General features: G+C 50.5%; 54 protein-coding genes (2 of these 54 running past the window's edge). 36 read left to right on the top strand and 18 right to left on the bottom strand.

What is annotated here, in order from left to right; all coding sequences use genetic code 11:
• Positions 1-162, top strand: the end of a protein-coding gene (locus AC04MQ_RS06775) for a DUF5602 domain-containing protein (RefSeq protein ID WP_148278863.1). It extends 567 nt beyond the left edge of the window; only the last 162 of its 729 coding nucleotides appear in the window; its start codon lies off the left edge, out of view; its stop codon occupies positions 160-162.
• Between the two features lies 1 nt (position 163).
• Here AC04MQ_RS06775 and AC04MQ_RS06780 read toward each other — a convergent pair whose 3' ends face one another.
• Together AC04MQ_RS06780 and AC04MQ_RS06785 are read right to left on the bottom strand one after the other, a co-directional pair.
• Positions 164-955 (bottom strand): hypothetical protein, encoded by a 792-nt coding sequence (locus AC04MQ_RS06780; protein WP_475391629.1) that lies wholly within the window; start codon positions 953-955, stop codon positions 164-166.
• 8 nt (positions 956-963) lie between these two features.
• A complete protein-coding gene (locus AC04MQ_RS06785) occupies positions 964-1,815 on the bottom strand; it encodes a hypothetical protein (RefSeq protein ID WP_475391631.1) in 852 nt (283 codons plus the stop codon).
• A gap of 227 nt (positions 1,816-2,042) precedes the next feature.
• Between AC04MQ_RS06785 and AC04MQ_RS06790 the strand changes: the two genes are divergently transcribed.
• Positions 2,043-2,711, top strand: coding sequence for a hypothetical protein (locus AC04MQ_RS06790; RefSeq protein WP_475391633.1), 669 nt, complete (start codon positions 2,043-2,045; stop codon positions 2,709-2,711).
• A 7-nt stretch (positions 2,712-2,718) separates the two neighbouring features.
• Here the strand turns inward: AC04MQ_RS06790 and AC04MQ_RS06795 are convergent, their stop codons facing one another.
• The gene (locus AC04MQ_RS06795; RefSeq protein ID WP_475391635.1) at positions 2,719-4,332 is read right to left on the bottom strand and encodes a hypothetical protein; all 1,614 of its coding nucleotides are present in this window, start codon (positions 4,330-4,332) and stop codon (positions 2,719-2,721) included.
• A gap of 116 nt (positions 4,333-4,448) precedes the next feature.
• Positions 4,449-5,285, bottom strand: coding sequence for an extracellular catalytic domain type 1 short-chain-length polyhydroxyalkanoate depolymerase (locus AC04MQ_RS06800; RefSeq protein ID WP_475391637.1), 837 nt, complete (start codon positions 5,283-5,285; stop codon positions 4,449-4,451).
• A gap of 275 nt (positions 5,286-5,560) precedes the next feature.
• Between AC04MQ_RS06800 and rnhA the strand changes: the two genes are divergently transcribed.
• Together rnhA and AC04MQ_RS06810 are read left to right on the top strand one after the other, a co-directional pair.
• Positions 5,561-6,325, top strand: a complete 765-nt coding sequence (rnhA, locus tag AC04MQ_RS06805; RefSeq protein ID WP_475391639.1) for a ribonuclease HI — start codon at positions 5,561-5,563, stop codon at positions 6,323-6,325.
• A gap of 5 nt (positions 6,326-6,330) precedes the next feature.
• On the top strand, positions 6,331-7,107 hold the full coding sequence (locus AC04MQ_RS06810; protein WP_475391641.1) for an SDR family NAD(P)-dependent oxidoreductase: 777 nt from the start codon (positions 6,331-6,333) through the stop codon (positions 7,105-7,107).
• A gap of 33 nt (positions 7,108-7,140) precedes the next feature.
• On the opposite strand, the gene AC04MQ_RS06815 is transcribed toward AC04MQ_RS06810, so the two are convergent.
• From AC04MQ_RS06815 to nadB, 3 genes are read right to left on the bottom strand one after another with little or no spacing between them, the layout of a single operon-like run.
• Positions 7,141-7,737 (bottom strand): YgdI/YgdR family lipoprotein, encoded by a 597-nt coding sequence (locus AC04MQ_RS06815; protein ID WP_080602429.1) that lies wholly within the window; start codon positions 7,735-7,737, stop codon positions 7,141-7,143.
• Positions 7,737-8,588, bottom strand: coding sequence for a lysophospholipase (locus AC04MQ_RS06820; protein ID WP_475391643.1), 852 nt, complete (start codon positions 8,586-8,588; stop codon positions 7,737-7,739). The genes AC04MQ_RS06815 and AC04MQ_RS06820 overlap by 1 nt, the downstream gene beginning before the upstream one ends.
• Positions 8,589-8,627: 39 nt before the next feature.
• On the bottom strand, positions 8,628-10,241 hold the full coding sequence (nadB, locus tag AC04MQ_RS06825) for an L-aspartate oxidase (protein WP_475391645.1): 1,614 nt from the start codon (positions 10,239-10,241) through the stop codon (positions 8,628-8,630).
• A 139-nt stretch (positions 10,242-10,380) separates the two neighbouring features.
• Between nadB and AC04MQ_RS06830 the strand changes: the two genes are divergently transcribed.
• From AC04MQ_RS06830 to AC04MQ_RS06895, 14 genes are all read left to right on the top strand, one after another.
• Positions 10,381-12,633 carry a sensor histidine kinase gene (locus AC04MQ_RS06830; protein WP_475391647.1) on the top strand — a complete coding sequence of 751 codons (2,253 nt, stop codon included), beginning with the start codon at positions 10,381-10,383 and terminating at the stop codon, positions 12,631-12,633.
• Positions 12,634-14,124: a GGDEF domain-containing protein gene (locus AC04MQ_RS06835; protein WP_015092144.1), complete on the top strand. Its 1,491-nt coding sequence runs from the start codon at positions 12,634-12,636 to the stop codon at positions 14,122-14,124. It begins immediately after the preceding gene.
• Positions 14,125-14,133: 9 nt separating this feature from the next.
• Complete coding sequence (gene alr, locus AC04MQ_RS06840; RefSeq protein ID WP_475391650.1) at positions 14,134-15,342, top strand: alanine racemase; 1,209 nt, start codon at positions 14,134-14,136, stop codon at positions 15,340-15,342.
• A gap of 50 nt (positions 15,343-15,392) precedes the next feature.
• Complete coding sequence (locus AC04MQ_RS06845) at positions 15,393-16,166, top strand: MlaE family ABC transporter permease (RefSeq protein ID WP_235046155.1); 774 nt, start codon at positions 15,393-15,395, stop codon at positions 16,164-16,166.
• On the top strand, positions 16,166-16,930 hold the full coding sequence (locus tag AC04MQ_RS06850) for an ABC transporter ATP-binding protein (RefSeq protein WP_011165485.1): 765 nt from the start codon (positions 16,166-16,168) through the stop codon (positions 16,928-16,930). Before AC04MQ_RS06845 ends, AC04MQ_RS06850 begins: the two co-directional genes overlap by 1 nt.
• Positions 16,927-18,303, top strand: coding sequence for an MlaD family protein (locus AC04MQ_RS06855; RefSeq protein WP_041577944.1), 1,377 nt, complete (start codon positions 16,927-16,929; stop codon positions 18,301-18,303). The genes AC04MQ_RS06850 and AC04MQ_RS06855 overlap by 4 nt, the downstream gene beginning before the upstream one ends.
• A 3-nt stretch (positions 18,304-18,306) precedes the next feature.
• Complete coding sequence (locus AC04MQ_RS06860) at positions 18,307-20,079, top strand: tetratricopeptide repeat protein (RefSeq protein ID WP_015092140.1); 1,773 nt, start codon at positions 18,307-18,309, stop codon at positions 20,077-20,079.
• A complete protein-coding gene (locus AC04MQ_RS06865) occupies positions 20,079-20,735 on the top strand; it encodes a hypothetical protein (RefSeq protein WP_015092139.1) in 657 nt (218 codons plus the stop codon). Before AC04MQ_RS06860 ends, AC04MQ_RS06865 begins: the two co-directional genes overlap by 1 nt.
• Positions 20,735-21,697: a 3'-5' exoribonuclease YhaM family protein gene (locus AC04MQ_RS06870; RefSeq protein ID WP_015092138.1), complete on the top strand. Its 963-nt coding sequence runs from the start codon at positions 20,735-20,737 to the stop codon at positions 21,695-21,697. Before AC04MQ_RS06865 ends, AC04MQ_RS06870 begins: the two co-directional genes overlap by 1 nt.
• A gap of 11 nt (positions 21,698-21,708) precedes the next feature.
• Complete coding sequence (cysE, locus tag AC04MQ_RS06875; protein ID WP_015092137.1) at positions 21,709-22,215, top strand: serine O-acetyltransferase; 507 nt, start codon at positions 21,709-21,711, stop codon at positions 22,213-22,215.
• 1 nt (position 22,216) lies between these two features.
• Complete coding sequence (locus tag AC04MQ_RS06880; RefSeq protein ID WP_015092136.1) at positions 22,217-22,642, top strand: Mpo1 family 2-hydroxy fatty acid dioxygenase; 426 nt, start codon at positions 22,217-22,219, stop codon at positions 22,640-22,642.
• Between the two features lie 591 nt (positions 22,643-23,233).
• Positions 23,234-23,860 carry a 30S ribosomal protein S4 gene (rpsD, locus tag AC04MQ_RS06885; protein ID WP_015092135.1) on the top strand — a complete coding sequence of 209 codons (627 nt, stop codon included), beginning with the start codon at positions 23,234-23,236 and terminating at the stop codon, positions 23,858-23,860.
• A complete protein-coding gene (locus AC04MQ_RS06890) occupies positions 23,860-24,096 on the top strand; it encodes a hypothetical protein (RefSeq protein ID WP_015092134.1) in 237 nt (78 codons plus the stop codon). The genes rpsD and AC04MQ_RS06890 overlap by 1 nt, the downstream gene beginning before the upstream one ends.
• A gap of 131 nt (positions 24,097-24,227) precedes the next feature.
• Positions 24,228-25,067, top strand: a complete 840-nt coding sequence (locus tag AC04MQ_RS06895; RefSeq protein ID WP_200859540.1) for a hypothetical protein — start codon at positions 24,228-24,230, stop codon at positions 25,065-25,067.
• Between the two features lie 36 nt (positions 25,068-25,103).
• Here the strand turns inward: AC04MQ_RS06895 and hrpB are convergent, their stop codons facing one another.
• From hrpB to AC04MQ_RS06910, 3 genes are read right to left on the bottom strand one after another with little or no spacing between them, the layout of a single operon-like run.
• Positions 25,104-27,644: an ATP-dependent helicase HrpB gene (hrpB, locus tag AC04MQ_RS06900; protein ID WP_015092132.1), complete on the bottom strand. Its 2,541-nt coding sequence runs from the start codon at positions 27,642-27,644 to the stop codon at positions 25,104-25,106.
• Positions 27,645-27,647: 3 nt separating this feature from the next.
• Entirely contained in the window at positions 27,648-28,304 is a 657-nt protein-coding gene (rsmI, locus tag AC04MQ_RS06905) for a 16S rRNA (cytidine(1402)-2'-O)-methyltransferase (protein ID WP_015092131.1), read from the bottom strand.
• Positions 28,304-29,032: an HAD family hydrolase gene (locus AC04MQ_RS06910; protein ID WP_015092130.1), complete on the bottom strand. Its 729-nt coding sequence runs from the start codon at positions 29,030-29,032 to the stop codon at positions 28,304-28,306. Before AC04MQ_RS06910 ends, rsmI begins: the two co-directional genes overlap by 1 nt.
• Before the next feature lie 93 nt (positions 29,033-29,125).
• Here AC04MQ_RS06910 and phnD point away from each other — a divergent pair, with 93 nt between their 5' ends.
• The 4 genes from phnD to AC04MQ_RS06930 are packed head-to-tail and all read left to right on the top strand — an operon-like array spanning position 29,126 to position 32,210.
• Positions 29,126-30,019, top strand: coding sequence for a phosphate/phosphite/phosphonate ABC transporter substrate-binding protein (phnD, locus tag AC04MQ_RS06915; protein WP_015092129.1), 894 nt, complete (start codon positions 29,126-29,128; stop codon positions 30,017-30,019).
• Positions 30,016-30,801, top strand: a complete 786-nt coding sequence (phnC, locus tag AC04MQ_RS06920; RefSeq protein WP_015092128.1) for a phosphonate ABC transporter ATP-binding protein — start codon at positions 30,016-30,018, stop codon at positions 30,799-30,801. The genes phnD and phnC overlap by 4 nt, the downstream gene beginning before the upstream one ends.
• Positions 30,779-31,789, top strand: a complete 1,011-nt coding sequence (gene phnE, locus AC04MQ_RS06925) for a phosphonate ABC transporter, permease protein PhnE (RefSeq protein WP_015092127.1) — start codon at positions 30,779-30,781, stop codon at positions 31,787-31,789. Before phnC ends, phnE begins: the two co-directional genes overlap by 23 nt.
• Before the next feature lie 16 nt (positions 31,790-31,805).
• A complete protein-coding gene (locus tag AC04MQ_RS06930) occupies positions 31,806-32,210 on the top strand; it encodes an acyl-CoA thioesterase (RefSeq protein ID WP_015092126.1) in 405 nt (134 codons plus the stop codon).
• Here the strand turns inward: AC04MQ_RS06930 and AC04MQ_RS06935 are convergent.
• Positions 32,207-33,124, bottom strand: coding sequence for a chemotaxis protein CheX (locus AC04MQ_RS06935; RefSeq protein WP_235046153.1), 918 nt, complete (start codon positions 33,122-33,124; stop codon positions 32,207-32,209). The two genes, AC04MQ_RS06930 and AC04MQ_RS06935, sit on opposite strands and share 4 nt — an antisense overlap.
• A gap of 223 nt (positions 33,125-33,347) precedes the next feature.
• On the opposite strand from AC04MQ_RS06935, the gene AC04MQ_RS06940 reads away from it, so the two are divergent.
• Complete coding sequence (locus tag AC04MQ_RS06940) at positions 33,348-34,139, top strand: GYF domain-containing protein (protein WP_015092124.1); 792 nt, start codon at positions 33,348-33,350, stop codon at positions 34,137-34,139.
• Positions 34,140-34,165: 26 nt separating this feature from the next.
• The gene (locus tag AC04MQ_RS06945; protein ID WP_041577941.1) at positions 34,166-35,152 is read left to right on the top strand and encodes a hypothetical protein; all 987 of its coding nucleotides are present in this window, start codon (positions 34,166-34,168) and stop codon (positions 35,150-35,152) included.
• On the opposite strand, the gene AC04MQ_RS06950 is transcribed toward AC04MQ_RS06945, so the two are convergent.
• On the bottom strand, positions 35,083-36,894 hold the full coding sequence (locus AC04MQ_RS06950) for an ABC transporter ATP-binding protein (protein ID WP_475391658.1): 1,812 nt from the start codon (positions 36,892-36,894) through the stop codon (positions 35,083-35,085). The genes AC04MQ_RS06945 and AC04MQ_RS06950 overlap by 70 nt on opposite strands.
• Positions 36,887-38,557, bottom strand: a complete 1,671-nt coding sequence (locus AC04MQ_RS06955; RefSeq protein WP_475391660.1) for an ABC transporter ATP-binding protein — start codon at positions 38,555-38,557, stop codon at positions 36,887-36,889. Before AC04MQ_RS06955 ends, AC04MQ_RS06950 begins: the two co-directional genes overlap by 8 nt.
• Positions 38,558-38,903: 346 nt before the next feature.
• On the opposite strand from AC04MQ_RS06955, the gene AC04MQ_RS06960 reads away from it, so the two are divergent.
• The 3 genes from AC04MQ_RS06960 to AC04MQ_RS06970 all read left to right on the top strand — a co-directional run bounded on the left by AC04MQ_RS06960 (position 38,904) and on the right by AC04MQ_RS06970 (position 42,016).
• A complete protein-coding gene (locus AC04MQ_RS06960; protein ID WP_015092121.1) occupies positions 38,904-39,638 on the top strand; it encodes a helix-turn-helix domain-containing protein in 735 nt (244 codons plus the stop codon).
• A gap of 99 nt (positions 39,639-39,737) precedes the next feature.
• Entirely contained in the window at positions 39,738-41,069 is a 1,332-nt protein-coding gene (locus AC04MQ_RS06965; RefSeq protein WP_015092120.1) for a ferritin-like domain-containing protein, read from the top strand.
• Positions 41,069-42,016, top strand: coding sequence for an acyltransferase domain-containing protein (locus tag AC04MQ_RS06970; RefSeq protein WP_015092119.1), 948 nt, complete (start codon positions 41,069-41,071; stop codon positions 42,014-42,016). Before AC04MQ_RS06965 ends, AC04MQ_RS06970 begins: the two co-directional genes overlap by 1 nt.
• On the opposite strand, the gene AC04MQ_RS06975 is transcribed toward AC04MQ_RS06970, so the two are convergent.
• The gene (locus tag AC04MQ_RS06975) at positions 42,013-42,945 is read right to left on the bottom strand and encodes a hypothetical protein (protein WP_051026324.1); all 933 of its coding nucleotides are present in this window, start codon (positions 42,943-42,945) and stop codon (positions 42,013-42,015) included. The two genes, AC04MQ_RS06970 and AC04MQ_RS06975, sit on opposite strands and share 4 nt — an antisense overlap.
• Positions 42,946-43,074: 129 nt before the next feature.
• On the opposite strand from AC04MQ_RS06975, the gene AC04MQ_RS06980 reads away from it, so the two are divergent.
• The 3 genes from AC04MQ_RS06980 (at position 43,075) to AC04MQ_RS06990 (ending at position 46,172) form a co-directional block, all read left to right on the top strand.
• A complete protein-coding gene (locus tag AC04MQ_RS06980) occupies positions 43,075-43,797 on the top strand; it encodes a hypothetical protein (RefSeq protein WP_015092117.1) in 723 nt (240 codons plus the stop codon).
• Positions 43,798-43,888: 91 nt separating this feature from the next.
• On the top strand, positions 43,889-44,611 hold the full coding sequence (locus tag AC04MQ_RS06985; RefSeq protein WP_015092116.1) for a murein L,D-transpeptidase catalytic domain family protein: 723 nt from the start codon (positions 43,889-43,891) through the stop codon (positions 44,609-44,611).
• 106 nt (positions 44,612-44,717) lie between these two features.
• Positions 44,718-46,172: a cache domain-containing protein gene (locus AC04MQ_RS06990; protein ID WP_015092115.1), complete on the top strand. Its 1,455-nt coding sequence runs from the start codon at positions 44,718-44,720 to the stop codon at positions 46,170-46,172.
• Here the strand turns inward: AC04MQ_RS06990 and AC04MQ_RS06995 are convergent.
• From AC04MQ_RS06995 to AC04MQ_RS07010, 4 genes are all read right to left on the bottom strand, one after another.
• Positions 46,169-46,945 carry an HvfC/BufC family peptide modification chaperone gene (locus AC04MQ_RS06995; protein WP_475391663.1) on the bottom strand — a complete coding sequence of 259 codons (777 nt, stop codon included), beginning with the start codon at positions 46,943-46,945 and terminating at the stop codon, positions 46,169-46,171. The genes AC04MQ_RS06990 and AC04MQ_RS06995 overlap by 4 nt on opposite strands.
• A complete protein-coding gene (gene bufB / locus AC04MQ_RS07000; protein WP_015092113.1) occupies positions 46,914-47,768 on the bottom strand; it encodes an MNIO family bufferin maturase in 855 nt (284 codons plus the stop codon). Before bufB ends, AC04MQ_RS06995 begins: the two co-directional genes overlap by 32 nt.
• Positions 47,769-47,776: 8 nt before the next feature.
• Positions 47,777-48,382: a YceI family protein gene (locus AC04MQ_RS07005; RefSeq protein WP_475391666.1), complete on the bottom strand. Its 606-nt coding sequence runs from the start codon at positions 48,380-48,382 to the stop codon at positions 47,777-47,779.
• Positions 48,383-48,587: 205 nt separating this feature from the next.
• Positions 48,588-50,006 carry a S8 family peptidase gene (locus AC04MQ_RS07010; protein ID WP_475391668.1) on the bottom strand — a complete coding sequence of 473 codons (1,419 nt, stop codon included), beginning with the start codon at positions 50,004-50,006 and terminating at the stop codon, positions 48,588-48,590.
• A 237-nt stretch (positions 50,007-50,243) separates the two neighbouring features.
• Between AC04MQ_RS07010 and AC04MQ_RS07015 the strand changes: the two genes are divergently transcribed.
• The 6 genes in view from AC04MQ_RS07015 to AC04MQ_RS07040 are tightly spaced (at most 11 nt apart) and all read left to right on the top strand, a layout consistent with a single transcriptional unit that may run on beyond the window.
• Complete coding sequence (locus AC04MQ_RS07015; protein WP_051026355.1) at positions 50,244-50,765, top strand: NADH-quinone oxidoreductase subunit B; 522 nt, start codon at positions 50,244-50,246, stop codon at positions 50,763-50,765.
• Positions 50,752-52,434 (top strand): NADH dehydrogenase (quinone) subunit D, encoded by a 1,683-nt coding sequence (nuoD, locus tag AC04MQ_RS07020; RefSeq protein WP_015092109.1) that lies wholly within the window; start codon positions 50,752-50,754, stop codon positions 52,432-52,434. The genes AC04MQ_RS07015 and nuoD overlap by 14 nt, the downstream gene beginning before the upstream one ends.
• 11 nt (positions 52,435-52,445) lie before the next feature.
• The gene (locus AC04MQ_RS07025) at positions 52,446-52,919 is read left to right on the top strand and encodes a complex I 24 kDa subunit family protein (RefSeq protein ID WP_015092108.1); all 474 of its coding nucleotides are present in this window, start codon (positions 52,446-52,448) and stop codon (positions 52,917-52,919) included.
• Positions 52,919-54,211 (top strand): NADH-quinone oxidoreductase subunit NuoF, encoded by a 1,293-nt coding sequence (gene nuoF / locus AC04MQ_RS07030; protein WP_015092107.1) that lies wholly within the window; start codon positions 52,919-52,921, stop codon positions 54,209-54,211. The genes AC04MQ_RS07025 and nuoF overlap by 1 nt, the downstream gene beginning before the upstream one ends.
• Positions 54,192-55,760: an NADH-quinone oxidoreductase subunit G gene (locus tag AC04MQ_RS07035; protein ID WP_475391671.1), complete on the top strand. Its 1,569-nt coding sequence runs from the start codon at positions 54,192-54,194 to the stop codon at positions 55,758-55,760. The genes nuoF and AC04MQ_RS07035 overlap by 20 nt, the downstream gene beginning before the upstream one ends.
• Positions 55,757-56,176 carry the 5' portion of a NuoI/complex I 23 kDa subunit family protein gene (locus tag AC04MQ_RS07040; RefSeq protein ID WP_041577938.1) on the top strand. The gene runs 105 nt beyond the window's last position, so 420 of the gene's 525 nt are visible here — the first part of the coding sequence; its start codon is at positions 55,757-55,759; its stop codon lies off the right edge, out of view. Before AC04MQ_RS07035 ends, AC04MQ_RS07040 begins: the two co-directional genes overlap by 4 nt.

Genomic DNA, 56,176 nt, shown 5'->3' on the forward strand with positions numbered 1-56,176 from the left:
AGGGAATTCATTCTTGCAACCAACTGGTTTGCCAGTCTGATTCCGTCACCGGAAAAAGTGCTGATCAGCGGCTATTACCCAACGGCATATTCGCTGACCTACGATGCCATTCAGGATCTGTATTTTATTAAGCTGATGAATCTGGTGTGGAAGGATCAGTGATCTAGAACACGCGCCCGCAGGCAGGGGCTTTGGGACGGGAAATCAGAGTTCGGCCCTTTTCCAGAGTGAAACGGTTCTGAGGGCGTTGGTTCCATTGGATCTGGGCTTCAGAGGCCAAATCGCCATGAACGCGGGCGTTTTCAAGAGCGGTGTCGAGCATCGCCAGCCACAACAGGGCTTTATTTCGTTCCATGCTCCAAGCTTCCAAAGAGGCCGGTGCATAGGGTTTGCCCGCCATGGAAGGATCAAAGCTTTTAAAGTAGTCAAAGATCCCCAAAGAGCTGACCGCTTTATGGGGCTTCACTGCGAAGTCTGTCTGATCATCAATCAGAATCGTGCGTGTCGGCGGTGCTTCGGGCATGACCAGGCTTAAATTCTTTTTAAAACGGGCAGGGAATGCCAGTGTCTCATCCTGAGAAACCACCTGCAGGTTTTCCTTGGAAAACACACGGTGGGCAATCTGCAGCAGGGATCTTCCGTCGGACAGATGCACCTGCGACAGCAGGGTTTCGTTGCGGGATTTGGTGCCGCCGCTGAAAAATGAAATGCGCACATCCGGATGTCTTTGCATCAGGGCTTCAATCATTTCCGGCAAAAAATCAGTGTGGCGATAAGCTTTGTCCTCGACAACGCGGATCTGGCGGTCACCTTTGTGGTCTTCGGGATTTTTGACGCTGTAAAAGGTTGTCCAGTCGATATCAAAGACGATGTCAAAACCGGATTGTGGGGTGGTGGCCTGCGCGTGCGGCTGGAAACTCAAAATCAGAATGAGAATTGCCAGCCACAGTTTCATGAAGTTCCTTAGAATACAACAGTCACAGAGCCATATACCAGGGACGTGTCTTCGTCCATAAGGTCGATGTTGGAATCAGTTCCATTCGGTTTCAAAGTCGAACCGCTGTTGGTATGACCCACTGCAATCGAGAACGTAGGATTGATTTCATAACCGATTTCCTGAGAGAAATCGAAAGAATCACGCATCACACGCTGGTAAGACCAGGTGTTCATATGAACAAAGTCCGCGGACAGGGAAATCCCGTTGGCAAATGAATAAGCAAAGGACAAACCCTGGTTTGAGGAATATTCTGTGTTCACAGCCCCATCAAGGGCGGTTTCATACTGATGGAAGTTGCGGTTGAATCCCAGGGTCGCCGTGATATCCAGTCCCGAAATGAGATAGTCCGGATTGACAATGAAAGTCGTTCCCGCCGTCAGGGCCGTAATCATGTTTTGTCTTTTCTGAGCGTCTTTGGAAGTCGGCGCCACCATACCCACGCGATAGTTCATGGAAAGACGCTTACCCACCTCAAACGGGGTGCGGTTCACGCTGAAAGTGGTGTTGCTGAAAGAATCGTTTTGGGAGTCTTTCAAATCCTGCGCATAACCACCCTGAACACGGGCGGTGAAGGTGTTGTTCAGTTTAAGGTTGAAGCGGGCCATATAGTCCATGGATTCCCCACGGGAGCCGTCTTCATAGTCGATCATGTTGGTGGAATAGCTGGAATTGATAAAGCCACTCCAGCGGCGGCCGTCCTTTTTCGGGGCTTGCATCACGGATGTTGCTGATGTCACAGAAGCATTGTTGGCAAACGCAGGCGCTGCCATCAGAGCACTGATCAGAAATCCAAGAATAGGACGAATAGCAAAAGACATAGGCCACCTCAGAACCATTACAACTGCGAATCGGGTGCCACTAAAATCAGACCTGAGCTGCAATAAGACCCAAGGTCACTGTCCAAGGTTTGGTCACCGGGCCAATTCCGGCCTCATCTCGGTAGAAGGCCTACTGACACCGGTCTAGAGTTCAGGCGTATCTGGTGATACATAGTACACAATAATGAGTTTATTGAATATATTGAAGTTGGTGTGAGGAGTTAGATGTGACCGTGGTGAGTAAAGTAATCGCTGTTCTTGTTTTGTTGCTTCCGGTTTCTTCCGTTGAAGGAAAGCAAAGTCTTAATCCTGCCGAAGCGCTTCGAAACGAGGTTGGATTTGTTTTGGATAAAGGGAAATTTCAGTGGAAAGGCTTAACGAATGTACCCAAGGGGTACACGAAATTTCAGAATCCTTTTTTTTCGGCCGTATATCCCAAAGAACACTATTTCCTTCTTCCTAATGGTGGCGGAGAAGATGTGTCTGATTCTACTGGCGTTGTGTTTAAGCGCTTTCCCTCCAACAAAAGTTCAGAGAAGGGTCTCGCAGAGCGCAATTGGTTGGCTGTAATTTTAAGCAACGAGTACTCTGAAAAAGAATCAATTGCAGACACGATTGTGTTTCGTGGTGCAGTATACAAATCAGTCGGTGTCGTTAACAGTTATCCGGCGGCGCTGATGCTCTTGTCGGCGGTGGATCGCCTGGGTGGTTCTGGTAAAGTGGTGGCGAGTGTTAGCGTATACGTTTATTGCAAGGGCACGCACTATGTTTTCGACACGTCTTTCGAGCCTGGCCAAACTTCAATTGATATCATTCGCAGCCGAAAGTTTGAAATTCCAAAAGACTTCAAGGATATAATTTCTAGTTTTGAGTGCACAGGTAAGAACGTCATCTAGGGTCGCCTTAGAAGACGACGACGGTCAGCTTGTCTCCCTTGGCAAGTTTAAGGCTGAATTTGATTTTACCATCAGCCACGTCGTACTGATCGGCCTTGACCTTTTCAAGCTCTGTACTGCTCTTTCTCTTTAACAGCACATCACGGATCTTCATACCCTCTGGAATCTCCAAAGGAAACTCCTGGCTGATATACGAAACAGACGAAGCGATTTTATCAAAGGCTTTTTTATATCCGTCATCGTCCTGACACAGGGAATAGGTCTGCACAACGCCAGGACTGGAGCTTTGCAGGCGTTCAAAGGTTTCCGCATAAGACTGCCCCGTTTTCAGCGCGCAGCTTTGACCGTGGGTATTGCCCACTACCGCCATAAAGTAGTTTCCTTGCAGAGCCGTCTTGGAAATATCGCGAAGGAAGTTCTCGGCTGTATCAGTTCCGCCCTCCAGCAAATACCCCGAGCGTACAATTCCACGGCGCACTCCTGTCGGGCCCGTCATTTTACAGGCCTGAGTCCCAGCAGTCCCTGGGTAAATGGAAGCAAGATAAGCCATGATATTCGCATGACCACGATAGGCCTGAGAACAATAGTCCGTCAAACCTTCGCTTTCCTCTACATAGTATGTGGAAACGACTTCGGTGTATTTACATTCGGTCAGCTGAACCTCGTTAAAATGGAAATTCACCCCATTATAAGAGGCTGTCTTGCCAACCAGCGCAGCCATACTGTCCTGAACACGCTTTAAGTCCTCGCCCTGACAGTTCTGTCCTGCCAAGCCTGCTTCACTTTGTCCTTTTGCCAGATAGTTGTAACCATAGAAAGTGCGCGTTTCGACGTTCGTGCTGACTCCGTCACGATAGCCCACCCCAGTGAACGTAAATGGAATGCTGACTCTTTTATAAACGACAGACATCGTGCGGTCATAGTTATAAACCAGATCATTCATACAATGACGACCTTGATAATTGTCTTCGTCCGTCAGAACGAAGAAAACCACCTTTTCATTTGTCGCAGGTTTCTGATATTTGTTTGCCGCCCACTGAACAATCGAACACAGAGCGGATTCATTATCACTTCCCGCAGTTCCCATATTCAGCACGGATTGTTTGATACTATTCACGCGAGACTGACGAACAGACGCCGAATCACGGGGGTCCAGCACGATAGACTGTGGACTTCCACCGTAAATCGTTTTGGTAATGGCTTGAGTGTCATTGGCCGCCAGCTCTGAAATGTCGTTCACATAAACTTCACTGCCTGTTTTCAGACTTCCATAAATCAAAGAGCCCGAGGGGTTAAGATAGCTGGAGGTGGACATAAGCTGCACAGTCACTTTTTTCGTCGCCAAAGAGGCCAGCAGGCCGTCGATACGAGCCACCAGTTCTTCCTGTGATTGCTTCATTGTTTGGGAGTTATCGACCACCAGAACCAACTGTGTCGATGGGTATTCCACAGATTCTTCCGTTTGGAACTCGGATACTTTGGCATTTTCGGGAAGTTCACCGTCAATTCGATAGGCCGTTTCAGAGTCCATATCAAAACGCAAACTTTGCGGTGCACAGTTCTGAAAAGAAAGAACCAATATGGACGCCCCGGCCAAAGCCGCCAACTTATTCTTTTTCACACATCCCCCCGGATATCTGAATATTATTCTACTCATTGTGGAATATCAGGGGAGTCCTTGTCTCAAAAAAATACGGGGGTCCTAAGACAAAGCGTCTCGAACTTCTGTGCGAACGCTTAGCGGGAACGGGACTTTATCATATTGAGAAAAAGAATCGTCACATCGAAGGTGTTCGGCGAAGCAAAGGTGTATCCCGCGGCCCCGCCACTCCACGCGTGTCCCATGCCCGGCACACGAATATAAGAAACCACCGCACCCCCGGAAGCCTTCCAACGAATGAAATCTTCAGAATCTGCGACCTTCGTGAAAGAGGAATTCAGCTGACCATCATCCGAATGACTCAAAAAATAAAGCCCCTGCTGCAAAGACTGCTGTGCCTGACTGCTGGTGGATATCTTGTCCTTTTCACCGCGCACGATGACGATTTCCTGTAGTTTCCTGTGGGAAATGTCGCGACTGCATTTTATGGCCTTTTCACCCAAGTCATTTTCGGCCTGCCGGTAACGACTTAAAATTCTGTAGGGGGCACCGGAATGAATCAAGGCGGCTTTAAAAATATCCGGATAACAATAGGCAAAGTGAGCCGCCAGAACACCTCCGGCGGAAAACCCACCCACATAAATTTGCTCCGGATCCACCAGACCTTTTTTGACGAGGTCTTGAATATGGTCGGTGATTTCCTTCAGCTTTCCCTGATTGCGCTTTTGATTGGCAGGCAGGAACCAGTTCCAGCAGGTCAATGGATTCTTAAGAACAGACTGCTCGGGAGTATAGATGATTGCATCCAACCCCATCCACTGCTGTTTTTCCGCAAGGCCCGTCAGCCCCATGAACTCCTGTGCTGACTGTGTGCAACCGTGCAACCACAAAATCAAAGGGCGGGGTGCGGCTGCTTGACTGAAGGTCGGAACAGTCCAGCCCACAGCGACCAACAATAAAAGAAATTTTGCCAAACAAGTCATTAGTTCACAAGCTTCACGGAGGCAGTAAAAGACACTCCCAGACTGTACAACAAGGCAATGCCAATCTTCTTCATAGTAGACTCCTTGGTGAAATTGGATAAGGTGTTCTATTAAAGATTCTCCTGTGTTACAAGACCACACTCGGGAAAGCGATAAAATGTCCATGACTGTCCAAAGACTTTGCTGTTCCCCTAAACCCCAGAAACATGGCCTCAATGTGGCGGCTTACGCACAGGGCATTGACAGAAAAGCCCCGGCTCGTAAGGATGTCAGGCGTGTCTACAAATACTCGCGATCATATCATGATTTATTCCGACGGAGCTTGCTCCGGCAATCCCGGCCCTGGTGGCTGGGGCAGTGTGATTCTTTACCCTGACAATCAGGTGCAAGAGCTGGGGGATGGTGCAAGATCCACCACCAACAACCGCATGGAGATGACAGCGGCCCTTGAGGCCTTGAAAGTCATTGCTCACGTGAAGGTGCCGGTCCGCTTTTATACGGATTCCACCTATCTGATTCGCGGGATCACCCAGTGGGTGCACGGCTGGCGTCGTCGCGGCTGGAAAACAGCTGAAGGCGGTGAAGTTTCCAATCAGGACATCTGGGAAGATCTGTCCCACGTCGTTGCTGCGCGCGGAACTCAGGGAAAGATTGAATGGCACTATTCCCGCGGTCACGTGGGAACACCGGGCAATGAACGTTGTGATCGTATCGCGGTGGCATTTTCCAAGAACGACTATGTGTCGTTGTACTCGGGCAGTCTGGATCAGTATCCGTATGATTTGCTGCAGGTTCCTGCTGACACCAGTCTGCCAGAAATGAAAGGTCCCGGTGAAAAAAAGAAAGCGGCCTTCAGTTACCTGAGCAATCTGGGCGGGCTGGTGTACCGTCATCGTGACTGGCCAAGTTGTCAGAAGCGCGTCAGCGGTCAGTCCGGGGCGAAATTCAAAAAAGCAACTTCCGCGTCCGAGGAAATTGAAATTCTTAAGTCCTGGGGCCTGGGGCCCGGCACAGTTATCAAGGAAGGATAAACCCTATGGAAATCACAAATCGTCATGTGCTCGTCACCGGAGCCAGCCGTGGCATTGGCCGTGCTTTTGCGAAAATCTGCGCGGAAGACAAAGCCCATCTGCATCTGGTTCTTAGAAAAAAAGACGCTGAAGTGATTAAAGAGTTTGAATCCCTGGGTGCCAAGTCCGTGAACATCTGGGAAGCGGATCTTTCGACCCGTGAAGGGGTTGAACATTTGCTGGAACAAATCAAAGATGTGCCGGTGGATATCCTTTTCAACAACGCCGGTGTATTGACCGGGGGGCTGATTGAAGATCAGCCCATCGATGATATTTACAAAATGCTGCAGGTGAATGTGAATGCGCTGGTGCACCTGACTCAAGGGGTGCTGCCGGGCATGCTGAAAAGAAAGCGCGGAAAAATCATCAATAACTCCAGCGTCTCAGCCTACATGAACTTTCCTTGTGCTTCGACCTATGCGGCATCCAAGGCGGCAGTGATGGCTTTCACTAATTGCATCCGTCTGGAGCTGAAAGACACCGGCGTCAGCACACTGTTGTTGATCACTCCGGGAATCAAAACCCGCATGTTTGATGAAATCGAAACTTTGTATTCTAAAAACTTTGTGATTCCGTCTGAATCAATGACTCCGGGCAAGTATGCTGAAGTCATCCGCGAAGCCGTGTTGCATGATCTGGAAGTGGTTGAGCCATCGGGTTTGACCGGCGTGGGTTTGAAGATCGCCAAACTTGCAAAGCCCCTGTTTGAAATGGAAGTCATGCGCCGATTCAAGCGCTCTTAAAACTAAAAAGCCCGCTTCCAGAGCGGGCTTTTTTTATTTGGAAGATTTATAGTTCAAAGTCCCTGAGCCCACCGGGCCGGTGATGGTCAGCTTCTGATCCTTGCCCTCGATGGAAATCATCGGGACCGGGAACGTGAAGGTGTAAGGTGTCGAGAAGCGGTTGTGAATCGGGTACAGACCCTGGATTTCAGCCAGTGGCAGTTTGATTCTTGTGGCTTTGCCTTCAAAGCGACGACCGTCCACATCCAGGAAGATTCTCCATACAGTGTCGGCTTTGTACAGGTCGTCGTTCTTTCTTTCTGGCGTAAAGAAGGTCACAAAGAATTCAGACTGTTTGGAAAGACGCTGTTCAAACTTGGCTTTTTCTTCTGTGTATTTTTCTTCGGTCCACTGATACAGGCGCATGCTCTGATCCAGCTGGGCTGCCGCGACTTTGGAATTCAACTGAATGCCTTCAACATCCAGCACGTTGTAAAAACCGCTGTAGGTGCGAAGCTTGTCAGAGTTGTCTTCAAGAACTTCGATGTATTCGTCAGAAGTGCGCAGAGTGCGACCGGATGGAGTCACTTCGTAATTGGTAGCGCAGGCAGACAGAATTGTAACAGTGGTCAAGGCCAAAAAATATCTCATTACTTAGACTCCAAAAAACCGTCGAGGAACTTTTTGATATCCGCATACACAGTCTGGCGGATCGTATCGTTGATCAATTCATGCTTTGCGCCCGGATAGACGTAAAGCTCTTTTTCAGTGGTGCCAAGGTGTTCGTACAAAGCTTTGGCCGCCATCGTGCTGATCACCGGGTCGGCGTCAGACACAATCACCAGCGCGGGTTTCTTAAGCTGATTGGCGCGAGGGTTGACGAATTCAAAAGAATCCAGGAACCCCAGGAATGCACCCGGAGACACGCGCGTGTGACGAAGAGCATCCTGTTCATATTCACGGATCACATCCGGATCACGTGTCAGCATGTCATTGGAAAGCTCATTCCCCATCGTGATCTGCGGCAGAAGCTTGTTCAGAATGCCAGCACCTTTGGCTTTGAAAGCCGGTACCGGAACTGTCAGGCCCAGCAGGGGGGCACTGATCACCATCGCGGTGCAGTCGATGTCGGAATTTTGCAGCATGGTTTTCAGCTGAATCAATCCGCCCATGGAGTGGCAGTACAAAATCACCGGACCTTTTTTTACCTTTTCCTCTTTCATAACCATGTCGAGGAAGATTTTGTAGTCCTTGCAGTAATCGTCAAACTCCGCAACGTAACCACGGCGTCCGTCAGAACGACCATGACCCCGCAGATCCCAGCCGTAAAAACTCCATTTGTCGTTTTCAAAAGCTTTGATCAGACGGTGATAGGATTCCGAATGTTCGCCATGGCCGTGCGTGATGATCACGGTGCCGCGCGCTTCGGGATTGTCCCAAATCTGGAAGAAAAGGTTGATGTCTTGGTAGCCCTTAAAGAAGCCTTCAGATCGTTTGTACATACTGTCTTAGCTTGCCGTGACTCGCCCCGGACGGGCAAGTCAATTCAGGCCTCGAACCACGATTGTATCGTGGGCGGTCTTGCTCTTTTCGGGATAGTCGAGATTGTAATGGATGCCTCTGGACTCATGTCTGCGCAAGGCGCATTCCACTGACAGATCCGCCACGATCGCGATGTTACGCAGCTCCAGAATGTCCGGGTGGATCTTCATGTTGGAGTAATATTCTTTGGTCTCTGAAAGAATGTTTTTCAGACGGTGCTGCGCGCGTTCCAGACGTTTGTTAGAGCGGACAATCCCCATATAGTTCCACATCAGGCGGCGAATTTCGTCCCACATGTGGTTGATCACGATCATCTCGTCATCGTTGGATTCCTGAGGATGAGTCCAGGCTTTGGGTTCCTTGTCTGTCAGCTTGAAGCTGTCCCAGTGCTTTTTGATTTCTTCAGCGCAGTTGTGAGCCGTGGTCAGGCATTCCAGCAACGAGTTGCTGGCCAGTCGGTTGGCGCCGTGCAGACCGGTGCACGCGGTTTCGCCAACGGCCCACAAGCCCGTGATATCCGTGCGACCCGTGACATCTGTCAAAACACCACCGCACAGATAGTGTGCCGCCGGAACCACCGGGATGGGTTGCGTGCTCATGTCGATGCCAAATTCCATGCACTTGTTGAAAATTGTCGGGAAGCGCTGTTTAAGGAATTCACGATCCAGTTTGGTCATGTCCAGATAAACGCAGTCAGCGCCGGTTTTTTTCATTTCATTATCGATCGAACGAGCCACCACATCCCGCGGAGCCAGCGAGCCCAAGTCATGATACTTGCGCATGAAGGCGTTGCCCTTGCTGTCGATCAGCTCGCCACCTTCACCGCGCAAGGCTTCGGAAATCAGGAAGTTGCGGGAGTCACGGTGGAACAGGCACGTCGGGTGGAACTGCATGAATTCCAGATTGGCGATGCGAGCGCCCACTCGGTACGCCATCGCGATGCCGTCACCGGTCGCGCCACCCCAGTTGGAAGTGTAAAGATAAACCTTACCCGCGCCCCCTGTGGCCAAGGCGGTGTTTTTTGCTATAAAAGTATGCACCTCTCCGGTGTCTTTGCTAAGGGCGTAACAGCCGATGCAAGTCACAGGATCCATGTCCGCAGGGTCGACTTCTTTGTTCACGATCAGGTCGATGGCGTAATACTTTTCCATCAGGGTGATGTTCGGATTTTCGCGAACGCGAGCAAGTAATGTGCGATGGATCTCTAAACCCGTTTGGTCCTCGAAGTGAAGAATGCGGCGTTTGCTGTGCCCGCCTTCGCGCGTCAAATCCACTTCGTTGGTTTCTTCCGAGCCACGGCGGCGGACGTCGAAATGAACGCCCCAGTTTGTTAAATCTTTAATGCGATCAGGGGCTTGCTCTACATAATCGCGAACGACAGTTTCTTTGCAAAGACCGGCTCCGGCGGTCAAAGTGTCCTGTACGTGAGCTTCGAAACTGTCCTCTTCGGACATCACCGCAGAGATTCCACCTTGAGCCATGGCCGAGTTTGTCCCACCGGCGCTTTCTTTGGCCAGCACGATCACTTTTCCATTTTCCGAGAGCTTCAGAGCCAAAGCCAAGCCAGCAGTGCCAGAGCCGATAATCAAAATGTCGCAGCGGTGAGTACTCATAGTGGGGATCTTCTACTCCTTTTAGTGGCATTTGCAAAGGACTCTTGCTTGATTCTTACCAGTTTCTAAAACTACAATAAAATCAAAGGTATCTCGCTCTTGGAAGAGCGTGGAGAAGTTACAGGAAGGAACTGCCTCAATGAAAGTTAAACTCATCGTCGTTCTGATTGCGGTGGCGACTGTTTTCATCAGCGCTGTCTTGTGGCGGACGGACAGTTTTGTCTATGGTGATCGTATGAGTTGGGTCGAAGCGCAGACCCGCACCCAGCTGGGTGCCATCAACCATTCATTGACGGTGGAACTTAAATCCCTGCAGCGCCTGGTTTCAGGTTTGAATTCTGAAAGTTTCCAAAAAGGAAAAACCAACTGGAGTTCTTTGTCGCCGTACTATGCGGTGGCGGCATTTTCTGTGCGTGGATCTGAACTGGATCCGCAGGCTCTTGCAGTTCGCGAAAATTCCAAAGCAGCCAACTGGAACAAAGAATTTGTGAAAGCAGCCATCGGCAACATCGGTGCGCGTGGCAATGACATGAGATTCTTTGTTAAACCGTTCCAGGATTCCCAGCGCGGCCGTTATGTGGCGCTGGTGTTTTTGGAAGGCACACGCGCTTATGCTTTGATCGGTTCAGGTGAAACCTTCCAGTCCCTGATCGACGCGCAAAAAGGTTCGTTGAGTGCATTTTCCATCGTGACTGCGACGGGCCTGACCGTGGGCCATTCTGTGCCGGAATATCTGGGCACCGTGATGCGTGATGATCCTGTTTTCCGCGAAGCGCAGAAAAGCGGATCGTCCCATGGCAGTTCTGTTTTCAAGCTTGCTTCCGGTCAGGATCTTTACGGCATGTTTGAGATGATCCCGCAAAGCAATCTATATGTGCTAAGTTCGGCTCCGCTGAAAGAGGCGATGAAGGGACGCACCGGTTTGTGGTGGCAGTTCCTGCTTCTGGGGGCGGGCCTTGTGCTGGTCGGTGCAGCTGCGGCACTGTGGGTGATTTCACCTGCAGAAAAAGAAATTGAAACCCTGGAAACCCAGCTGGCCGAAGCGAAAGCCAAACCAGCTCCGGCGCCGGTGGTTGAAAAAGTTATCGCACAAGATCCAGAGATCGCTCACAAAGAACGTCTGGATGCTTCAATGCGTGTGGCTTCAGCGCTGGCGCACGAGATGCGTGGACCTCTGGCTTCCATTCTGGGTTATTCCCAGATTATTCTTTCGAAAACTCCGGAAGACGAAGTTGTGCAAAGCACGGACTCTATTCTTCGCGAAACCCGAGCGGCCCGCTCTGTGCTGGACAAGCTTCTGGGTTATGCCGGTGAAGAAGTGAAAGAAAAAAATGCCATGCGTGTTGAAGGCCCGCTGGTTCGTGCGCTGAAGCAGCTGGATACGTTGTTCGCGCAAAAAGGTGTGAAGCTGACCAAGGACATTCAGGACACCCACGCAAAAGATCTGGATGTGGATGGTGTGACCCGTGCGATGGTGAACATCATGACCAACTCGGTGGAAGCCATGGAACGTATGGCGAAAAAGGAAATCAAGGTTTCCCTGTATGAATCCGAAAGTGGAACTCATCTGGACATTGAAGACTGCGGTGAGGGCATTGAGCCTGCGAACATCGAAAAGATTTTCGATCCGTTCTTCACAACCCGTTCATTCCAGAACCACATGGGCCTGGGTTTGTCAGTGGCCTTCGGAATTTTGAAAGAGCACAACGCGGACGTGAAAGTGGAATCCCAGCGCGGGCAGGGCACGAAAGTGATGATCCTGTTCAAGAAAACCATGGGCCTTGCGGTGATGAAAGCCCCGGTGGCGCCAAAACAGGAGGAGGAAGAAGTGATCGTCATGAAAGAACTGCCTCGCCTGAAAGAAGAGTCCCCGGAACGCGCCGAAGCCGAGGCGAATTTTGTCGCGGCAACAACGCTGCCGCCGGAACCTGCCGCATCCCCGTTGGACGTGAACATCGACAACCTGCTGGAAGAGCTGCCTGAGGTTGTGCCGGTCAAAGCTGAACCGGTCGCAGCGACCGATCAGGTGATGGTTAAAAAGATTGTTAAGAAAACGGTGAAAAAGAAATCCCAGCCGGCCAATGATGAGCTGACCTTCATCGACGGTTTCATGGGTGAAGAGGTTGAGGAGGAAGTTGAAGTGGAAGAGGAAATTCTTGTGGCGGCCGACGTGGCCGAAGCTTCCGCTGAAACTGTTGTCGCTGCGGCGGCAGAGCCTGTGACCAGCACGGCGATTCCGGTGGAGCATGCTGCCGGTGCCAGCCTTGCTGATATGGATGATGAACTGACTCCGGTGAATTTTGTTGTTCCGCCGAAAATGGCAGCTGCCAAAAAAGAATCCAAGCTCGACGGATATCATGTTGAAATTCGCCGCCCTGGAAAGAGGATTTAATTGAATATTCGCGATTACAGTTCTCAGTTTACGGTTTTTGTTTTCACCACGGATGTGGATCTGGGGGCGTCGGCGAAAGTGTATCTTTCACAAGCCGGCTATGATGCCTATTTCTTCCAGGATCCTGAAACGCTGGAACAAAGACTGAAAGAGAACGCTCCCCATATTCTGGTGTTTTCAACGGCAGCCCTGGCGGGTTCGCTGAGTGATTTTGTCAGCATCGTTCAGGGTATCAACGACGAGATTCGCTTTGTGGCGGTCAGTTCGATTTCCCAGTTCGATATTCTGGCCCAGTACAACAGCCACGGATTTGTGGATGTGATTTCTGACGATGCCGCAGCTCTGGAATCCCGCGTGGTGTGGGCGGTGGATCGTGCCTGTGAAAAACTTTATCTGACCTATCAGAACGAACAGCTGTTTGATGATTTGAAATCCACCGAATCGCGCATGGAGGAAGTCCACGCGGCGGCGGTGAAAAGCATGAAACAGGCCGAGGCTGAAAAAGCCCCGCCGGTTTCCATTTCAACCCGCATCGGTGAATATCGTTCCGCACAAAGCAAAGAGGATCTGATCCAGAAATATCTGAATCAGCTGCCGGGCAGCCTGTGTGTGTTCTTCAAGTTTCTGCCGTCGGTTCGTTCCTTTGTGGCGACTCACGCCAGTGGTATTCCGGGCTCTGACATCCAGGGTGTGGGTGTGCAGCTGGAATCCAACGACATGAAAGAGCTGAGCTCGCAAATGGCCATTGGCCTGTTGCCTCCGCGCTTTACCGAAATGCTGGTGGAAGCTTTCCACTTCAGCCCGCCGAAAGCTTTGCCGCTGTATGCGCACAATGCTTTGGAAGGTGTGTTTGTTTATTCCGGGCAGCTGCCGGCAGAAGACGTCGCTCGCATGAACGAAGAGTTCACGCTGCTGTCGCTTTGTTATTCGCATTTTTCCCTGGAAAAGAAAGTCGATTCCCTGGAAGTGCAGGACTTCGTCACTGAAGTCTATAATCGCAACTATTACCAAAAAGTTCTGGGTGATGAAGTGTCCCGCGGCCGCCGTCTGAAGCAGCCTTTGTCAGTTGTGAAAATCTCGATGGATGATTTTTATGAGATTGAATCATCTTTGGGTGAAGCGGTGAGAGATGAGTTGCTAAAAGCTGTGGCAACCATCATCACTAAGACCAGCCGAACCAATGATGTCACTTGTCGTACCGGAGTGAATGAGCTTGCGATGATCCTTCCGCATTGCCCGAAAAAGGGTGCGGCTTTGCGCGCGGAACGTCTGCGCCGGATCATCGAAGGCACTTCGTTCATGGATAATGGCATGAAGGTGTCTATCAGCCTGGGTGTCAGTGAGTATCCTTCCTTGTGTGATTCCGCCAAATCTTTGGATGAATCCGCAACGAAGGCTTTGCTTCACATCAACGACAAGGGCGGGAATAAAATTTGTTTGTTCAAGGCTCCGGAAACCCACAAGCCTGAATTTGAAGTGACAGCGGAATAGAGACTAAGAATGGAAATGTACCGTCGCACGTTTGCGGAAATTAACCTGGATCATCTGAAGCACAATATTCAAGTGCTGCAGAAGGCCTTTCCGCAAGCCCCTTTTCTGTGTCCCATGGTCAAGGCCAATGCCTATGGCCACGGCGATGTGCAGTTGGCGCGTTTCCTGGAAAGTCTGGGCATCAAACATCTGGGTGTGTGCCTGATTGAAGAAGGCCTGCTGCTTCGTCGTTCCGGCGTGAATGCCGAAATTCTGGTCTTCCGCGGTTTTGATCGCGAGGGTGCGGAAAAAATCATCGAATACAACATGACACCGGTCGTGAGTTCCTGGGAACAGATTGATCATCTGGAGGCCGTGGCCGCAGACCCTGTGGGGATTCACCTGAAGTTTGACACCGGCATGAACCGTCTGGGATTCCGTCCCGAAGAAGCACAAAAGCTTTTTGATCGTCTGTGGCAGAATAAAAAAATCCGTTTGAAAGCCCTGGTGACTCATCTGTTTAACGGTGAAGATGCCACGGATTCTCAGGGTATCAGTGCCCGCCAGTTGCGTGATCTGAATCGTGTCAGCACGGTGTTTAAGCCATTTAATATTTTCTGCCATGCTTTGAATTCCGCAGGCATCATGAGCGCTCTGCAGATGAAAGACGCCGGGAACACTCCGGCGGATCATCCGCTGTTCATGCAAAACTGGGGTCTGCGCCCGGGGCTGATGATCTATGGTTACAATCCATTGGGTCAGAACAACTTCGGGGGCCTAAAGCCGGTGATGAGTTTGAAATCTCATGTGGCCACCTACAGACATCTTCACATCGGTGAAACTGTTTCTTACGGCGGCACCTGGACGGCCAAGCAGGATTCTGTCATTGCTGTGGTCCCCATTGGATATGCGGATGGTTACCATCGTATTTTGTCCAATCAGTCCTCTGTGGTTTTTGCAGGCAAAAGAGTTCCTCTTGTCGGCAGCATCTGCATGGATTATCTGATGCTGGATGTGACTGAAGTGGTGCGCGGTAAAGATCTTAAGGACTTTAAGGATCAGGAAGTGACCTTGTTCGGATTTGCTTCCGATGGCAGTTTCCTGTCCCCGGAAGAGCTGGCGGTTCAGGCCAAGAGCATCACCTGGGAGATGCTGACAAGTGTGGGCGAGCGCGTGCCGCGTATTTACTCCGGCCTGGATGTCGGATTTGTGTTTGATGAAAGCAGAGGCCAACGATGACCCTGTCGCAAAAGCTGTATAAATTGATTTCCGGAGTCGGAAGGTACTTTATGGGTACCATTTCCGATCTGGTTTCCTCGACGGGAAAGATCATCATTTTCTTCAATGAAAGTATGCGCCTGATTTTCGCGAAACCATCGCGTTTCACCGAAGTCATCCGTCATATGGAATTCATTGGTAACCAGTCCATCGGTATCATCTGTCTGACCGGTGGTTTCACGGGTCTGGCGCTGTCCCTGCAATTGTATCTGGGTTTTAAACTGTTTAATGCCGTGAACATGGTGGGTCCGACGGTGGCGTTGGGTATCACCCGTGAATTGGGTCCGGTATTGACGGGTCTGATCGTTGCGGCTCGTGCCGGTGGTGCGATGGCCGCTCGTTTGGGCACTATGCGCGTGAACGAGCAGATCGATGCCCTGGATGTGATGGGTGTGAACACCAAGCAATATCTGGTGTCTCCGCGTCTGGTGGCGGCCTTTATCTGTATGCCATTGCTGGTGGCGGTGTTTGACTTTATTGCGATGCTGGGCAGCTGGTTCCTGTGTGTGAAAATGGTGGGTTTGGATGAAGCGGTGTTCTGGCAAAAGATCGCCGACTTTATTGAAATACGTCATATCAACGAGGGGCTTTTGAAGGGCATGGTCTTCGGGATTTACTTTGCACTGATGTGCACCTACCGCGGGTTTAACACCACGGGCGGAGCCAAAGGGGTGGGTGAAGCCACCAATCAGGGCGTCGTGCAAAGTATGGTTGGTATTATCATTCTGGATTACTTTGCGACCAACATGATCCGTCTGTTCTACAGTCTTGTGGGGATTACATAATGGCGAATGAATCAGCAATTTCACTGCGTGATGTGAAAAAGTCCTTTGATGGCGGGCATGAGTTCGTCCTTAAAGGCATCAATCTGGAAATTCCCAAAGGCAGTCTGACGGCGATCATCGGTTTTTCCGGAACCGGAAAAAGTGTGATGTTGAAGCACTTGCTGGGGCTGTTTAAACCCACCTCCGGCACGATTGAAGTTTTGGGGACCGATCTTTCCACGCTGAATCCGGATCAATTGACGAAATTCCGCTGTAACTTCGGGGTGCTGTTTCAGTCCGCCGCATTGTTTGATGATATGACGGTTCTGGAAAATGTCTGCTTCCCGTTGTTTGAACACCGCCGTGAACTGAAGCCGGCCCAAGTCCTTCGTATAGCCGAAGAAAAGCTGCACCAGGTAGGTTTGGAGTCCAAACATTACCACAAGCTTCCGAGTCAAATCAGTGGTGGTATGCAGAAAAGAACGGGTCTGGCACGAGCTCTCGCCCTAGATCCAGAAATTCTGATCTATGACGAGCCGACCACGGGTTTAGATCCCATTCTGACAGAAATGGTGGATAATTTGATCCTGAGTACCCATAAGTTAAAACAGGGTGTGACATCTATCATGGTATCTCATGATTTGTCCGCTGCGTTTAGGATTGCCGACCACATCGCGATGTTGGATAGTGGCCGAGTTTTGTTATTTGGTACTCCAGAGGATTTCTTCAACACGGACATCGAACTGGTGAAGAAATTTGTGAATAAAGGGATGAAACATCAATGAATTGGCTTCGCGCTGCAGAATTTAAAGTCGGATTAATGGTGATTGTGGTGGGTTCACTCATCGCGGTCATGTCTATGCAGGTCAGCGACGATCCATCTTATCTTGGTCGTTCCAAAAAAGCCTGGTTCCTTCTGCCCAACGCTGGCGGTCTGGTTAAAAACTCCGCAGTTCGTTCTGCCGGTATTCCGGTGGGTGTAATCAAGGACATCCGTCTGCAGGACGGTATGGCCCGCATTGATATCTCTATTAAATCTGAAGTTCCGCTGACGACTTCCGCTTCCGTGGAAATCAAAGCCCAGGGTATTTTGGGTGACAAGCACATCGAAGTTTACCCGGGTTCACCGACCGATCCTCCACTGGAAGACAACGCTCAGATCCTGTCTATTAAAGACGGGGCGGGCATGGAAAACCTGATGGCTCAGGTTTCTGATGTGGCAAGTTCCCTGAAAGAAGTGGCGAAGAATCTGAAAGAAGCGACTTCGGAAGACGGCACCCGAGCCCACGTTCTGGGCCGTATTGTTAAGAATATCGAGACATTGACCGGTGATCTGGCGCAAATGACGACCGAAAACAAGGATAAGATCGGCGATATCGTGGATGACATTCACGGCATCACGGCGAACCTTCAGGAAGTCATGAACGATAAAAGTGATTCCGGCCTGAAAGAGACCTGGAAGAAGCTTTCCAACACAGTTAAAAACCTGGATGACATCACCACCCGTATCAACAAGGGTGAAGGCGCATTGGGTAAACTTATCAGCGACGAGCAGACTTCCGAAAACCTGACCTCGGCGATCGATGGTCTGGGGGGAATGCTTGATTCTGCGAACCGTATCCAGACAGCCTTTGAGTTCCGCGGGGAATACCTGAACGAAGTTGGCGCAACCAAGTCTTATATTGGTGTGCAGATCCAGCCGGGTCTGGATCGTTATTACTATATTGGTGTGGTTGATGACCCTGCCGGTGTGGTTGAAACGACCAAAACTGAAGTCACGGGCCCGGGTGCCGGTGATGTGGGACCAGGCTCTTACACTGAAAAGAAAACTTACAGCAACAAGATCAAGTTCACGGTTTTGTTTGCAAAGAACTTCTGGGATCTGACTCTTAAAGGGGGTCTGATCGAAAACAACGGCGGTTTCGGTATCGATTATTACTTCTTCCGCCGCAAACTGAAGTTCACAGCTGAAGCCTTCCAGTTCAGCGAAACCAACGTGCGCAGCAGTCTGACTTATAACTTGTATCGCGGTATCTTTATTACCGGTGGTATCAACGATGCCTTCGATCAGCAGGGTGCACGTTCCAGTTATCTGGGTGCGGGTTTGTTCCTGACGAACGACGATCTTAAACTTCTTCTAACCAAGGCGCCTTTTTAAACTATGAGCGGTGACAACGTGATGAGCAGCACAGAAAAGAACTGGTTGGTTAAATCCTCCACGAGGATTCTGGGCCCATTCACTCTTGCTGAAGTCACCGAGCAATTGCGCTCAAAACAGGTGTCCATCATCGATGAAGTTCGCCAGCCGGAAGGCCGTTGGAGCTACATCCGTGAAAACAAGTTGTTCATGGATATCGTCAAAAACATCCGTGAAGAGCAGGATTCCCACTCTGAACAAACCATGACCCAGTCCATTGCTCATCACACGATGACAAGGACTGATGTATTGCCAGTGACCGATGACCTGACGCCGACACCGGTGCCGCATCTGGATCTGACTCCGCCACCGATTCGCGACATCAAAGACGTGACTCCGTTGGTGCAGACGCCGGCGAATCGCGCAGCAGTGAACGCAACGGCTGCAAAAAGTTATGGCGCCACGGGCGACACCCGTTTGCAGGGTAAAATCCGTGAAAAGTCCAATCTTATGCGCTGGGGAATCCTGGCGGCGGCGGTGGCCGTGGTGGGTGTGGTCTTCGTCACACTTTCTCAGAAAGACAAAAACAAATCCCTGGGCTATGAAGAACTGATGAGCCAGGCTTTGCGTTACAAGTCCCTGGGCTTGTATGAAAGATCCCTGGAATCCTATCAGCGCGCCTCCAAACTGAAGGAGCCTGATGCGGAAGCACAGGTGCAGATGGCGACAGTGCTGATTTCTGAAGACCGTCAAAGTCTGATGGGCCGTCGTATTCTGGAAAGAGCCCTGGTTCAGGAAAACCGCAGTCGCAGCGAAATCGTCGATGCGTATCTGGGGATTGCCGTGTCCTATATGATGGACGGGGACCTGAAACAAGCTGAAGACACTTTGCAAAAAGCCATCGGGCATGAGCCATTTAATATTTCTGCTCTTTTGAATCTGGCGATTATCCAGTTGAAAAAGGGGAACTACGGCGAAGCGATGCGCGACTTTGATTCGATCTATCGCAAAAATCCTGGTTCAGTGCTGGCGCTGTTTGGTAAAGCCATGGCGTCCGTGGAATATGCAAAAACCGTCAATGATCCGAACTTCCTGAACCAACTGGTGGGCGATATCAAAGCCAATATCCAAAAGACCGGGTATCTTCGTCAGGAGCTTTTGCTGTTCCTGGTGTATGCACAAAGTCTGATGGGTGATGTGGACGGGGTGAACCGTGCTGTTGTGCAGTTCCTGGCAGAAATGCCGGGTCAGGCCCGCAATTACATCCATCCATTGCAGGTGGAGTGGCGTTTCACGCAGTGGGATTATCTGGAAAAGTACTGTGCGGAAGCATTTAAAAAACAATCTCCGCATGCTGAATTGAAAGCCCTGCGCTCGGTCTGTTTGATGGAAGTCAATCGTGACTCGGATGCCTCTAAAGTACTGCAAGAGGCTTTGGCCGAAGCTCCGAAGGACCCGTATGTTCTGGTGACTCAGGCCAGCTATCTTTCCAAAGTGGGGCGTCTGCCGGAAGCTTTGGGAATCCTGAAAATGCCGGAGCTGTCCCAGATTTCTGTGAAGAATCTATTGATGGGTGACATCTGCATTATCACGCAGGATGTGAATTGTGCCCAGACGTCTTATACTCATATCTATAGCACTGACAAACGAAGTGCTCCGACTTTGTACGGCTTGGCGTGGGTGATGGTGAAGAGCAACAACCGTCCTATGGCTTACGACTATGTACGCGCCGGTTTGCAGGCTGAACCAAATTATCTGCCACTGCTGGAGTTGAGGGATCAACTGGAGTCTGAGTAATGAAACGTTCCGTCCAGGCCGCAAGTATCTGGATGTTTCTTTTGCTGGGAGCCTGCACCAAGGAGCCCGGTTACCACGTGGCTGATTATCAGGAAATAAAATTCGAGGATGTTCCTGAAGAAGTTAAAATTCCCACCAAGGCCTGGGACCTTTTGGAGTTCAAGCCTGCAGCAGACGGCCATGGGGCTGCCTTGGGTAAGAACCTGATCTTTTCTGAATTGACTGTTTATCTGGTTGAAAAAAATGCCGGTGTGGTTGAAGGCGAAGCCATCAAGATCCAGCTTCCGCGCGGCGGGGGCACGATTGATCTTTCACGTTTTATCACCGATCGCCGTGGCACTTTTTATGTGGGCTTTGATTTTCCAGAGTTCACTGATGCCACGGGCAAGAAGGTTTTGTTCTTAAGCAAGGCGCGCAAACGCCGGCTGGGCAGCGAGATCTTTGGTGCCGGGTGTAATCAGTACTTTGATATCACTGATGAGTTCTTCAAGAAAATGAAGGCCGAAGGACTGAAGGTCAACAGCACGCAAGACAGATACTTGAGCGTGCTGGGTGGAAGCTTCCTGTTCGCGGCGGAAAAAGGGGCGGATGTGCATCTGGCCCAGGTTCGATTCACCAACTCTCAACAGCCCCAATTCTTCTGCGAGGAGCGCTGATGGAAAAACAAACTGTCCAAAGTCTTCAGGATAAAAGCAATGTCGACGCTCTTTTCCTGGTGAAGGAAAAGAATGTTTCCGTCGGTAAAAACGGCCGTCCTTTTATGGGTCTGCAATTGGGTGATGCCACGGGCACTATCGACGCCCGTCTGTGGGACCGCGTGGACGAGCTGGCTCGTGAATTTGAAATCGGCGACATTCTCAGAGTAAAAGGTCTGGTTCAGATCTTTCAGCACCGCAAACAACTGATCGTGCATCGCCTGGAGCGTGTGGAGGCTTCGACTGTGGATATGGCGGATTTCATTCCTGCCACCGCCCGCAATGCCGAAGACATGATGGCAGAGCTGACGCAGTTGGTGCGTTCGATGAAAAACGATTATCTGCGCCAGTTGGTGACGGACACCTTGGAAGATCCTGAGATCCGTCCGATGGTGCTGCGTGCACCGGCCGCTAAAAGCATTCACCACGCGTGGATGGGTGGATTGCTGGAGCATATTCTTTCCATCTGTAAAATCATGGATTTTATGGGGACACACTATTCGTTCCTGAATCGTGATTTACTTTTGTTCGGTGCGATTTTTCACGATATCGGTAAAGTGTGGGAGCTGTCGTATGACAATGGAATTTCCTACACGGATCGCGGCCGTCTGATTGGGCACATGCAAATCGCCTGTGAGCTGATAGACAAGAAGTCCTCACGTATCCTGGGTTTTTCTGAAGAACTGCGTGACATCTGCAAGCACATTATCTTAAGTCATCATGGCAAACTTGAATACGGATCGCCCAAGCGTCCGAAGTTCCTGGAGGCGATGGTGGTGGCCATGGTGGATGATTTCGACAGCAAGGTCGCCACCGTGAAAACTCTGATGGATAACGAGCGCGGTTCCGGTGAAAAGTGGTCCCGTTATAGCGAACTGTTTGATCGCTATTTCCTGCTCGATGATATGAACGAGAAATACTAGAAAAGAAGCACATGATTAGCGGCATTTTGGAATTCCTGCGCACTTATAAGAACTACGACCCGGCGGCAAAATCCCTGTGGGAGATCGCTTTGCTTTATCCGGGCCCGAAGGCCGTGGGATTGCATCGTATTGCTCATGAGCTTTATTCCATGAAATTGTTTTTCCTGGCCCGTTTGGTGGCCGAGATTTCCCGTTGGTTGACCGGTATTGAAATTCATCCCGGCGCCACTTTGGGAAAACGTCTGGTGATCGATCACGGTTTCGGTGTGGTGATTGGTGAAACTGCAGTGATCGGTGATGACTGCATTATCTTTCACGGTGTGACTTTGGGCGGACTGAAGTTTGATCCGGTGAAGCGCCATCCCACTGTGGGCAACAAAGTGCTGATCGGAACGGGCGCCAAGATCCTGGGCCCGATCACAATCGGCGACGGTGCACTTGTCGGTGCGAATGCCGTCGTGATCCGCGAAGTTCCAGCCGGTGCCACTGTTGTTGGCCCTGTGGCGACGGTGAAGTGATATGAAGTCGCTGGAACAATGGTTCGCTGAATACAGTGAAAGCCACCAGCATCCCGTCAATCAGCGCCTGCATAAGATCTGTGTGCCTCTGATCTTTTTTTCTATCGTAGGAATGCTTCTGCAAATCCCTGTGAACCTGGGACCGATTAAACTGGGCGAGCTGCTGATTGCGGTGGCCCTGGGCTGGTATATGACCCTCGGACCAAAGGTTTTTCTGGTAATGTTGGGGCAATTGGTTCTGAGTTATGCTTTGGTTTACGTACTTAGTCTTTGGGTGTCACCGATCTGGCCGTTAGTCCTGATATTCGTTCTGGCGTGGGTGGGGCAATTTTATGGCCATCACCTTGAAGGCAAAAAGCCATCTTTTTTCAAAGACTTACAGTATCTACTGATCGGGCCCCTGTGGGTGGTCCGTGGTCTGTTTTGAGCTCCAAGATATTCTCATCCGGTTTTCATGACTCAACCTTCATATTAAATGGTTCGCTTGCCGCTGTGCGTTTCTGAGATACTAAGGGTGATCTTAATCTAGGCGAAAGGAGTTCGGCTATGAAGCAGACAGAACAAATCCAGACGGTGCCAACTTCGACTCCGCATCAGGAAAGCAACGGTACAGTTGCCCCGGTACGTAAGAGAAGAAGTCGCAGACGTCTGAGTGGCTGGTAGTAGCTACCGCCACTGAGCCGGTGAAAAGGGCCCAATCGACTGCGTTGTCGGGCCATCTTCTCGCTCCGACGTGCTTAGAGCACGCCTGCGCTGCGAGGATGACCCTCCGCCTTGCGCTTGAGCCCTTTTGACCGGCTTTTACTTTTAAAGCTCCCATTTCGGGGGCTTTTTTTTGGTCTTATCAAATCTGGGTACTAATTTCATTTTCAGTTGGCACTTCAGTTCGTTTTCAATCTCAACTTCTTTTCAATGCGCTTTCCTCACGTTTTCATTCACGCTTGTTTTCAATGAAATGCTGTTCTTTCGCGCAGGGTGCTTTTAAATCGTCTGACGACATTGAAGGATGAAATAATCTATGAACAGACAAGGTAAAACGCCACGTTTTAAAAGACAGAGAAGACTTTTGACCGAACTTCCCGGTATGGGGAAGGCGGGCGCTCTGGAAAGACGCCCATATCCTCCAGGTCAGCACGGCCTTCGTCGCCGAAAGTACTCTGAATTCGCTTTGCAACTTGAGGAAAAACAAAAGCTGAGATTCCACTACGGCCTGCGCGAGGAGCAGTTCCGTCGTTTGATCAATAAAGCTAAAAAATCCAAAGCCACCAACTGGGTTGAAGCTTTGGTTAACTTGCTTGAAAAACGCTTGGACAACGTTGTATTCCGCCTTGGCTTTGCTGCCAGTATTCCTGCAGCAAGACAGCTGGTTTCCCACGGTAAAGTTCTTGTGAACGGCAAGAAAGTAAACATCGGTTCCCAGATCATCAAAGTGGGCGACAAGATCACTTTGAAAGATGAAGCCTACCAAAATCAGGTTTACATGGCTGCGAAACAAGCTCCACGCCTGCCTTTGCCATCATTCATGGCTAAAGAAGACGTTGCTGGTAAAGAACAAGGCCGTTTGACTGATGAACCAAATCTTGAGTCAGTTCCATTTGCGTTCGAGCCAGGTTTGGTAATCGGTTACTACTCAATGAGGGGCTAATGAAAACGACTAAATTCATCGAAGCAGAGCAAATTGCTTTCGAAGAAGTAGCTGAAAACTGGGTTTCCGTAAAATTCGGAGACGAGAAGTTCGTGATCGACGTGGATACTCTGTTCGATCTGTCCTTCCGCTGTGCTTCTTTCCTGGCTCAAGTTGAGGCCAAGGAAGAGGAACAGGCCGAAATGCAAGGCACTTGTGCCTGCGAAGGCATTCCCGCAGAAGCTAAAGTACACTAAGAAAAAGGCCTCGAAAGAGGCCTTTTTTTTGCTCAAAATCACTCGCTAATTCAGTTCCAATGGCACCGGCATTGCTTTTCCCAATATCAGAGTCACTTTAAGTGAATCAGAGCCCGTATATTGGAGGCCGCATGCCCTTGTTTCGCCCATTTTTGTCGTTTGTTCTGGGGTTGGTCACCTGCCTTTCCGTGGCTCAGGCGCAAGCCCGTCCCCAAAGTGCGCTGGATGTGATGACTTTCGAGGACGAATTCACCTGCAATGACAAGTTTCCCCATCATTCGTTCTGTGAGGCTGTGGAATTCCGCCCCTGGTCTGAAGCCGAAAAACAAATCGTCAGCCAGTATCTGGCCAACATCAATGATCCGCGCCTGGCTTCTCTGTTGGAAGTGATCAAAACCAAAGGCATCACCAAAATCCATCGCGTGGGTTACGGAGCCACCTGGTACAACAATATTTCCAAACGCCGGGCCGAGTTCGTGCGCAGCCGGGACAAAGCTTTGTTGTGGGTCAATCCGGTCACTAACGTCATTGGTTTCTCGGACTCATTCTTTACCGGAACTTCATTTATGGATCCTTACGCCAAAGTGGATCGCAAACAGATCAATGTCTTCCACGAACTGGTGCATGTCTTTGATGTGGCGCTGGGGCATGTTTCAACTTCGCAGGAATTTTACGACAGCGTCGGCTGGCACTGGGACGGCAAAGACCACGTGATCGGCGGGGTGGACTATCATCAATCCCAATTGGACTTTAAAAATATTCTGGCGTTGGTTGGAAACAAACAAAGTGCGCTGGCTTATGCTCAAGACCGCGAGTTGGGAATTCGCTATGGATTCCCGACGGTGTATTCCATGACCAATACGCATGAATCATTCGCCGAGATCATTTCTTATTACATCTTTGATCCCACTGCGAAAGACTATCTTTCACCAAAGATTCAGCAGTATGTGAAAGCAATGCTCAAAGAATAGTGGCGCACTGCTTCGGAAAAAGTAAGCAGGTACCTTTTAGTGGCGACGGCGGCCTTTGGCTTCGGGGATTCCGTCGGCCGGGTCTTCGGGCCATTGGTGCTTTGGATACTTGATGCGCAATTCTTTGCGCACTTCCGGGTATCCGTTTTTCCAGAAGCTTTCCAGACTTGAAGTCACCTGCACCGGACGGAAATTCGGTCCCAGCAAATGTAATGTGATTGGAATGGTTTGTTTGTAAACCTTCGGTGTCTGCATCAGGCCGAACACCTCCTGAATGCGTACTTCCAGATACGGTGGTTTGTCGGAAGGATAAATCACGCGGATCTTGCTGCCGCTGGGGACTTCAATGCGGTCGGGGATTTCCCGGCGCAGGGTGTTTGCCGTTTCAGATGGCAGAACACTTTCAAAGAAGAAACAAAGATCTTTTTCCATCACCGTCTGCATCTTGCTTTCACCCATGCAGGCTTGAGTGAAGGCTTCGATCTTCAGCTTTTCAATATCAAGATTCAGATCCTCTTGCTGTTGCAGGAACTGCAGCCGTTCCCACCAGTGTGACAAGGCTTCGTTGGTTTTTAAAACCAGATCAAACTTGTCGGCCAGAATCTGTGGCAGCTTTTCAGAAACTTCGGTTGCAGAAGCGGGACTGAGCGAAGGCTCTTCCAAAGGAAGACCGTACAAAGATCGGTATTCGCGGGTGAAGAACTGTCCTTTTTCTTCGACAAAGGACACATCGCGGGTTTTGACAATGTCATTGCGGAAAAGATCCAGAACGAAGTCTTTATCCGCACCACAAGCAAGGCTTACCATGGTTTCAGCGTCTGAACTGCCTTCCACGCCATTCAGAGCGGCAAAGAATTCAGAATTTTTCACCAGAGTTTCATTTTGCAGTTTTACTCCACGACCACCCACCATCAGGGCGCGTTCGGTTTTTCCGCGTCGTCGGCACAGGCGATCGGCATAAGCTGTCAGCAGGATTTTTTTAGTCAGGGCCAGCTGCTGGTCTTTCTTAAGAGCCGCTGTCGGAGTGTCCGAGGACTTTTGCAGTCGCTTGGCCAGTTCCTGAATCTGGCGAGCCGACTGATCCACCGTTTGCAACGAGAAGTAAGCACTGCCTGCAGGGGCTTTCTTGCTTAATCGGAACTGATGTAAAACCTCCAGACGCGCACTTAAGTCGCATTCCAGATTGTCACCCAGGAACGAGGCTATGGATTCACGTCTTAGGATGTCACGTTCTTGCAGCAAGGCCGCCATCTCTGACGCCAATTCAATGGCGCCCAGATCCATTCCCACCAGCATCAGTTTTGCCAGACGCACGGGCAGTGGGAAGTGCAGGATCTTGCGGCCCAGGGCTGTGATCTTGTTGCCATCATCAATGGCGCCAGCAATGCGCAGGTAGCGAAGGGCATTTTCAATGGCCACTTTCTGAGGTTTTTCAAACCAGCTGAAAGAATCAAAATCAGTGACACCTTGAGCGCTTAAGAACAACAAACTTTCAGTCAGGTCCACGCGCTGGATTTCAGCCACTTCGCTTTTGCCGAAGGACAGTTCATCCATTTTATTCCACATGCGATATGCGACACCCGGAAACTGGCGGGCGGCACGGCCCGAGCGCTGAATGGCGCTGGACAGGCTGATGCGTCCCAGTTCCAGACGGGAAAATCCGGTGCGATGATCCTGCTTCATGTTTTTAGCAAGGCCCGAATCGATAACCGTATTCACACCATCAATGGTGACCGAGGATTCAGCAATATTGGTGGAAAGGATCACGCGTTGTTGTGAAGTCTTTTTCAAAGCACGGCGCTGATCTTCCAGATTCAAGGAACCATGCAATGGCACCAGTTCGATGTTCTTGCTATCGGCCCAGGTCTGCAAAGCATCTTTGGCCCGGTCGATTTCACCGACGCCCGGCAGGAATACCAGAATATCATGACGGGTTTGCAGTTGCGCTTCTTTGACGGTCTGAACGACGGAATCAAAGAACTGCGGAAAGGTTTGCAGTTGTTGTGATCCCTTTTGATAGCGTACATCCAGATCAAACAATTTTCCCGGCACGCTGACAATGGGGCAGTCGCCTAAATAGCTTGCGATCTTTTCAGCTTCCAGGGTGGCGGACATCACCAGAATCTTGATATCGCGGCCAAGCTCTTGCAGTTCACGCAAAAGTCCCAAGGCCAAATCCACATGCATAGAGCGTTCGTGGAATTCATCCAGAATCACCAGTTCGACTTCGGAAAGTTCCGGGTCTTCGATCATCTGACGCGCCAGCAGCGCTTCGGTCATAAAGACCAGGCGGGTTTTGTTCGAAGTTTTATTGGCAAAGCGAACCTGATAGCCGATTTCTTCGCCGACCTGCCAGCCTTGTTCTTCGGCGATGCGGTGGGCGGCTGCAATTGCAGCCATTCGGCGCGGTTCCAGTACGATGACTTTTTTTGAAGTGACCTGCAGCAGGGCCGGAGGCAGACGGGTGGTTTTACCCGCGCCCGGTGCGGCAGTGATCACAAGATTCTGGCCGTTCTTCAGCAGGCTTTGAATCTGGGGAACAAAACTGTCTATGGGAAGCAGCAGGTCCTGGCTCATCAATTAAACCGGATACATCAGCAGCATGAATTCGGCCTTGTCGGCTTTCAGGCCGCCGATCAGTTTGTCGATCGGTCCTTCAATCACCACTTCTTCTTCCTGTGACAGATTCATTGTCAGCAGGAAGCGACGTTGAGAGAAGTGCTCTTTCATGTCGTTCAGGGTTTTCTTCAGACGGTAAGGAGTGTCCATCAGAATGATGGCGCGTTTTTCTTTGGTCAGTTCTTTCAAAGCCCGGGCACGGGCTTCGTTTTCTGCCGGCAGGAATCCGCGAAACACGAATTCATCAATGCGCTGACCGCTTAATGACAACAATCCCATCAGGGCCGAAGCGCCCAGCACAGATTTTACCGGGATGTTTTTCTGACGGCACAGGCGCACAACATCAGCACCCGGATCACAGAATCCCGGCGTGCCACAGTCAGAAACCAAAGCCACCGTTTGATTGGCGCACATGGCAGCCAACGAGGCTTTGTCGTCCGGGGTGGAATGTTCATCCAGGACTTCATAAGTTTTGCCGGTGATGCCGTGGGCGCGCAGAAGTTTTGAAGCTTCCTTCGTGCTTTCGCAGATCACCAGATCGCAGGTTTTCAATATTTCCAGAGCACGCTGGGAAATTTCATTGATATCACCAATCGGGGTGGCCACCACGTACAACATCAGGACTCCTTCTGATTCAGCAGGAAGTTCATGATGCGCGGAAGGTTTTCCGGTGGCTCGGCTTTGCCTGCGTGGGTGCTTTCAAAGAAAATCATCTGTACCTTGGGACAGTGCTGAGCCAGGTGATGTAAATTCACCGGTTCATTTTCAAAGAAATAAATAGATTCATAATTTTTGCACTGGGCATCCAGGAACCAGTCCGTTTTGAACTTGGCATCGTCCATGCTGCGATGAGGTTTCAAAACCAGCTCGGCTTTTTCATTCAACGGGAACCCCCATTGAGCAATCACTTCGCCCGAGCTTCCACCCATGCGTTCGACATCCCGGCCGGTCAGATACACAACGTGGGCGCCAGCGTCTGAAACTGCATTTACAAATTCAACCGCACCTTCATAAGGGGCATCAAACTGCAGATAGTGGTTCGAGAAAAAACTTTTCTGCCAATAGGCTTTCACGGCTTCCTGGAACTCCGGATGGTGACCGTCCAGTCCGGCACGGGTCAGGGCGCCGACGATGCCCCAGTCAGTTCTCAGAGTCTTGATGTTCTTTAGCAACGCCACTTGTTCAGGGAATTTTTTTTGATTCAATGGCGAGGCCGCGAAATCCAGAAGGATTCTTTCAAGGCGGGGACTGACATCAAATAAAGTGGAGTCGAGGTCGAAGACCGCAAGGCTGGTTTTGCCCTGTTTTGTGAGGTCCTGAATATTAACAAGAATCTGTTCCAGCATAGGGGCCATCTAGCCATACAAGTCCAGTGAAATCAAAGACTTTTCTTGCCCGTGCTTGGGGGTTTTCTATAATGATTTTGGGAGGCAAACAGCATGAAGAAACTTCTTCTTGGCATGGTTCTGTGTGGACCTGTTGTATTGGGTGGATGTCATCTGAAGAAAGATGTTTTGGGGACGGTCGAAAACCCGATCAAGTTTCATTTGGTCCCCGCCGTTGATGCCAAAGTTCTGACCGACAATTCGCAGATTCTGAAGGATTATCTGGAAAAGAACACACCTTATAAATTTCAGATCACCATTCCTCAGAACTTTGTGGCGGTGGTGGAATCCTTCGGCACCAAGCGTGCGGATGTGGCAGCTATCAACACCTACGGATACTATCTGGCTCACAAGCAATACGGCGTCGAAGCCCGTCTGACAGTGATTCGTTATGGGTCTGCAACTTACCAGTCACAGTTCCTGGCCCGGGCCGATGGAAAAGTCAAAACGCTGAAGGACCTGCACGGAAAGAAAGTGGCCTTTGTGGATCCGGCGTCGACGTCGGGTTATCTGCTGCCGCTAAAAACATTGAAGGACCGCAAGATCGAACCGAAAGACACTGTCTTTGCGATGAAGCATGATTCCGTTGTGACCATGATCTATCAAGGGCAGGTGGATGCCGGTGCGACTTATTACAGCCCTCCACAAAACGGGCAGCTTGAAGACGCCCGCCGTCTGGTGAAGACCCAGTATCCTGATGTCGAACAAAAAGTGAAGATCATCGAATTGTCCGAACCCATTCCGAATGATCCGATCGTCTTCCGCAAAGACATGCCGGAAGAAATGAAAGAAAAGATCGTCGACACCCTTTTGCAGTTTGCTGCCACACCTGAAGGACAGAAATCTTTGGATTTGATGTTGGGCGCGACAAACTTGAAGAAATCCACCGACAGTGACTATGACAGCGTTCGCGAAATGCTGTCGACGCTGGCTCCGGAAGGGAAGTGATTGTGGCTGAAGCCCTGTTGCGCGTTGAAAACCTGTCCAAGACCTATCCCAACGGGGTGCAGGCGCTGAAAAATATCAATCTGGAGGTTCATCCCGGGGAATTCCTGGTGGTGATCGGTCTGAGTGGTTCCGGCAAGTCGACATTGCTGCGATGTCTGAACCGTCTGCAGAAGCCGACCTCCGGGAACATCTATTTTTCAGGGCAGGAAATCGGACAGCTGCAGGATGTCACGAAGATTCGCAGTGTGCGCAGCAAGATGGCGATGATCTTTCAGCACTTCAATCTGATCCCACGTCAAAGTGTTTTAAAAAATGTTCTGATGGGTCGACTGGCGGCAAAATCCACCTGGCAAAGTTTGTGGGGGATGTTTTCTGGCCAGGAAAGATCTGAAGCGAAAGAAAACCTGCGGTTGGTGGGTATCGCTGAAAAGGCATCGCTGCGCGCGGATCAGTTGTCGGGCGGGCAAAAACAGCGCGTTGCCATTGCCAGAGCATTGATGCAAAAACCGACATTGCTTTTGGCGGACGAACCGGTGTCTTCCTTGGATCCGGCGACCTGCCACGTGGTCATGGATTATTTGCGCAAGATCAATCAGGAAATGGGCATCACCGTGATCGCCAATCTGCATTTCCTGTCTTTGGTCAGAAAATACGCCAGCCGGGTGGTGGCGCTGAAAGATGGCGAGATCGTCTTCCGCGGAAAACCTGAAGAAATCACCGAAGAATGGTTCCGACGTATTTACGGGGAAGGAGCACAGGATGTTGCGCCGAACGATATTTGACGGCATCGTCTTTGGATTTTTACTGTGCCTTCTGGCGGCAGCTTTGTTTGTCACCTCGGAAGAGCAGCTTTTGCAGCTGGGCCTGGTTTCTGCCCTGGCTTTATTGTTCTTTGTCGTCGGGTGTGGAATCAGTCTGGCGCTTTCATCGCGTAAAGTCGTCACGCTGGGTGCACGCTTGTTCGGATCTTATCCGGGTGTGGAAGACGATCGCCCCTGGTATCGCACGTTCTGGTGCTGGCAGTTGATGGTGTCGCTGTTCGCCACGCTGACTGTGGCTGTGATCAAGACTGAATTTTCGTTTGTGGAACTTTTTGATCAGAATGGTTTTGCGGGCGCCGTGCGATTGTTCAAAGGCCTGTTAGACCCGAACTGGGATGTTTTACCCCGAGCGGTGTTAAACATTATTGAAACCATCTTTATGGCGTTTCTGGCAACAACGCTCGCGATCCCGGTGGCATTTTTACTTAGCTTTGTCTGCGCAAAGAATATCATGCAGGGGCCTTGGGCGCGGGTGGTTTATTTTGTCATGCGAACCTTCCTGAACGTCACTCGTTCTATTGAAGCCTTGATCTGGGCGATTATCTTTTCAGTGTGGGTGGGAATTGGTCCCTTTGCCGGCATGCTGGCATTGATGATTCATTCGATTGCTTCACTGGCCAAACAATATTCCGAGATGGTTGAATCCGTTGAAGAAGGCCCCATTGAAGCCATTGAATCCACGGGCGCCAATAAACTGCAAACGATTTGGTATGCGATTGTTCCTCAGGTGCTTTTGCCTTATATTTCATTTACGGTCTATCGCTGGGACATCAACGTGCGCATGGCGACGATCATCGGTCTGGTCGGTGGTGGCGGTATCGGCACAATGCTGGTGCAGTATCAGGGGCAGGCGATGTGGCGTGAAGTGGGTTGTATCATTGTCGTGATTGCGGTGGTGGTGTGGGCCCTGGATCAGGCGTCGGCCTATGTTCGTGAAGCATTGAAATAGTCTTAAGGAGCTTTCCATGTCTGTTTTGAATAATTATAAAGTCACTATCAAAGAGCACCATGTGGATTCTTTGGGTCACATGAACAATGCCACCTATCTGGCGTTGTACGAAGAAGCCCGCTGGGAAGCCATCACCAGTCGCGGTTACGGATTCAAGGACATTCAAAAGCTGAAGCAGGGCCCGGTGATTCTGGAAGTGAATCTGAAATTCCAGCGCGAGGTTTTACTGCGTGAAAACATCACCATTACATTGGAAATGCTGGGCTACAAAGGCAAGATCGGCCAGATGAAACAGCAGATGATCAAGGACGACGGCAGTGTTGCCAGCGAAGCGGTCTTTACATTTGGTCTGTTTGATATGAAAGAAAGAAAGCTGATAGAGCCCACTCCGGAATGGAAGCGGGCGATCGGGATGGACTAAGCGGCTTTGGCCAGAGGCAGGGCGACGACGGTGATGTAGAACTTTCCTTTTTCAGTGGCAAAAGGAATCATCATCCCCGCGGAGCCTTGTGCGCAGGGCACATTCTGGCCGTTGCCCAAAAGAACTTTTGGCACGGTCATCTGTACGCCATAGGAACTGATTTCCGCCTTGGCGTTACCAAAGATAATATTATTGATCTCTCCGACGGCATCCTGATTGTCTTTGTTCAATTCAGTTTGTTCTTCCATCAGCATTGAGGACACAACTTCCAGGAAGCTGCCTTTATCAAAGGAAATGCACAAGTGTCCCTGGAATGCCTGGGACTTGATCTCCACGACCGAGGAAACTTCCCCCATCATGGGATCGTGCGGGGACTTGGGGCCGGCTTTTTCCATTTTCACAGAAGGGCAGCCAAACTGACCCAGCACGTGAGTTGTGGCCTTGATGACGGCATTGATCACCCGCACATCCACGGCATACTTGGAGGCCGCTGCGGCTGTCGCCGGTTCTTTCGCGCCCGTACCGTGGTGTTGGGCATTCAGAACAGAGATCATCGCGTTGATCAGTTCGTTCGGAGAAACAGGTTTTTTAAAGAACTTTGAAGACTGCAGGCTTTCCGGCAGATCCGATGAGTCTCGTTGTGAGATCACAATCAACTCGGCATCCTGGGTATTCTTATAAGTATGGATACCATAAACGAAACCGCCGTCCATCAGGCGCGGCACTTCGGTATCAATCAGCACGACGTCGAATTTTTGGTTCTCTGATTTGATGGCAGCTTCGGCGCCATCCTTTGCACGGACCACAATCGGAGAAACCCCCGAGTTTTCAAGTTGCTTCAGCAAGGGTTCTTTCACCAGTTGCTCAAGCTCACAGTTGTTGTCCACGATCAGGATGTTTTTTCGTGTTTTCATTTCTTTCTTCTGTATGAATACCATAAACTCTATTCGGTTTAAGATCCCTATTTCTTAACTGGCAGTAATCTTGTCGGGTAAGTGTGAGGAAGCCTTTAACTGTATTTATTGTCGAGAACTTCGACGAAATTTCCCAAACAAATTACCAACAAATTGTCTAATATCCTACAGTTAAGTCATCTTCTGTTTGTGCCGAATAGTGCGGAACAGGAGTATCGAGAGCATGGGAAAACAGTATTATCTTTCGAACAATGGGACTCATATCGGGCCGTTCAATCTTGAGACAGTTTTAAAAAAGATCGAAACCCAAGAGAACCAGTGGACGGATTACATCTACGACGAAGCGCTGGGTGAGTGGCTGATGCTGCTGGAGCATCCGGAGTTTTCTGCGAAACTGGCACAAAAGCCTGCGACTCGACCTTCGGCGTCTCCGGCGTCATTGTTAAGCAAGCTCGCTTTGAAAGACAAAGAATGGTTTATCCTGAAAGAGGGTAACAACTATGGTCCGTTCTGCCAGCTGGAGCTGATCCAGATGCTGCAGGAAAAAGCGCTGTACGAATACGACTACATCTGGCACTCGAAGCTTCCTTCCTGGAAAAGAGTCGCCGAGGTGGAGGACTTCTCTGCGGAAAGCATCCGTGTGATGAAAGATTCCAAGGAAGCTGACGTGGCTGAGATCTTCTTCCGTCGTCGTCATGTGCGCGCCTCTTATGGTGCCTCTTTGATTGTTCATAATAACAAAACAGTTTTCCGCGGTCAGGCCCTGGAAATCAGTGCTGGTGGAGCAGGGGTTCTTATCGACACTCCGAATCTGCAGCCGGGACAAAGCCTGTTCCTGCATTTCCAACCGGGCGACGGTGTGCCGCCATTCAATGCGGTCTGCCAGATCGTCAGCAAACAATACGTGAAGGACAGCGGCGCCGCCGTAGAGCCGGTGAAGTATGGCGTGAAGTTTACGACTCTCAGTCAGTCCGCACGTGAATCGATCAAGAATTTCACAACGAAGGCTGCATAAACGCAGCCTTTGAGAGGATCTTTTGTATGAAAAAGGACTTTCAGCTTCTTGTTGCCGTGGCAGCGTCATCTTTCTTAATGGCCTGCGCGCAGAATGTGTCATTCGATCTGCCAGAAACTCAAGACAACTTCGGTCAAAGCATCACGTACAACAACAAAGTGGATATCCTGTGGATCGTGGATAATTCCACCTCCATGCTGAAACATCAGCAGCGCTTAAGCGAACAGGTTCCGGATCTGGTCAGTAAACTGAATACCTTAAAAATGGACTATCACATGGCCGTGGTGACCACCAGCATGGGTGGCACAACACCGGATGGTGGTAAGTTTGTCGGCAGTCCCAAGTATGTGACTGCGAAAACTCCGGATCTGGTCAACAGCCTGAAAAACCGCATGATTGTGGGAGAGGCCGGCAGTAACCTGGAGCGCGGTCTTGAATCCATGGAAAATGCCCTGTCCGCAAATTATCTGGCCAATGAAGGCAAAGGCTTTTTCCGCAATGATGCCCTGTTGGTGGTGATCGCATTGTCGGATGAAGATGACTTCAGTAAATCCAGTTCTTCTGCGGGCGTCACCTACTACACCAATTTATTGGATGGTATCAAAGAGCCGTGGGTGGATGGCAGCCGTTCCTGGGTGTTTAATTTTATCGGCGTCTTAAGTTTGACGTCCCAGTGCAAGACCTTCAATGACTTTGCCTCGGCGGGTTTAAGCTATATGGGCTTGGCTGACACTTCAGGTGGGGTGAAAGAATCCATCTGCAGTACGAATCTTTCGTCAGCAGTAGGGAACATCCGTTCACGCATCTATCAGATTCTGACGGACTTTAAATTGTCGAAAGTGCCTTTGGAAGAATCCATCACGGTCAGCATCAATGGTGTCAGCATTCCGCGTGACACCACCAATGGTTGGGACTATCTGGCGGCCAGCAACGTGATCCGCTTCTATGGTTCCGCTGTGCCGGCTGCCGATGCGTCGATCAAGGTTGATTTCAAACCCAAAGACGCGAACTGATAATACATGCCCTGGGCTTGCATAAGTTCTTCGTGCGAGCCCATCTCGGCCACTTCCCCCTGATTCAGAACAATAATGCGATCGCACTGTTCAATCGTTGAAAGACGGTGGGCAATGATAATACTTGTTCGGCCTTTGGTGATCTCTTTGGTCGCATCCTGAATGATGTGTTCACTTTCAGAGTCAATATTGGCAGTGGCTTCATCCAGAATCAAAATATCCGGGTTGAAGGCCAGAATCCTGGCAAATGCGATCAGCTGGCGTTCACCGACTGACAGGTTGGCGCCACGTTCGGCCACGGGGCTTAGCAGATCGCGCCCGGTGCGGGTCAATAGCGCCATATAGCCGGTCTTTTCACAGGCCATACGGACTTGTTCTTCGGTGATGCGCGGATCACCCAGGCCGATATTGTCGCGGATGTTGCCACGGAAAATAAAATTATCCTGCTGAACCACGCCGACGTGATGGCGGATCTCTTCGCGCTGGATTGATTCCAGTGCCAGCCCATCGACAAAGACCGTCTGTTCCGGGGCATCATAGAACCGCTGCAACAACGAAATGAACGTGGATTTTCCGCTGCCGGTACGACCCACCAGTGCCACGGATTCCCCGGCTTTGATGTGCAGGTTGATGTCTTTCAAAACCAGCGGCAGATGGCTTTCGTACTGGAAGTTCAGGTTTTTGATTTCCAGCTCCCCACGCAAAGATCCCGGGCTGGTCAGAGCGGCCAGTTCGTGCTCTTTCGGTTCATCCATCAGGGTGAAGATGCGCTCGGCACTGGTCAGCGAGTTTTGGAATTGCTGGTATTTTTCCAGAATCTCTCGCAATGGCGGGATGAAGTCCTGAATGTTCATCAAAAACGCCACCAAAGAACCAATGGCGATCGAGTTTTCAGCACTCAAATAACCACCGAAATACAAGGCCGAGGTGATGGTCACGGCGTTGAACAGATTCATCACGGGCTGCATCAGGGCATAGGCCTTGATCGAACGCATATTGGTATCGCGATAGTCCACCGACAGGGCGCCGAACTTGTCGCGATTGCGGGTCACTCGACTATAGAGCTGAATGACTTTGATGCCGTTCAGATTTTCAGCCAGGAAGGCGTTGATTGTGGAAAGTTTCTTTTTCTGTTCACTTAAGATCGCACGGATTTTATTGGACAGGTGGAAAGTGGCCCAGATAAAGAACGGCGCCAGGAACAGCGACACCACGGTCAGCTTCCAGGAAATCAGGCTGAGCGCAATCACTACCGACGCGATGATAACCGCATTGGTGAAGACCGAGATCACGCCTTCTGAAAACAGTTCCCCCAAAGACATCACATCATTGGTCAGTCGGGTCACGATGCGCCCGTTGGGGGTTTTGTTGAAGAACTGCATCGGCAGTCTTTGCACGTGGTTCATCAGGTCTTCGCGCAGATGATACAGCATGCGGTTTCCGAACAACTGGAACAAAAAGGCATTTCCGAAAGAAAACACCGAACGCATGATTTCAAGCACCAGATACGCGTAAGCCACTTTGGTGAAGATCGACAGGTCTCGTCCCACGACGCCTTTGTCGATGGCCTGTCCAATCAACAGTGGAATCAGACGGGCCACTGTGGCGCCGCCGGCAACCGCAAAGATCGCCATGAACAAAAGACCTTTTTCGCGACGGGCATAAGGCCACAGGCGTTTAAACAGAATCGGGTACGTGACCTTGGTTTTTACCAGGTCCTCATTCATAAAATTATCATTCATGGTGATCCCCCAATCCTTGAATCTGCACAATCTTCTGGAAGGTCGGGCTGGTTTCGCGAACCTGCTCCATGGTTCCCCAGGCTTCAACATGGCCGTCTTTCAGGATCAACAGGCGGTCCACGGATTTTAGTGAAGACAGACGGTGAGCCACAATAATGCGGCTTAAGGAACCGTGAGTTTTACGCAGTTCCTGTTCGATGGCTTTTTCCGTGCGCGTGTCCACGGCACTTAAAGAGTCATCCAGAACCAGCACCGGGGTTTTCATGATGATGCCACGTGCGATGGTCAGACGCTGTTTCTGACCGCCGGACAGATTCACACCGCGCTCACCCAACTGGGAATCAAATTTGTGCGGCAAGGAATCAATTTCTTTGGTCAGGTCCACGATTTCAGTCATGCGCTGAATTTCACCGATATCAGCCCGCTCGGACAAACCCAGGCTCAGGTTGTCGGCGATACTGTCGCTGAACAAAAAGGCCTCTTGCGGAACCAGCAAGAAGGTGCGGCGCAAAGATTCCTGCGTGATGCTGCTGATGTCATGGCCGTTGACCAGGATCTGACCTTCTTCCAGCGGATACATGCGGGTCAAAAGATTCAGAAGCGTGGTTTTACCCGCACCAACCGGCCCCATAATGCCCAGGCTTTCGCCGGCATTCAGGGTGAAGGACACATTCTTAAGTGCATACACCGAACTGGTTTTATGGCGGAAGGAAACGTTTTTAAATTCCAGGGTCTGGAACTTTTCGATCTCGACAGTTCCGTTGTCAGGAATGTCAGTTTCGGTTTGCAGAACCTCTTTGATCCGGTCAAAGGAAGCATAACCTTTTTGGAAGTTTGAAAAGCCCATGCCCAAAGCCGTCATCGGCCACACCATTTTCTGGATGTAGCGCTGGAAGGCAAAGAAGGTCCCGATGGTCACGGCCCCTGAATACAAATCATCTTTGGCAATAAACAGCAGAATCACGCTGCCCGAGGTGACACCAAATTCCATCACCGGAATGAACATCGAATCCACGCGGGCGACTTTGTTGCAGGCTTTTTCAAAGCCGGCACTGATGCCGTTGAAAAGCTGGGTGCGGTTGTTTTCCTGCGCGAAGCTTTTAATCACGCGGATGCCGCCCACGGTTTCCTGGGCGATGCCAGTCAGTTCTGAAAAGCGTTCCTGCTGAATTTTATAATTCAAATGGATCAAGCGCATGACCTTCCAGATCAGGAAAGGCACCAGCGGCAGGAATACCAGTGTTTTCCAGGTCCATTCCCAGTTCAGGGACATCATGATCGGCAGAACCATCAGGATATAGATGATCCCGTCGGCCAGGATCAAAAGGCCCGGGCCGATGGCCTGACGGAACGACTGCACGTCGTTGGTCAGAAGACTCATCAGTTCACCCACGGGGTTTTTGTGGAAGAAATTCGGTCCCAGGGACGTGATATGGCGGAAGATCTTTTGGCGGATGTGTTCTGCAGCGTAGGTGTGGAAGCGGCCAAAGTTTGCGCGCCACCCGTAGCGGGTGATTGCAAGGCCCGTCATCATCGCCAGGAAGATCAAGCAGGTTTTGCCAATGTCAGACAGCGGGGCCTTGGCTTGAATCTGATCAATGGCCGCTTTCATCACCAGCGGATACGCTGAATCAAGGGCATTCGTCAGCAGCAAAAAAAGCATCCCCAAGCTGAAGGCTCGGGGATTGTTTTTGATATAGAACCAAAGGGGACGCTTAAATAATAAGGAATTTTCAGAGGAGTTCTGCATTACCCCGGGGACTGTATTTAATCCTTCCAAAGTCTGCAAGAGAATTGGGCGTCCCTGTGAGATTGCTCCTGGCGTCGTTCATAAGCCCGTTGTTCCCAGCCGTAAAAGAAGGGGCGGGTCTGTGTCAGTCGTTGGAAAAGCAGTCTGAGAGCGGTCATTGGAACCTCCATGCCTGTAAATAGGATCGGCTGATTGGTGCCAGCATTCAATACCCTTGCTTGGGGTACCGTAATGTAATACTCTGGTTTTGGGGGTTGAGATGTCACAGATTGACCAGTTTTTGAATGCCTTAAAACGATCCTTAAAAGCGAAGAATATTCTTTATAAGGACCTCGCCAAAGCCTTGGATTTGAGTGAATCCAGTGTGAAGCGCATTCTTTCCAGCAAAAGTTTAAGTCTGGATCGTCTGGAGGAAATCTGCCGTATTGCCGACCTCAGTTTTTCAGAAGTGGTGAAGTCGGCGAATCTGGAAGAAGCCAATCAGCCGATGATTCTTTCTGACGAGCAGGAAAAGGCCCTGGCTGAAAACGCGCGCCTGCTGCATTTCTATATGATGCTTCAGGAAGGAAAAACCCCGCAGAAAATCGAAAAGGAGTATCAGATCCCGGGTTCAGAAGCGAAAAAGTATCTGTTCCAGCTGGATCGTCTGAATCTGATTGAGCTGCATCCTCGTGACAAGGTGAAACTGAAACGTCAGGGGTTCCTGCGTTTCCGTCGTGACGGGCCGGTGGGAAAAGCTTTGTTTGATCAGACCAAGTCGAACTATCTGAATTATGATTTCCGTCCCGAGGACTACATTCGTTTCACGCTGATCAAAGTCAGCGCGCCGACCCTGGCCAAGTACAAGGCCAAGCTGGAACGCCTGATGATGGATATGCAGGAAGAATCCCGTTACGAGGTGGAACATAACGTTTCTGTCATTGATTCGGGTGTGCTGATGGCGTTCCGTCCTTGGCAGTATTCTTATATGGGCGCTTTGAAGAAAAAAGAATAGCCCTCGTTTGATTACCTGATTTTCATACACTGTTTACTGGCAAGTGCAGAGTCCCTGCCTTGCCTTTGTTTTAGAGTCCAAAGTATTCCTTGGGACGCTATGAAAAACTTCACTGAATCCATTCAATATCTAATCTCTCTGGTGACGGACGATCCCCATTTGGAATCGGCCTGGTTGAGTACTCTGGCGCACATGGAGCATTTGGCTTCGCAACAGGTGCTGGGAAATATCTCGGCCTCCACCCCGCTGCACTTTGTGGCTGATATTCAAGAACACGCCGCGGATGAAGCCCGTCACCGCGATATCATTTTGTCACTGCGACCGTATCCCCAGGCAAAAGACGGGCGCTATGAGGATCTGCGCCAGCGACTGCGAGCGGTGGCCGAAAGTTTTGTTCTGGGATTTTTCGCAAATCCGGTTCTGCTGCAGGCACAGTCCCGTTTTGCTGCTTACGTTCACGGTGCAATCACCATTGAACAGTTTCCGTTTCAGATTTATTCGGCCTACATTGAAGGCACCAGCAGTCCCCGAATTCGTGAAGGCATGCAGGAGGTTTTAGCCGATGAGGTCGGGCACATTCAGCTGGGCAAAAAGTTTTTGGCCACCTTGCCCGAAGCAGACCGACTGTCCCTGCAAGAACTTCAGGTCATTGAAAAAGAAATGTGCCTGCTGATGGTTCAGCGCATGGCCGTGCTGGTGGAAGAGTTTCAAAATCATGAGCTTCAGACAGATCCCGTCACTCGCGCCAGTCAAAAACTGGTTCGGGTCATCGCGGACCGTCCTTATGCGCAGGTGGCCTGGGTGCATGCCCTGGGGCACAGTGAATTGATGGCCTCACTGCACATGCAGAAGATTTTTATGTCCCGTGATCTGCCGATGCCGGATCTGATGCCTGAACATGTCAGCGATGAATTGCGCCACGCCCGCTTGCTGCAAAGAAGTGTGGTGCTGGAAAGACGCAAATGGCTGGCGGTCCCTGGGTATCGTCAGCTGGAGCGTCGCCTGTGTCACGAGCTGGAGCGCTATCTGACCCGCTATTTCAGTCTGATGATGCGCCAGATTTCAGACCCGGAACAATTGTACCTGTACGGTGCCTGGGGCTTGGAAATGCGCGTGTTCCGCCATTACACGGATATCATGCGTGGGACAGACAATGTGGGTGTGGCTCAGACGATTTCGGTGATTTTGCAGGATGAAGCTGAACACACACGCATGGTGCATGAAGAAATCGGTGATCGGGAATTCATGGACGCGCAACTTTTGAAATGGGTTCGTCAGACCGAGGATGTGGTTTTTGAACACACTGCCAGCCGGGTGCTGTCTTTGATTGAAACCCAGGATCAGATGACCGAATTTGCCCCGCTGTATCAGCGCGCCTTTCCGGTGCGCACGATGGATAGACAACCTGAACCCGAAATGGAGTTGCGATAATGGCGACAGCATTTCTTTTTCCGGGCCTGAATGCGTTGTTGCGAAAATCAGATCGTTATCGATTTTTGCATTTGCCAGAAGTACAGGCCTGCTTTCGCCGGGCCGAAGCCATTATTCAGGAACGCTTTGGCTATCATTTCAATTTTAAGGAATTTCTGGAGCTTCCCGCCGAAGATATCTATGCCTTGAAAAACATCAGTCTGGCGGCGGTGGCGATCTGCTGTATTCAAACCGGCGTCGCTCGGCGCCTGCGGGATCTGGAAGGTGATCCGGACTGGGTGATGGGTTGTTCATTGGGGGATTTGGCCCGCGCGGTGTTTGCCGGGACCTACACCTTTGAAGACGCCATTTACAATCACATTCACTTCACCCGCAGCATCGATGGAATTGATAAGATCGGCCGCAATATCGCTGTGCTGACGCCCCGGGGGGCGCCATTCACGGAACAGGACTATGCGTGGTTTGAAGCAAACAACGTGGACGTGTCCTGCCTGACGCCAAGGTTTTTGAATATTGGTGGCCGTTATGCTGATCTGGACGAAGTCGAAAGATACGCTAAAGACAAAGGCTGGAACGTGATGCGTATTTTGGATTACCCCGTGCATTCGCGCTATATTCTGCCGTATGTGCAGGCGGTGGAAAATGACTTCGCCAGCGTGCATACCGGTCATCCGCGTGTGCCGATTTTCTCAAGTCTAAGCGCTCAGCCGTTGATGGACCCCAAGCAGATCAAACAGGAATTTCTTCTAAGCATCACAAAGCCCATTCACTGGAGCCGGGCGGTGCAAAAACTTTCGCAGGATCACAGGATCGATCGTTTCGTGAACATTGGTCCTTGTCGCAGTCTGACGGGGCTGATGCGGGAAATTCCGGTGCAGGCCGTGACGGTTGAAGCTTCGGATCTGATTGCCGGAGCAGTCATGAATGCAGAGCTGGCGGGTGTTTAAAAGAACAAAGTTGCTGTGACGGAGCCTTCACGCAACAGATAGTAATTGTAAAGCGCACCAATCATAAAGCGGCGGCTTAGTGAGTACTGGACGCCGCCAAAGTATTCTTCTTTGATCTGCTTTTCTTCCAGTTCCTTGGTTTCATAGTTATACGCCCACGCCGGGGAATCCTCGATGCGTTTGGCGGCGGTGAAAATAAATTTTCCCATGGCCAACGAAGCGGTGAAGGTCTGCACGCGCGCTTCGTACAGTTCTTCTTCTTCCATCAGGTGCAAGTTTGCATAGCTTAAAATCAAAGAGCTTAAATGAAGAGCCACGTTGTAGGTGTTGACCTGATATTTGATGGTGGTCTTTACGTATTCACTTTGTTCAAGCTGGGTTTCATCACCGTAAACAGAATAACCGGCAGAAAACGGTCCCCAAATGGCATTGACCCCGCCACCGATATTGATTTTGTTGGTTTCGGTATTGTACTTGGCCATCGCGCCGGCCTTCAGGCTGTAACGGCGAAAGCCATTGCCTTTGCGATCAACCATGTCGAAGGCTGTGGCCAGGGTCAGCTTTTCGTTCGGGTATTTTTCCTGATTGTGTTTGCGCTCCCAAAGGTCTTCCATCATTTCAAAGCCGGGGGCTCCAAAGAAGGTTTCCTCGCTATTGGAAGGGGACAGGGCGGCGCCGACCTTGCCGTTACCCCGGACAATGGAAAAATCCGCTGACGGGTTGAAGTAAATGGCTTCCAGACCCAGACCTTTTTCCGTGGGAACGGCGGACGGATTGATTTTAATCTGGCTGCCGCCCGGGGCAGGGCTTGCGGGGTCCCGGCGGAACTTGCTGCATTCGTTGATCAGATAGCAATCCGAAAAGTCGGCTTGGGCCACAGAGGCTGTCCATAAAGCAGATATAAGAATGAAAAAGCGCAAACCAGGCATTCATTTAAGGTTAAAAGATGCTCTGGGGTTTGTTAAGGACCGGTGACCAAATTCTGGACAGTCGAGGTTTATTTACAGGGGCGGGATGGGGGGCCGAAGCCGGGGTCTTGAGTGTGTTATAAAGAACCCATGAAGTCTTTCCCTGTGATTCTATTCAGCTTTGCGGTTTTTGTGATTCCGGCCCTGTCCTGGGCGGGTCTGAAAGACATGCGCCCTTGTCTGTCTGAACATATTCACGAAGCGATGGTGCTGAATAAAGAGCGCAAGCCCCTGTACATGAAGCTTTCCAACGGCAAATCCAAAGCAGTCTCTGACAAGTTGATCTGGATGGAACGAAAGCTTTCCGTGGCCGTCCCGTTTGCTGATGCGTGGGCTGCACCTTATCAGGCGGCGGGGATTCCGATTCTTTGCCAGGACTTTATCTCGATGTCTGAAACCCCTAAGTTTCAAGCGCAGAATCCCGAAGGCCCGGATTCTTTGCACAACTATCGTCGCCCTGATATTGCGGGCATAAAGTCACGACTGCTGGAGCTGTACAAAGCCAAATCCTATCGCCAGCTGGCAGAATATGCAGATAAACAGATCGTTGATTTGGATCAGAAGCCCCGTTACAACTGCATGGTAAAACACATTCTGGAATCAGTACGTCGCATGGCGGCCCTGACTCCGGTCCACGCACAAAAATCAAAAGCCAAAAACAAAGTGTCGAGTGAGTTCCTATCACGCACTGTTTTGAGATCTCACATCATGCTTTTGGATGACTCCGCCGAGATTGATGAAGTTGCTGCGCCTTTGCAGGCAGCTGGTTTGCCAATTGTCTGTCAGGATGTTCCGTACATTCCCTGGCCGTAACTCTGACCTTTCTGATTCTTAATTTGCCGATGCAGCCCACTCCCTTGAGAGTGGGGGAATGACTTACGCATCCCGAATATACCAATACTTAGTGGCATTATTCTTACTGTTTTCTGCCTCGGTCAGTGCCGCGGAATCCATGTTCAATCGCAGAGCTGCCAATGGCCGTTTCCTGTTTGATGTTCTGCTGGAACAGTCTGTGCCGCGTGAACCACTGGATCTGATTTTCCGCATGTTCGACTATAATGAAGGTCGCATTCCCAACACCGATTATGCCGTGCTGGTGGATTATTCCCGTCCCAGCACTGAAAAGCGTCTGCACCTGCTGGATTTGCGCACTGGACTTGTGCAGAAGTTTTATGTGGCCCATGGCATTCGCTCCGGCATTCTGGAAACACGCAGTTTTTCAAATCTGCCGGATTCGTGGAAAAGCTCTTTGGGTTTTTACTTCGCCAAGGGAACTTACAACAGCCCCAAAAACGGACTGTCGCTTTATTTGGATGGCATAGATCGTTCGAACAATAACTCGCGGCTGCGGCAGATCGTTTTGCACGGAGCCAGTTATGTCAGCGAGGAATTCATTGCCCGCAACCGGCGCCTGGGCTGGAGCGAGGGATGTTTTGCCGTGGGATTGGAGTACGTGCAGTACCTGATCAACCTTTTGCAGAACGGAAGCATCCTGTTTTCCTATCACAAGGACCTGATTGGGTATTCCCGGCGCTATCCTTCTGAGCAGTCGTTGATGGGGGACGAGTTGGTGCCTCCTGGAGTCAACACCCGACGCAACCCCGGCGAAGGTGGGGGCGTGGATTGAAATGAGACATTAAGACTAAACTTCCTCGTAATAACATCTGTGTTATTCAGTATCCTAAAGTGAATCCGATAAATCCCTACGACATCAACCCTAGGGGGATCGGATTATGTGGAATAAACTCTGGAAGACTCGCAGCTATCGCTATAAGACGCTGGCACTTCTTATCGGCGCGATGGTTCCCCTGTGGGCGATTGTGCTTTTCTATGTGCTTCCGCTGGTGCGTGAAAACATGTACGAAGACCGCCGCGTGGCGATTCGCAGTACTGTTGATATCGCCACGAAAGTGCTGGAATTCTATCACGATCAATATCAGCAAAAAATTCTGACCGAAGACGAAGCCAAGAAGCAGGCGCTGAAAGCCGTTTCGAAGCTGCGCTATAGCGGTAATGAATACTTCTGGATCAATGATCTTCATCCAACCATGCTGATGCATCCGATCAAGCCCGAGCTTGATGGCAAGGATCTGACGGGTTTTAAAGATCCGAATGGCTTCCATCTGTTCGTGGCCTTTGCGGAAAAAGGCAAGACGGCTGAAGGCGAGGGCTTTGTTCCTTATCTTTGGCCAAAACCGGGTTCTCCGAATCCCGAACCTAAAATCAGTTTCGTGCGCAACTTCAAACCTTGGCAGTGGATTGTCGGCAGTGGCGTTTACGTCGATGACGTGGAAACGGCGATTGCTTCCTTCCGTAACAAGGTGCTGATTGGGTTCACGATTGCCTTTGTGGTGGCGTTTGCCCTGTTCTTTGTCTTTGCCAGCCGCTTGATGAGCTTCCTGGCACGCACGGTGAATGATACCAACGACGCCAGCCAACAAGTGCTTGAGGCCTCGAACATGCTTTCCAGTGCCGGCCAGAACGTCGCTCAAGGTGCGGTCGAATCTGCGGCACGCATCGAAGAAACCATGGGTTCGATCAAGAATCTGAATGAGATCGTCCAAGCCAATCAGGACCGCGCCCGTGCCGCGGCAGAACTGGCGAAGAGTTCTGAAAGTGGCGCTTCTCAAGGCGCCATGGAAGTCAAAAAACTGATTGAAGCCATTAACGTCATGTCAAAAATTTCAGGCGAAATCACGTCGGCCATGGATATCATTGATGACATTGCCTTCCAGACGAATTTGCTGGCGCTGAATGCCGCGGTTGAAGCCGCCCGTGCTGGTGAGCAGGGGAAAGGTTTTGCTGTTGTGGCCGAAGCCGTGCGCAGTCTGGCGTTGAAGTCAGCGCAAGCTGCGAAAGAAGTAAAATCCGTTATCACCAGCAGTGTGACGCAGACTCAAGTGTCTCTGGAACTTGCAGAGCGCAGTGACCGCGTGCTGGATGGGATTGTCAGTTCTGTACAAAAAGTGAATGTGTTGAATCAGGAAATTTCTGAAACCACGGCCCATCAATCAGAAGGCATTCGTGCCATCCACGAGGCGATGGGTTCTTTGGAACGCCAGACACAAGCTTTCTCGGCGGCAGCGGAAGAAACCGCAGCCACGTCCGAGGAAATGTCTGCTCAGGCCAATACTTTGCAGCACATGGTGCACAGCATGGCCACCGAAGTGATCGGGAAGGCCTCTTAGTAGGCCTCCACCGACATCACGTCTTCAATAATCCCGGCTCTCATCATCATTTCAAAGAGCTGGGCGATTCTTTCCGGACTTAGCGAATTTGCATGCGGGGTCAGGGCTTCAGATACGGTTCGACCCGCAATCAGGGCGTGCAGGATCTGCGCTTCCACCGGTTGCAGTTCCTGCACCAGCACCTTTTGCTGTTTTTTGTGAATCAAAAGGTTTTGTGGGGTGTTCCAGTTCACATCCTCAAACATGTATGCCGGCTCCAGGCGATGTTCCCAGATATCATAGACGGCATATTCGCTTTCAAAGAGCTCCATCGCATCAATCATGTGCATCTTGACGTCATCCGAACTCAACAGTTGCTGAATTGTTTCAACAGGCAATGGTTCAGGCGTTGCCGCGTGCTGCACTTCTTTATAGATCCATTCAAACTTAGCCAGATCCGGCAAAAAGGGAATGCCCTTCGCGGTCGAGGTTTCGTGAATGAAGCCGGAAAAGGTTTCTCCATAGTCAGCCAGGTTGTACGCCACCGACGGCTGGGATTCGATGTACTTTCGGCACAGATCATTAAAGAAGTTATCCCCCAAAACCCAGGCCACCGCCGGATAGGTGGCGCGCAGAGCTTCTGTCAGTCGCGCCAAATAGGTGCGGTGATAGATTTGAAAGGCCTGCTCAAGACTGAGCTTGCCCGCCGGCTTCAGAAATTCCAGATAGCTGGGATCGGCTTCAGGGGCCAGAATGTTTCTTTTAAACAGACTCTGTAGTTCGCTCAGTTTCATAGGAATTCTCCAGAATGTAAGCGGCCTTCATCACTTCGACTTCCAGTTCACGGAAATCAGGAATGTCATCATCCCGTTCAATCAGCACCGGCAGATGACGAACCTGCGGAGCCAGCATTTTAAACAGATCCCACACCTGTGACGGGATTTCCTGCGAGTGAGTGTCATACAGGAAGTCGCCATAATCACTTGGGCCGGACAGATGGATTTGCGCCACGCGGTCCAGTGGGATGTGGTTGATAAAGTATTTCGGGTCAAAGCCGTGGTTGCGTGAATTCACATAGATGTTGTTCACATCCAGCAGCAGCGCGCAGCCGGAACGCTTGCTGACTTCAGAAATGAAATCCCATTCGTTCATGTGGCTGTGATGATAGCTGATATAGGTCGAAATATTTTCAAGCACCAAAGCCCGGCGCAGGAAGTTCTGCACAAAATCGATGTTGTTTACCAGGGTCTGCAGGCTGTCTTCGGTGAAGGGGATCGGCAGCAGGTTGTGGAAGTTCTGACCCGAGATCGAGTTCCACGACATGTGATCTGAAACAATGAATGGTTCCACCCGGTCGATCAGTTCGCGCAGCCCCTGCAGGTAGTCCACGCGGATGCCTTCCGGCGCACCGATGTTCATCGAAATCCCGTGCAGGGCCACGGGATAGTCCTGTCGGATGGTTTGCAGCATTTCCATGGAGCGCCCATGGGTGTGAATGTAGGTTTCCGTCTGGGCCTCGAACCACGCCACCTCTGTGGAAGGACGCTGCTCAAGATAAGGAAAATGTGGGGCCCGCAGGCCCATGCCCACCTTGTGGGAGAAACTGGAATTTTGCATGAGGGCCTCTATTTTTTTGGAGCTGTTGGGGCTGCTGCGACCTTGGCTTCGCCATCGATTTCGATTTTGATTTTGTCGCCGACAACAAAGCCGCCTTTATCCATGGCTTTGTTCCAGTTCAGGCCGAAGTCCTTGCGGTTGACTTCGCCTTCGGCTTCAAAGGTGACCACGCGGTTGCCCCATGGATCCGTGACTGCGCCGTTATAGTCCACATCAAGTGTGACCTTTTTGGTGATCCCGCGGATGGTCAGGTCGCCTTCCACTTTGTCGGGTTTGTTTTTGTCGTATTTTACATTGGTGGATTTGAAAGTCATTTCCGGGAACTTTGTCACATCAAAGAAGTCCGGGCTGCGCATGTGTTTGTCGCGATCGGCTTCGTTGGTGTTGATCGATTCGGTTTTGATGGTCACGTTGATGTCGCTCAACTTCATGGATTTTTCATCGAACTCGAAAGTGCCGCTGACTTGGTCGAAGCGGCCTTTGACTTTTGAGACCATCAAGTGCGGAGCTGTGAAGGAAACATTCGTATGCGCTTTATCCACGTCAAACTTGGTGGCATAGGCTGAGGTGGTAACCAAAGATGTTGCGATGACGGAAAAAAGCAGGGTGCGCATACAGTATCCTTTCAGTTGTTCGTAATGTGCCCACGAGCTTGGGCAGATATCTACTAACTGTTTTGGATGGGCTGAACTTTTACAAATTAAGATGCTGAAAGTTTTTAAGATCGGAACAGAAGAGAAAATCCGGGATGTTGCGTGACAGATTTTGGGCAAAAAAAAGCCCGGTGCTTTGTCGGCACCGGGCTTTGAATTTCAGAACTTAGTAGTTCATCAAAGCTTTCACATCAAGCTTGCCGCCTGACACGGATTTGCGATCGAGAGCGTTGATCTTGCGAGCAGATCCGATGATCGCCGCTTTTACATCCTGCCAGGATTTTTCCGGGTGGGCAGACCAGTAAAGTGCCGCTGCACCAGCAACGTGAGGCGCTGCCATGGATGTACCATCCCAAGTGGCTTTGAAGCCAAATTTATCGATAACAGTATCGCTGTAGCTTTGTGCCACAGTCGTGGAATAAACCTTCACGCCCGGAGCACCGATATCCACAGACTTCTGACCCCAGTTAGAGAAAGAACCCAGACGGTCGGAAGAATCCAATGCCGCCACAGAGATGATGATGTCATGATCATAAGACGCAGGGTAAGCCGGAAGCTTGTCTGTATCGTTATCATAACCCACACCGCGGTGACCGTTACCAGCCGCTGCGATGAACAGAACACCTTTGTCCTGAGCGTATTGAACAGCATCACGCAAAGCCTGATTTTCAGGAGCGCCAGGCTCTTCACCTTCAGAACCCCATGAGTTGTTCATGATTTTCGCGCCGTTATCAACTGCATAGCGGATGGATTTGATAGCATCAGCCGTGGTCCCGCCGCCAGTCATGCCGATGAAACGCAAAGACATGATTTTCACATTCGGTGCCACGCCAGCAATACCTTTGCCGTTGTCGCCACGAGCTGCCACGTTGCCAGCACAGTGAGTACCGTGACCCGGATTGCCACCTTTGAACAAACCGTCCAAAGAATCCACCGCAAGGTCATAAGGTTTATTGTCGTTGGTCACAAAGTCCCAGCCGATCACGTCGTCGATGTAACCGTTACCGTCATCGTCGATGCCGTTGTCAGGGATTTCGCCGGCGTTTCTCCAAAGATTTGGCAGAAGGTCTTCGTGAGTATAGTCGACACCAGTGTCGATAACCGCCACGATCATTTCCGGATTGCCTTTGGTCACTTTCCAGCCGTCAACCACGCCGATATCCAGCATGCCCCACTGTTTGGAGAACAAAGGATCTGCCCCGGTTGTTGGTTGCGGAGCGTCAGGAATCGCCGGGTTGTCCTGGCGAGCGGCTGCACGAAGCTGAGGATTTCTTGAAAGCATCTTTGCCAAAGCGGCACGGCGAAGAGGATCTTCGATTTTATAATCTTCCAAAAGAGAGATTTTGTAGTTCGGCTGAACGTACTCGATTGCCGGATTCTTTTCCAAAGATTGAAGGCTCATGCGGCGGGGAGCTTGAACGCGAACCCAGGATTCGCTCAATTTTTCGACTTTTGCGCCCTGAATTTCCAATTCAACGAAGCCAGGTGCCAGTTTAATAAGCAAATCTTGCTTTTGAGAGTTGGCAGATGCCACTCCGGACAAAGCAAGAATGGCAGAAGCAACGTACAGTGCCATCTTCTTCATGTGGGTTTTCTCCTATTGTTTAAGCTCCCTAAAGTTTGTGGTTAAACGACAGGAGAATCAATTTCATTTGGCCCACTTTGGAAAGGCGCGTTGAAGAAATCGGCGAGGGCCGCCAATATATATATCTAGTTGTCAGGATTACGGTTTTTCAGTAACTACTTAATGATAGCTAAATGAAATTGCAGAGGTGTATTTATGCACAATGAACAAGTGCAGGGTTTGGTATCTCACGATGGGATGACCGGAACCCAAGCTGTAGATGATATGTCGCGAGGTTTTGCTTTCACGTCAAAGCTTGATGCTATTGTTGCGTGGGGAAGAAAAAACTCTCTGTGGCCAATGCCGTACGGTACTGCTTGTTGCGGTATCGAGTTCATGTCCGTGATGGGTCCCAAGTATGACTTGGCTCGTTTCGGTGCGGAAGTGGCGCGCTTCTCTCCACGTCAGGCGGACTTGCTTGTCGTCGCGGGAACCATCACCGAGAAAATGGCTCCGGTGATCGTGCGTATCTATCAGCAGATGCTGGAACCCAAGTACGTGTTGTCCATGGGCGCTTGCGCAAGCTCCGGTGGTTTCTACCGTGCTTACCACGTTCTTCAGGGCGTTGATAAAGTCATCCCTGTCGACGTTTACATCCCGGGTTGCCCTCCGACACCAGAAGCGGTGATGGACGGTATCATGGCTTTGCAGCGTATGATCGCGACACATCAACCACGCCCTTGGAAAGACAACTGGAAGAGCCCATATGAACAAGCTTGAAAATCTGAAACAGCTTCTGGCTGGCAAATTTAAAATTGAGAACTTCAAGTTCACTCACGCTGTTGGCGATGACGTGATTGAAGTTCCTAAAGAAGACGCTCCGGCGCTGTTGTTGTTCCTTCGTGAAAGCGGCCAGTTCGATTTCCTGATGGACGTGTGCGGTGCGGACTATCCAAGCCGTGAAAAGCGTTTTGACGTTGTTTACAACCTGTTTAACTCCAAAGACTCTTCTCGTCTGCGCGTGAAAGCGCAAGTGGGTGAGGGCGAGTCCATCGGTACAGTGATTCCCGCTTACCGTGGTGCTGACTGGTTCGAACGTGAAGCGTACGACATGTACGGTATCATCTTCGACGGTCACCCGAACCTGCGCAAAATCCTGACTCACCACCAGTTCGTGGGTCACCCTTTGCGCAAGGACTACGATGCGAACAATCAGCAGGCGTGCACAAACTCCCTGCCGATCCATTTCAACAACGAGCCGGGCTCTCCTGGTGACGTATTGAATGACAAGTATCTTCCATTGAACATCGGTCCTTCCCATACAGCGATGCACGGAACTTTGCGTGTGATGGCTGAAATGGACGGCGAGACGATCATCCGTTGCAACAACGAGATTGGTTACCTGCACCGTTGTTTCGAAAAAATGGCAGAGACTCACCCGTACAATCAGGTGATCCCTTACACAGACCGTCTGAACTACTGCTCTGCTCCGATGAACAATATCGGTTACTGCAAAGCGGTTGAAAGACTTTTGGGCGTGGAAATCCCGCCAAAAGCGCAGGCGATGCGTGTAATTCTGGCTGAACTTTCCCGTATCATCGATCACACGATCGCAATCGGTACTGGCGCGATGGACTTGGGGGCTTTGACCAGCTTCTTCTATATGTTCGGTATGCGTGAAAAAGTTTACGGTCTGTTTGAAAAACTTTGCGGTGCCCGTCTGACAGTGTCCATGACCCGTATCGGTGGTATGGCTCAGGATGCGCCGGAAGGCTGGTTCGACGAAGTTCTGGCTCTTTGCAAAGAAATCCGCAAAGGCACAGACGAAATGGCGGCGATGGTTGTTGATAATAAAATCTTCATCCAGCGTACTAAAAACGTCTGCCCGGTTTCTGCTCAGGATGCGATCCAGTGGGGTTACACCGGTCCGTTGCTGCGTGCCGCGGGTGTGAACCTGGATTTGCGTAAAGCTCAGCCATACTATGGTTACGACGCTTTGGATTTTGATGTTCCAGTTGGAACCAACGGTGACATCTATGACCGTTACCTGGTTCGTTTCGAGGAAATGCGTCAGTCCGTTCGTATCATTGAACAAGTCTGCAAAAACGTTCCTGGTGGCGATTACACAATCCGCGACAAAGGCATCGTTCTTCCAGAGAAAAAAGACGTTTACGGCAACATCGAAGGTTTGATGAATCACTTCATGCTGATCATCAAAGGTCTTCGCCCACCAGTGGGTGAAGTTTACGATGCGACAGAGGCGGCCAACGGTGAGTTGGGCTTCTATCTGGTCAGCGATGGTTCCGCGAATCCTTACCGTTTGAAAGTTCGTCCACCTTGCTTCGCGATCTACCAGTCTTTCCCGACTGTGGTTAAGGGTGCGATGCTGGCCGATGCGATTGCAACGGTTGCTTCCATGAACCTTATTGCCGGCGAATTGGACCGCTAGAGGAAACAACGATGTTTAAATTGTCTGATTCTGGCTTGGCTGCAGTAAAAAGTGAACTGGCTCGCTACGAAGCGAAAGAGTCCGCTATTATTCCAAGTCTTTATGTTGCTCAAAAAGAAAACAACGGCTTCATCACGCCGGACATTATCCGCCACCTTTCCCAGGTGATGGATATTCCGGAAGCACGTATTAATGAAGTCTTCAAATTCTACACCATGTTCAACCAGAAGCCCGTGGGCAAGTACCACGTGCAGGTTTGCACGAACATCTCCTGCGCGCTTGAGGGCGGCCGTGAAATGGCAAGCCACATCTGCCATGAGCTGGGTGTAAAATACAATGAAGTCACTGCTGACGGTCGCTTCACAGTTTCCAAGGTCGAGTGCCTTGGTTCCTGCGGAACTGCGCCGATGATGCAGGTGAATGACACCTATCATGAAAAGCTGACTCCAGAGACAGCGATGAATCTGTTGAGAGGTATGAAATAATGTCTGAAGTAAAAGTGCTTACAGAATTCTACCACCTGCCTGAATATCAAACTTTGGCGGGCTACAAAGCCAAGGGTGGTTACGAAACTCTTCATAAAGCCTTCAAAATGCAACCTCAGCAGATTATCGATGAAGTGAAAGCTTCCGGTCTGCGCGGTCGTGGTGGTGCGGGTTTCCCAACGGGTATGAAGTGGGGCTTTTTGCCGAAAAACGGCGAGCCACGCTATCTTCTGTGCAACGCCGATGAAGGTGAGCCAGGGACTTTCAAAGACCGTATGATGATGGAGCGTGCTCCACATCAATTGATCGAAGGCATGATCATTTCTGCTTTCGCGATCGGTTCCAATAAAGGTTACATCTATGTTCGTGGCGAATACGTATTCCCGATTGAATGCCTGAACAAGGCGATCAAGGAGGCTTACGCTGCCGGTCTTCTGGGTAAAAACATCCTGGGTTCCGGTTTTGATTTCGATCTGGATGTTTACCGTGGCGCGGGTGCTTATATCTGCGGTGAGGAAACAGGCATGATTTCCTCTTTGGAAGGTCTTAAAGGCCAGCCAAAATTGAAACCGCCATTCCCGGCAGTTCAGGGTTACCTGAGAAAGCCAACCATCGTGAACAACGTGGAAACTTTGGCGGCTGTGACTTACATCATTAAAGACGGCGCTCAAGTCTATCGTAAACACGGGACTGAAAAGTCCGCTGGTACCAAGCTGTTCTCTTTGTCCGGTAACGTAATGACTCCGGGCAACTTCGAAGTTCCACTGGGTTACCCGTTGATGGATCTTCTGATGAAAGAGGGCGGCGGTATGAAGCCGGGCCGCAAACTGAAAGCGGTTATCCCGGGTGGTTCTTCCGCTCCGGTTTTGACAGCTGAAGAAGTGGCGAAAGCAAACCTGGATTACGAATCCCTGGCGGGTCTGGGCACAATGCTTGGTTCCGGCGCGGTGATCGTGATCGACGATTCCCAGTGCATGGTTGATATGCTGGGTGTTTTGACTCACTTCTATGCCCATGAATCCTGCGGTCAGTGCACGCCTTGCCGTGAAGGTACTGGCTGGCTGAACAAAGTTCTTCATTCGATCCTGGAAGGCCGCGGCCGTTTGCAGGACATCGATTTGTTGATCAAAGTGGCTGATAACATGAAAGGTAAAACCATCTGCGCGCTTTCCGATGCAGCGGCTTTGCCGGTTCTTAGCTTTGTAACTAAATTCCGTGATGAGTTTGAATTCTACGTTCGCGAAGGACGCTCTAAGGTAAAAGGAACGACATATGCCGAAATGCACCATTAATGGCAAAGAAGTCGAAGTAAAAGAAGGCACGTCGATCATCGAGGCGATGCAACAGTCTGGCGATCGTATCGCTCACTATTGCTGGCACCCGGGTCTGTCTGTAGCCGGTGTTTGTCGTCTTTGCGTGGTGGAGATCGAAGGAAATCCACGCGTTCAGATCGCATGTAACACCATGGTTACTGAGGGTATGAAGGTCAACAACACGTCTGAAAAAGTTAAAGACGCTGTAAAGTGGGGCCTGGACTTCCACTTGATCAATCACCCGCTGGATTGCCCGATTTGCGATCAGGCCGGCGAGTGCGGTCTGCAGGATCAGTACATGGAGTACGGCAAGTACGATCCAGAGATGGCTGAAGCAAAAGTTAAAAAGCACAAAGTTGTGGATTTGGGACCAACTGTGGTTCTGGATTCCGAGCGTTGCATTCTTTGCTCCCGCTGCGTGCGTTTCACGGAAGAAGTTTCCAAGACCAACGAGTTGGGCTTGTTCAACCGTGGTGATCGCACTGAAATCGGCACTCACGACGGCATGCTTTTGGACAATAAATACTCTTTGAACACTGTCGACATCTGCCCGGTGGGTGCGTTGACGTCCAAAGACTTCCGTTTCCGTCAGCGCGTTTGGTATCTAAAAGACGGCGACAGCGTTTGTAACGGTTGCTCCACTGGTTGCAACATCAAGGTTTACTACAACAAAGAAGGCCTGTTCCGTATCAAGCCTGTTTACAATGAACAGGTGAACGGTCACTGGATGTGCGACAGCGGTCGTAACGCCTATAAATTCGTAAACCGTGAAGCACGCCTTGTTAAAGGTGTTGTTGCCGGGAAAGAAATGGCTCCAGGCGCGGCAGCGAAAAGCGCAAGTGAAGTTCTGAAAAGCACTTCCGGCGATGCTTTGGCGCTTGTTTTGACAGCTCAGTACACTGTTGAAGAGTACGAAGCGATCATCAAGACGTTTGTTGAAGAATTCAAAACCAAAAAAGTGTTCTTCTGGGTTAACAACAAAGAGACTTTCGACACCTTCGACGGTTTGTTGTCTCGCGGAGACAAGAACCCGAACACCAAAGGTCTTTTGAAAGTTATGGAAAAGTACGGCATCACGTCCACTTGGGCTGATCTGTCTGCAGGTCTTGCAAACGGCTCAATCAAAACTGTGGTTGTGGCGGGTCCGGAAAACCAAGCGGTATTCCCAGATTACAACGAAAGATTGAAAGAGCTTTCCAAAGCTCAGAATCTGATCTGGATGCAAGCGGGTAAAAACGACGCTTTTACGGCTTTGACTGGCAACGTTTGGATCATTCCAATGAAAACGTTCGTGGAAAAAGACGGCACATTCATCAACTTCTCCGGTCTTGAACAGAAGATCAAGAAAGTGACGAATGTGGTTTCTGAAGCGCTGACTTTGACAGAGGCGACTTTGTTGATGGTTGGCAAGAATCTGGCTCTTCCGACGGCAAATGCGGCATTCATGCCGAACAACCAGCGTGACGATCAGGTGACTTTGGAAGCTCGTAAAAAGAATGAGTTCGTGTTCAGAAGAGGTAGCCTATGAGCGTAATGCAGAACAACTCTGAAAAGTCGAAGTGGTTCCTGCCGGGGATCCTGGGTGGTCTGGCAACGACCATGAAGCACTTGCTGAAGAACTTGTTCAATCAGAAGAAAATGATGACCCTGAACTATCCAGAGGAGAAGTATGAGTACTCTCCTCGTTTCAAGGGCAATCACGTTCTGACGGTTAAAAAAGACGGTTCTTTGCGTTGCACGGCTTGTATGCTTTGCGCGACCAACTGTCCTGCAGAATGTATCAAGATCACGGCGGCGGAACACAACGACCCAGCGGTCGAAAAGTTTCCGATCAGCTACGAGATCGACATTCTTCGCTGCGTATTCTGCGGTTTCTGTGAAGAAGCCTGCCCGGTGGATGCAATCCGTTTGGGCCCTGAATGGCAGACTCCAGGCGTGAATGGT

The sequence above is a fragment of the Bdellovibrio sp. MYbb2 genome (assembly GCF_056175685.1).

Excerpts from the sequence above, each read along its gene's own strand:
- AC04MQ_RS06780 (WP_475391629.1), bottom strand. The coding sequence starts at position 955 with ATGAAACTGTGGCTGGCAATTCTCATTCTGATTTTGAGTTTCCAGCCG.
- AC04MQ_RS06785 (WP_475391631.1), bottom strand. The coding sequence starts at position 1,815 with ATGTCTTTTGCTATTCGTCCTATTCTTGGATTTCTGATCAGTGCTCTG.
- rnhA (WP_475391639.1), top strand. The coding sequence starts at position 5,561 with ATGTCAGGCGTGTCTACAAATACTCGCGATCATATCATGATTTATTCC.
- AC04MQ_RS06810 (WP_475391641.1), top strand. The coding sequence starts at position 6,331 with ATGGAAATCACAAATCGTCATGTGCTCGTCACCGGAGCCAGCCGTGGC.
- AC04MQ_RS06815 (WP_080602429.1), bottom strand. The coding sequence starts at position 7,737 with ATGAGATATTTTTTGGCCTTGACCACTGTTACAATTCTGTCTGCCTGC.
- AC04MQ_RS06820 (WP_475391643.1), bottom strand. The coding sequence starts at position 8,588 with ATGTACAAACGATCTGAAGGCTTCTTTAAGGGCTACCAAGACATCAAC.
- nadB (WP_475391645.1), bottom strand. The coding sequence starts at position 10,241 with ATGAGTACTCACCGCTGCGACATTTTGATTATCGGCTCTGGCACTGCT.
- AC04MQ_RS06830 (WP_475391647.1), top strand. The coding sequence starts at position 10,381 with ATGAAAGTTAAACTCATCGTCGTTCTGATTGCGGTGGCGACTGTTTTC.
- alr (WP_475391650.1), top strand. The coding sequence starts at position 14,134 with ATGGAAATGTACCGTCGCACGTTTGCGGAAATTAACCTGGATCATCTG.
- AC04MQ_RS06845 (WP_235046155.1), top strand. The coding sequence starts at position 15,393 with ATGGGTACCATTTCCGATCTGGTTTCCTCGACGGGAAAGATCATCATT.
- AC04MQ_RS06850 (WP_011165485.1), top strand. The coding sequence starts at position 16,166 with ATGGCGAATGAATCAGCAATTTCACTGCGTGATGTGAAAAAGTCCTTT.
- AC04MQ_RS06855 (WP_041577944.1), top strand. The coding sequence starts at position 16,927 with ATGAATTGGCTTCGCGCTGCAGAATTTAAAGTCGGATTAATGGTGATT.
- AC04MQ_RS06860 (WP_015092140.1), top strand. The coding sequence starts at position 18,307 with ATGAGCGGTGACAACGTGATGAGCAGCACAGAAAAGAACTGGTTGGTT.
- AC04MQ_RS06865 (WP_015092139.1), top strand. The coding sequence starts at position 20,079 with ATGAAACGTTCCGTCCAGGCCGCAAGTATCTGGATGTTTCTTTTGCTG.
- AC04MQ_RS06870 (WP_015092138.1), top strand. The coding sequence starts at position 20,735 with ATGGAAAAACAAACTGTCCAAAGTCTTCAGGATAAAAGCAATGTCGAC.
- cysE (WP_015092137.1), top strand. The coding sequence starts at position 21,709 with ATGATTAGCGGCATTTTGGAATTCCTGCGCACTTATAAGAACTACGAC.
- AC04MQ_RS06880 (WP_015092136.1), top strand. The coding sequence starts at position 22,217 with ATGAAGTCGCTGGAACAATGGTTCGCTGAATACAGTGAAAGCCACCAG.
- rpsD (WP_015092135.1), top strand. The coding sequence starts at position 23,234 with ATGAACAGACAAGGTAAAACGCCACGTTTTAAAAGACAGAGAAGACTT.
- AC04MQ_RS06890 (WP_015092134.1), top strand. The coding sequence starts at position 23,860 with ATGAAAACGACTAAATTCATCGAAGCAGAGCAAATTGCTTTCGAAGAA.
- AC04MQ_RS06895 (WP_200859540.1), top strand. The coding sequence starts at position 24,228 with ATGCCCTTGTTTCGCCCATTTTTGTCGTTTGTTCTGGGGTTGGTCACC.
- hrpB (WP_015092132.1), bottom strand. The coding sequence starts at position 27,644 with ATGAGCCAGGACCTGCTGCTTCCCATAGACAGTTTTGTTCCCCAGATT.
- rsmI (WP_015092131.1), bottom strand. The coding sequence starts at position 28,304 with ATGTTGTACGTGGTGGCCACCCCGATTGGTGATATCAATGAAATTTCC.
- AC04MQ_RS06910 (WP_015092130.1), bottom strand. The coding sequence starts at position 29,032 with ATGCTGGAACAGATTCTTGTTAATATTCAGGACCTCACAAAACAGGGC.
- phnD (WP_015092129.1), top strand. The coding sequence starts at position 29,126 with ATGAAGAAACTTCTTCTTGGCATGGTTCTGTGTGGACCTGTTGTATTG.
- phnE (WP_015092127.1), top strand. The coding sequence starts at position 30,779 with ATGTTGCGCCGAACGATATTTGACGGCATCGTCTTTGGATTTTTACTG.
- AC04MQ_RS06930 (WP_015092126.1), top strand. The coding sequence starts at position 31,806 with ATGTCTGTTTTGAATAATTATAAAGTCACTATCAAAGAGCACCATGTG.
- AC04MQ_RS06935 (WP_235046153.1), bottom strand. The coding sequence starts at position 33,124 with ATGAAAACACGAAAAAACATCCTGATCGTGGACAACAACTGTGAGCTT.
- AC04MQ_RS06940 (WP_015092124.1), top strand. The coding sequence starts at position 33,348 with ATGGGAAAACAGTATTATCTTTCGAACAATGGGACTCATATCGGGCCG.
- AC04MQ_RS06945 (WP_041577941.1), top strand. The coding sequence starts at position 34,166 with ATGAAAAAGGACTTTCAGCTTCTTGTTGCCGTGGCAGCGTCATCTTTC.
- AC04MQ_RS06950 (WP_475391658.1), bottom strand. The coding sequence starts at position 36,894 with ATGAATGATAATTTTATGAATGAGGACCTGGTAAAAACCAAGGTCACG.
- AC04MQ_RS06955 (WP_475391660.1), bottom strand. The coding sequence starts at position 38,557 with ATGCTTTTTTTGCTGCTGACGAATGCCCTTGATTCAGCGTATCCGCTG.
- AC04MQ_RS06960 (WP_015092121.1), top strand. The coding sequence starts at position 38,904 with ATGTCACAGATTGACCAGTTTTTGAATGCCTTAAAACGATCCTTAAAA.
- AC04MQ_RS06965 (WP_015092120.1), top strand. The coding sequence starts at position 39,738 with ATGAAAAACTTCACTGAATCCATTCAATATCTAATCTCTCTGGTGACG.
- AC04MQ_RS06970 (WP_015092119.1), top strand. The coding sequence starts at position 41,069 with ATGGCGACAGCATTTCTTTTTCCGGGCCTGAATGCGTTGTTGCGAAAA.
- AC04MQ_RS06975 (WP_051026324.1), bottom strand. The coding sequence starts at position 42,945 with ATGCCTGGTTTGCGCTTTTTCATTCTTATATCTGCTTTATGGACAGCC.
- AC04MQ_RS06980 (WP_015092117.1), top strand. The coding sequence starts at position 43,075 with ATGAAGTCTTTCCCTGTGATTCTATTCAGCTTTGCGGTTTTTGTGATT.
- AC04MQ_RS06990 (WP_015092115.1), top strand. The coding sequence starts at position 44,718 with ATGTGGAATAAACTCTGGAAGACTCGCAGCTATCGCTATAAGACGCTG.
- AC04MQ_RS06995 (WP_475391663.1), bottom strand. The coding sequence starts at position 46,945 with ATGAAACTGAGCGAACTACAGAGTCTGTTTAAAAGAAACATTCTGGCC.
- bufB (WP_015092113.1), bottom strand. The coding sequence starts at position 47,768 with ATGCAAAATTCCAGTTTCTCCCACAAGGTGGGCATGGGCCTGCGGGCC.
- AC04MQ_RS07005 (WP_475391666.1), bottom strand. The coding sequence starts at position 48,382 with ATGCGCACCCTGCTTTTTTCCGTCATCGCAACATCTTTGGTTACCACC.
- AC04MQ_RS07010 (WP_475391668.1), bottom strand. The coding sequence starts at position 50,006 with ATGAAGAAGATGGCACTGTACGTTGCTTCTGCCATTCTTGCTTTGTCC.
- AC04MQ_RS07015 (WP_051026355.1), top strand. The coding sequence starts at position 50,244 with ATGACCGGAACCCAAGCTGTAGATGATATGTCGCGAGGTTTTGCTTTC.
- nuoD (WP_015092109.1), top strand. The coding sequence starts at position 50,752 with ATGAACAAGCTTGAAAATCTGAAACAGCTTCTGGCTGGCAAATTTAAA.
- AC04MQ_RS07025 (WP_015092108.1), top strand. The coding sequence starts at position 52,446 with ATGTTTAAATTGTCTGATTCTGGCTTGGCTGCAGTAAAAAGTGAACTG.
- nuoF (WP_015092107.1), top strand. The coding sequence starts at position 52,919 with ATGTCTGAAGTAAAAGTGCTTACAGAATTCTACCACCTGCCTGAATAT.
- AC04MQ_RS07035 (WP_475391671.1), top strand. The coding sequence starts at position 54,192 with ATGCCGAAATGCACCATTAATGGCAAAGAAGTCGAAGTAAAAGAAGGC.